Below are 57671 nucleotides of genomic sequence, written 5' to 3'. Positions count from 1 at the left end.
TCAAGATACCGCACAGCACCGAGGCAGGCCTTTAAAAACAATCCTCTTTTAACTATTCGTAGCTTTTGTTTAATTTATTTGGTAAATATTAGAAAATTAGTAAATTCAATGTTTGTTTCCCGGAACCGGAAGTCATTATAAATACAAAAATTCTTTTTAACTGTAAATAAAAATAACGTTATAGACCAATTAGCTGTCATAAAAGGAGTGTCATTAATATAAAGAATCAATAAGGAAAGTTTCCCGCAATCAACAACTATTCGACTGCTTCAAGTTGTGAGCAGAAAGTCATTTTGAAATAAAAAAATAGAATCCTGAAGAAACAGGTAAATTTTATAACAGTCCGGAAAAATTAAAATAGCCATATAAAAATAACATCTTTTTTTACAATCGATTGTAAGCTTTTGACCGTTCCGGATTCAAAAATTACAATCATATTATTAACTTAAAATTAAATGTTATGGGATTAAATGAAGCAGTGAAACGTGATTTCGTTTCGCAAATGATTACACTCATGGAGGAAGAACAAGTAACCATGACTGAAAAAGGATTCGATCCTGCGACCAAAGTCGAATTATTGAAAACAAAAGAAGAAAACGTTACTAAAGCCGAAATTGCACAGCAATCGGCAGCTGCCAAAGCCATGGAGGCTACAACCCATGCCAATGATTTGCTGGATGAGGCCTACAGGGAAGCTTCCAATATAGCCGATCTCCTTTCCGGTCTGTATGGAAAAGAGAGCGAGATTGTTAAGAAAATCCGAAAAATTAGAAAGTAAAAATCATTATGGCTATTTTTTTTTCGGCCCCCGGGGAGCATGGTTCTGCCCGGGGGCCGTATGATTCTGCACAAGTGCCGCGAGGCTCTGCACGAGTGCCGGATGGCTCTGCACAAGTGCCGCATGACTCTGCACAAGTGCCGGATGATTCTGCACAAGTGCCGCATGATTCTGCACAAGTGCCGCATGATTCTGCACGAGTGCCGCATGACTCTGCACAAGTGCCGGATGATTCTGCACAAGTGCCGCATGATTCTGCACGAGTGCCGCATGACTCTGCACGAGTGCCGGATGATTCTGCACAAGTGCCGGATGATTCTGCACAAGTGCCGGATGACTCTGCACAAGGGGAGCGAGGCTCTCCCCCTAAGGGCTTTTTCCCAAGCGGAGAAGGTTTATTTTTGAAGATTTTCTCTCCATGCGCCATGGCTACCATCTAAACATGAAAGCTGTTTTTGTTTAACTTATTGGATAAATAGCAGCGAATTAGTAAATTCAGGGTCTGTTTTTCCGGAAATTACCGGCAAAAACAATATAAATGCGATAACTCTTATAGGTTATAAATGATAATGGCGGGAGGGGGGGTGTACCTAATTTAAAAAGACAGACTAACTATTGATTGTGAATGATATATACATTTATAAATAGACCGAAAAATGTTTCGACCGATTTAATTTTTGGAATAATAGAAATTTATTTTCGTGGGAAATATAAAGCTGTTAGCTTGTCAGAAAAAGAGTTGGTAATCAGAAAAACATATAAATACAAATATAATGGTTGGGACCCATTTTTGAAACAATTGAACTCTACCGACTTGGTTTGTTTTAAAGTACTTAATAATTCCATTCGGTTTGAAGTAATTGTTTGGAAACAGATTTTGGTGCTTTTCGCATTTCTAATACTAGGATTTGCTATTTCGTGGATTATTTGGAAACAGACATTTGGAGTTTCGTTATTAGTTCCCTCAATTCCAGTTTTTATTACTATTGCCATAAAGTATTATGAAGTTAAAAAGTTTATAAATCGCGAAAAAACTGAAATATCAGAAAGAATAAGCACTTAGAATAGAAGGACATTCTCAAAAGCAGATAGAAGATTGCAAGTTTGAATAATTAATGAATTTGAAACCGGTAGTATAAAGAAATCTATATATGGTGAGGATTAGATTTATAAATCAAACAACAAATACAATAGCATCTATATTTCTTATAATTTTCATAAGTGTATTCCTATATTTAGGTTTTAATCAATTCCAGATTCCGACAAATTTTGTGTTTACAAAAACTGAACAAACAAGAGCAAAAATTATTGAAGCTAAAATGATTCCGAGCGTCAAAGGTTATTGGATTCAACTGGTAGAATATGAATATATAATTGGTGACAGCATTTACAGGGACAGTTTTAAAGCAGGTCAAAAACAGGGATTGCAGGTCGTCGGAGACGAATTAATGCTTAAATATTCTATTTCGAATCCGAGGAGAAATAAAGTTATTGGATTTTACCGACATTCAAAGAAAAATATAAAACCAATAGGAGTATCGAGCAAGGACATTGAAAATTAAAACTAGGTACAACATGCTGTGATACGGCAGCCGGGGCTCCACGGCATATTGCGGGTTTCGTTTTTCCCTGTCACCCGCGTTTGTCCTGAAACTTTCGTAACTGGCAGAAATGCCCCGGCCGACCGCATACAGTAGGGCGTTGTGGGCATGCAAAGAAAGCCATCCGCACATTCAAGCACATTTGGTTTTGCCGACACACAAATCCAACGCTAAAAACCAAAAGAGCTTGAACTTAGCCAGCCCACGAACAAGAATTTAACCTTAATAGCAGTATTTAAAAGTTTGGTTGAACGAAAACATTTTGTATTTTTGACATAATTGTCAAGGTGAAATTTTCAAGGTGATGAAAGAAAAATTCGGAGAATACATTCATAATTTACGAGTTCAGCACGGTTTGACACTGACAAAACTTGCTGCTGCACTTGATATTGACCAATCAACGCTTTCCAAAATTGAGAACCATAAACGCAATGTTCCAGAGGAAATACTCCCAAAACTTGCTAAGTTTTTCAAATTGGACATCAAAAAACTTGAAAAAGAATTTTACAGCGAAAAAATTGCTGAAATGATTTATCGAGTTTCCGACTCAACAGAATTATTGACCATGGCAGAAGAAAAAGCGAAATACTACAGAGTGTCAAAGGTTAAACAAGGAGATTTAAAATTTTAAGAAATGGCTAAATCAATTGAAAAATATTTAAACAAGGTAATCCAAGGTGACTGCTTAGAAGTTATGAAAAACATTCCAAGCAAGTCAATTGATATGATACTTTGTGATTTGCCTTATGGGACAACTCAGAATAAATGGGATTCAGTTATTGACTTAGACCAACTTTGGAGTCATTATGAAAGAATCATCAAAGACAATGGAGCTATTGCCTTAACGGCACAAGGGCTTTTTACAGCGAAATTGATTATGAGTAACGAGAAGTTATTCAAATACAAAATCGTATGGATAAAATCTAAATCAACAAACTTCCTAAATGCAAAAAAGCAACCACTTCGCAAACACGAAGACATTTGTCTTTTCTACAAAAAGCAACCATCATACAATCCTCAAATGTCCAATGGTGAAGCATATGACAAAGGATATAGAAAAAATCAACTTACAGGGAGTTATGGAGACTTTAAATCCAACCATGTAAAGAGCAATGGAAAAAGATACCCAACTGACGTCATTGCATACGAAGAACAACCGATAGATGATTTTGTGTATGTGAAGACTGCAGAATCCGAAGGTCCAGTTTTACACCCAACTCAAAAGCCAATTGAATTAGGTAGATATCTAATTAAGACTTTTACCAATCCTGGTGATATAGTTCTTGATAATGCTTGTGGAAGCGGTAGTTTCTTGCTTTCTGCAATTTTGGAAAACAGACAATTTATAGGCATTGAAAAAAATGAAGATGTTTTACTTCATAAGGTTAAACCAGTTGATTACATAAAAATTTGCACCGATAGAATTCAGGAAACACTTAAAAGAAAAGAAATTGAAGAATCAACTTTAAGATTGTTTAATGAGCCAATCGCAAAATATCATACACTTAATTACAAAAGCGGAAAAGCAAGTCCAGCAATTTGTTAATTGAATAACCAAAAATGGCAAAAGTTACATACAACGAAAGAAGCTGGGCGATTGATATAATAAGCGAAATCAACTTGCATCTTGCGAATAAAAGTTGGCACTTTAAAAGTGCCGGAGGTGAAAGCACCATTAGCAATGAAAAATCAAGTCTATTTCCTGATGTATTGATTTTCAAAGACCAATCAAGAAATATCATTTTACAAGGTTGGGAATTGAAAATGCCTGACACACCAATTAATGATGCTGAATTAATTAGCAATGCAATCAAGAAAGCCAATATTTTACAAAGAGACAGCTTTATTCTATGGAATGTAAAGAGTGCTGTTCTTTACTCTAAACAAGGTGATTCATTTTCAATTTTAAAGAGTTGGAATGACATTGGCATCAACAATCGAACTGAAGTAAAACCAAAAGAAGCACTTTGGAAATCTTTACTACATTCAATACTTACAGACCTAAACGATTATTTTGAAACAGGAGAAATTTCAGGTGAGGTTTCAGCCGAAATATTGGCAGTTGATGCAATCATAGATCTTGTCCTCGAAAACATACACTCGACAGCGGAAAACCTAAGAGCAAATTTTAGAAGAAATTCAAGACTTGAAGCTCAAATAAACAATTGGTGGTTATCCTCGGCATCTGAATATGGTTATAATCCAACTTCGGTAAAAGATTCTTCAAACAAACTACCTACTCTTTCAAAGGTAATTTTAACCGATTGGGTGTTTAAAATCATCTTTGCTAATGTTCTAAAAAGACATTTTAACGAAGCGAGAGGAATAGAATCGATAAACAATGAAACCTCAATTGAGCAAGCAAAGGAAATAATTGCATCAATATCTGAGCATTGCAATTTCTGGAATATTTTCAGTGATAACCTTGCAATTGAGTTCATTTCAAATTCTGCTTGGAAACAGATTATCCAGTTAAATCAATTTCTTTCATCAATCAACATTGAGGGGATTGAAATCGAAATACTTCATAATTTACTCCAATCTTCAATTGTATCTGCAAAACGAAAGGTTGCAGGACAATTTGCTACACCTAAAAAATTAGCAGATTTATTAGTGAGGCTCACTGTTGAAGACAAGGAAGGAGTTGTAATTGATCCTTGTTGCGGAACAGGAACAATTATCAACCAAGCATATTTGCTCAAAGAAGAATATGAATTTAACCAAGACGAAATAATCAACAGCATTTGGGCATCCGACAAGCACTCTTTTCCTATTCAATTATCAACCCTTACTCTGGCTAAGCCAAACAATATTGGCAAAGTTTTAAACATTTTCAGAGCGGACGTGATTGACTTGGAGGTTGGAGAAAACATTACTTTTAAAGACCCTAATAACGGAAATGATATTATTAAACAGCTACCATCTATTAACTACGTAGTATCAAATCTGCCGTTTATCAAAAGTAAAGAAATTCAAGTTTTAAACCCGAATATCACAGAAATAAACAGTTTCATACACGAACAAACAGAAACCGCAACAACTCTCAGCGGAAAAAGTGACATTTTCGCATATATCCCATTCTATTTACATCAATTGCTTTCTGAAAATGGAAAAATTGGACTGATACTTTCTAATGCCTGGTTGGGAACTGATTACGGAGAAATTTTCTTAGAGCTAATTCAGAATTTCTATGACATTGAAACTGTTGTAATTTCTGGGAAAGGAAAATGGTTTGACAATGCAGACGTAGTAGCTACTTTTCTAATTGCGAAAAAGCGAAATCCAAAAACGCCAATAGACCAAGACAGAATAATTTCATTTTGCACCCTAAAGGAAAATATCAATGAAATACCTGACACTAAACAATTGAGCGAAAATATTTTGTTAGAAACAGATAATGAATTTGTAGTCATTCAGAATCATTCAGTCAATGACATAGCTTATTTTGAAACAATTGGTGTCCCTTGGTGCGGTTACTTTGCAAATCTTAATTGGCTTGCGGAAGTTTCAGAAAAATTAATTGACTGTAATCAGTTTTTCAATTTTACTCGTGGTGAAAGAAGAGGTTGGAATGCTTTGTTTTATCCTGCATCTGGTCATAGCATTGAAGCTGAATACATAAAACCAGTTCTGAAAAACCTAAGAGGCACAACTGGACTTTATTGCTCAGCAGATGCAGAGGCATTTTGTTGTTCAAGAAGTATTGAGGAATTGGAGCAACTTAATCATTCAGGTGCCTTGCAATGGATTAGAAGTTTTGAAAATCAAAATAACAAAGAGGGTATTCCTCTAACAACTTCACTTAGAAGGGCAAATCATTTTTGGTATGAGATGAAAAGCGATAATATGGCTGACTTTGTAGCCAATGTAAACTATGACAGGTCTTTATTTATTGCTGAATGTACACCTCGTGTATTTATTGACCAGAGAATGATAGGGCTTTCCTTAAAAGAAGCATATCAAGATGAAAATAGAACTTTATTGCTAGCCTTATTGAATAGCGTTTTAAGTATGTTTTTTATTGAAAGTTTTGGTTTTGGCAGAGGGTTAGGTGCACTTGATTTGAGAGCAACAAAATTTGAACGAGATTTTAAACTTTTGAATTTCCAGCTTTTATCTGACGAGCAAAAACAAAGTATTATCAATGCTTTTCAACCAATTGCCAATAGAAATAGACTGCCTTTAAGACAAGAAATTGAGCAAGCAGACAGAGTGAATTTTGAAAGAGTTCTTTTGAAAGCATTCGAAATTGATGAACATTTTGAAGCGATAAAATCATCCTTATTGCATCTTTATAGAATCAGATTTGCAGTTAAGGAAATATAATTATTTGAATATGGAGACAAAAACAAATGACCTGACTGAAATAACATTAAAAATGCTATTAGACGAAGGAATTATTGAAAAAGGAACAGTTTTATATTCTGACACTAATCCTACAAAAACGGCAAAGATAAATTCGGACGGTTTTATTGACTTGAATATTGACGGTAGTCAGAAACATTATCCATTCCCGAGTGGTGCAGCAAGGGCATTAGTTAATTTGAGTGTTAACGGGTGGAAATTTTGGAAAGTGAAAATCAATGATGAGTTAAAGGAAATTTCAGAATTGAGGCAAATTTATAAGGAAAGAAAAAAGTAATGCCACAGCTAAACCGCCACACACATTGCCAAGTCGCACTAGCCCAAGCTCAACCCAAAATTTGGCAACGAGTGTGTCTGCCCTACCGCACGGACGAAAAAGAAAGCACGGGCACACAATATACAGGAGTAAGAGCAATCCCCACGACCCAGCCGATTACTCCAGGTTGAACTACACCCCGGTAGAGCTACAACTAAATACTATGGAACTACTGTCGTTTTCTTATGTTTTTGAGAAGAATGCCCATGCTTTCATTGTGCTGCATTAAACTCTTTGTGTTTAAAAAAAGAGAGCATTTTGTAACTCAAACCTTAACAATCAGTCTCTTTTTGGCTTAAAACCGACTCTTTTGATAATGCAACCCCTAACCCCTAATCCCTAACCCCTAACCCCATGTTCATGAAGTTTTTAAGGGAGGTGTTTTGTTGGTTACAGCAACTTTGCAAAAAGCATAGAAGGCAGATGTCCTGCGGGTGACCGAATCCTGGGCATAGTTCTTATGACAATCAGACGTCCCTTTTTGCAATGAGGACATTTGGTCACGTCAATCCCGGTTAATCTTAAAATGCGTTCTGAAGCTGATTCGTCCTTTTGGGGTACCATCAACTGGTCAATGTAGGGTTTTTCATCCGGCACAAATTGCAAATTCAGATGGCGCTTTGTGGAATGGTGATAAATGTCGAACCGACGGATGCGTGCGTAACCATCCGGCATGATATGCAGGCAGAATCGACGCGGAAATGATCCCTCTTTGAGTGGCGGTAGTCTTTTTGGATAAAACGGAGCATTTCCGTTTCAAAACGCTGGAATTGGGCAAAAATGTGTAACGGCGACCCTTGGGGCCCTCGGGGCGCACGATCCTCCCCGAGGGCAGTATGATTTTCCCCAGGTGGAGAAGTTTCATTTTTGAAGATTTGTTCTCAATATACCATGGCTCTCATCTTAACATGGGGGCTGTTTTTGTTCAACTTATTGGATAAATATCAGCGAATTAGTAAATTCAGGGTCTGTTTTTCCGGAAATTACCGGCAAAAACAATATAAAGACAATACCCCTTTAGGGCATAAACGATAATGGCGTTATGGGGGGGGTGTGTGGCATATAAGATTAGCAATCTGCAAACAGGATTCATAATATTTTAGCATAATAAACGTTTTGAATTTGAATTAATAAAAGACAAGCAATATGAAAAAAATACTACTGATTTTTCTCGCAACTGGATTGATTTTTAGTAGTTGTGAAAAAAAAGAAGATAATGACCCTAAAATCGAATGGACTCATAGTGAGAAGCTAAGTGAAAAGGATATTCTAAATGAAGGAGAAGCCTTTAAAGCATGTGCAATTGATGGAAATGAGATGCTGCTGATTTCGCTTGATAAATTCATGAGAGTAGATGAAAATGAAAATATTTTAGAAGAAAGAACAATACCAACTGAAAGTTTTAATGGGACTTATAAATGTGGATTCTTAACTAAGGATTTTTATATGTTAGCCAATTATCTAAAACTTCCAACAGAATATAAGGTTGACTCTTTGCAATTCGATTTTTATTCGACAACTATTGGTAATAAAACCGTAAATTCGATTCATACAAAGGATTTTCCAAATAGTGAGACCATTGGCTATCAAGTTGGAAGTTATGACGTTGGATATAGATATGAAAGTATAGCGATTAATTCAAATAATCAACTTGGAATAGTGCTGACTTCATACCTACGAAATGACCCAAATGATAGGTCTGGAGTTCATCATCTTGTGATAATTGATTTAGAAATAACTGAAAGTTCAATATCACCCTCCTTTAATAAACTGATTACACTTGATGATTTCCCTTGGAATAGACATTATTATAGTTTAAAAGCTATCGGGGAGAACTTTTTTCTAACTACAAATGATTATGGAACATATGTAATTAAGCCTTCAGGTGATACTTTTATCTATGATAATAATAAAGCAATTTTTGAATACAGCGATACGATATTTCAATTTGCAAGTAATGCTGTAAATTATTCGACAAATGGACAAACTTGGACAAACTACAAGTCGGTAACAGAAGATTTTGTATATGAGATAAAAGTTCTAAATGATAATGCAATAGATTATTCTTATGGTTCAATTTCCGCATATTCCTTAACAGATTTTACATATAAAAACTTAATAAATGACGGTCTACCGTCAGGTGATTATTATTTTATAGAAGAATTCAACGGCAAGATTTATTTAGGAGCCTGGGACGGTGGAATATACACAATCAACAAAGGTGATTTACTTGATTGATAAATAATGAATTACGCCACATAACACGCGGTATAGTTAATAAGGGTTTCAGAGGTTTTCGGGGCGTTGTCTTCCGCTCCAAATTTGCTGTAACTTGATAGGTATAAAGCCCGCAATCCCTTACTAACCATACCGCCACCGTTGCCAACAAGTTAAAAAGAGATAATCCCTTGTTTCCTTAGAAAGAAACTTTTATCTTTGAATAAAAAGCAAAGTGACTGAAAGATTTAAAGTTGAGCTACTTGACCAAGCCATAGAGTTTCTCGACAAACTTGATGAAAAATCGCGTGATAAAGTGATTTATAATATTCACAAAGCTCGCGTTGTTCAAGACAAAGAATTATTTAAGAAACTATCTGGTGAAATATGGAAATTTCGGACTATTTATAACAAAAACTATTTCAGGCTATTTGCATTTTGGGACAAGTCAGAAAAAATTGATACTGTAGTAATTTCGACTCATGGAATTATTAAGAAAACTGACAAAGTTCCAAAATCAGAAATCGAGAAAGCAGAGAGAATAAGGAAAGAGTATTTTGAACGAAAAAGCATCTAAGCCATGAAAAAGAAACCAATGAAAACAACCAGCCTTGATGTCCTGACCGACAAATATATTGGCAAAAAGGGAACCCCTAAACGAGAGAGCTTTGAAAATGAATTGAGACTTGATTTATTGGGAGAAGCAATCAAACAAGCAAGAAAAGAAAGGAACTTAACTCAAGAACAACTTGGAAAATTAATTGGTGTTCAGAAAGCACAGATTTCTAAAATTGAAAATAGTCTTACCGACGCCAGATTTGAGACCATTTTGAAAGTGTTTAAGGCGCTTAATGCAAAGATAAATTTTAACATCGAACTGCTTGACCAGAAAGTCAATATAGCCTAGACGAAGAAACATAACCTGTTGGTAATATACAGGAGTATGAGCAATCCCCACGCCCCAACCCAGCGATTACTCCAGGTTGAAGGACATCCCGGTAGAGCTACAACTAAATACTATGGAACTATTGTCGTTTTTTTATGTTTTTGAGAAGAATGCCCATGCTTTAATAGTGTTGCTTTAAACTCTTTGTGTTTAAAAAAAGAGAGCATTTTGTAACTCAAACCTTAAAAACCAGTCTCTTTTTGGCTTAAAACCGATTCTTTTGATAATGCGACCCCTAACCCCTAATCCCTAACCCCCTAACCCCCTAATCCCATGTTCATGAAGTTTTTAAGGGAGGTGTTTTGTTGGTTATAGCAACTTTGCAAAAAGCATAGAAGATTCTGCTGGTGACCGAATCCTGGGCATAGTTCTTATGACAATCAGACGTCCCTTTTTGCAATGAGGACATTTGGCCACGTCAATCCCGGTTAATCTTAAAATGCGTTCTGAAGCTGTTTCTTCCTTTTTGGGTACCATCAACTGGGCAATGTCAGGCTTCTCATCCGGCACAAATTGCAAATTCAGATGGCGCTTTGTGGAATGGAGATAAATACCGAACCGACGGATGCGTACGTAACCATCCGGCATGACATGCAGGCAGAATCGACGCGGAAACGCTCCCTCTTTGAGTGGAGGTAGTCTTTTTGGATAAAACGGAGCATCTCCGTTTCAAAACGCTGAAATCGGGCAAAAATATGCAACGGCGACCTTTGGGCGCACGATTCTACCCGAGGGCAGTATGATTTTCCCCAAGCGGAGAAGTTTCATTTTTGAAGATTTGTTTTCAATATACCATGACTCCCATCTTAACATGGGGGCTGTTTTTGTTTAACTTATTGGATAGATATCAGCGAATTAGTAAATTCAGGGTCTGTTTTGCCGGAAATCACCGGCAAAAACAATATAAATGCGATAACTCTTATAGGCTATAAACGATAATTATTGCAACAAAAAAAACGATAGTGCATAAAATTAAATGACTGTGTGACTTTCCTGGGATTTTTCTCGACTAATATTTCAAAATAATAATATTTCAAATGATTGACGAAGCGTTAACCAATGATTTTTTGGAATTAGTCGAGGAAAACAAAAAGCTGATTTTTAAGGTCAGCCATATTTATTGTGATTCAACGATTTTGTTTGTTATAACCTATATTGCGAATATTTTTGGACCTAAGTCATATAGAAATAGGATCGCAAAATTGGAAAAAGAAGTATTAAATTTGAAAGAATATTTAGAAGAATAATCTGTTGCTAATAGTTCAAAAAGTGGCGACGTGCTTTTCTCTATCCGGCATTTCATCCGTTATGGGCCTGCAAAACAAAGTATCTAAAGCAATAATAAAATGAATGAAATACCCAAAAAAATGCGCGGCGTCTATTTAAAAGGACATGGTGATTTTGACATGTTGGAACTGCGTGATGATATTCCTGTACCAAACCCCGGACCTAATGAAGTACTTATAAAAGTTGGAGCAGCTGCTATAAATAATACAGATATCAACACTCGCAAGGCGTGGTATTCAAAAGGTGAGAGTGACAGTGATGATGCAAGTTGGTCTGGTGATTCCATAAAATTCCCCAGGATACAAGGGGCCGATGTTTGTGGACAGATCGTTTCAGTAGGTAAACAGGTCAGTAACCAACGCTTGAATGAACGAGTATTAGTTGAGCCGTGTCTTACTGAAGTTGATGGCGTGAGTCTGAAACAAGCCTGGTATTTTGGTTCAGAATGCGACGGCGGTTTTGCCGAGTATACCGTTGTTGCTTCAAAGCATGCATATGCAATTAAAAGTGAATTTAGCGATGTGGAACTGGCATCGTTTCCTTGTTCTTATTCCACAGCAGAAAATATGCTGACAAGGGCTAAGGTCTCTGCTGGCGAACGCGTATTAATAACCGGAGCTTCAGGAGGAGTCGGTTCTGCGGCTATTCAGTTAGCAAAAGCGCGTGGTGCAAAGGTGATTGGTATCACTGGCCCCGAAAAGGCTGATAAGGTTCTAAATATTGGAGCCGACGAAGTATTAATGAGAAGCGATAGTGTTGTGGGGAAACTGGGGGAGAACAGCATTGATGTTGTTATCGATTTGGTGGGAGGCAAACAATGGCCAGAATTGTTGGATGTGCTTAAACACTTTGGACGATATGCTGTTGCTGGTGCTATTGGAGATCCTCATGTAAAACTTGACATCCGAACGCTCTATTTAAAGGATTTAAGCCTTTTTGGATGCACAGTGCTCGAAGAGTGTGTTTTTTCAAATTTGATAAAACATATCGAAAACAGAAATATTGCGCCATTGGTTTCGGCAACTTATCCAATCGAAGAAATCGTAAAGGCACAACAAGCCTTTCTTGAAAAGAAACATATTGGTAAAATTGTAATTACAATAAACAGTAATTGTTAGTTGGCATCAAAGCTTTCAGCCTCGGTTAATATCTTTTTATGTGATGTCTGATCTGGCCTTACAGGCCGCGCTTTTGTTTATCCATTTTGAAGACTACGGTAACGCAGAAGCTGAACTTTATAGACAAACACGAACGAGTGTCTGTCTATAAAGTATGGCTTTTTGGGGCAAGCAATAATCATAATATTTTATTCTTCAGCCCCTTGTCCGGCCACTGTAGGCCAGCCAGGATTCTGATAAATAGGTGAAGTTGAAATCGTTTTTCCATCCTCTGAAGTAATCAAGAAATGCTGAACAGCAATTGGTTCCAGATAATGAGCCTCACTAAAGTTAAGCCCCTCATAAAAATTATTGTTGGACTTCACAATTTGATAAGGTCGCAAATAGGGGCTTAAAGAAGAAGACGATACGGTATTTTTCTTTTCATCAGTCTGATCAGCTAACAAGACACCTGCTTCATAATCATTTTGCATGGGCCCCCAGATTTTGCAACCTTCAATCTGAAATCCGTTTAACTGATCCATTGCCCGCCAGCGTAAGAGATCACAATAACGTTGTCCCTCACCCATCAATTCGCTGCGACGCTCACGACGAATGTTATACAATGTTTCATCCACTAACTGTCCATGAGAATATGCACCCCAGTCATTTTTAGCTTCTTCACTCATTATTGTATGACTGATAGTTACATTATAATCTTCATTAACACCAGCCCTCAGACGAATGGCTCTCCAGTATTGGTCAGCCTTTTCATCAATAGATCCGTTTTTTTCATAGCTGGCTTCCAAATAAATCAAATATGCTTCAGCAGCCCTAAATATCACTGGTGCAGTAATATCCTGTCCCAAAATTTGCATACTATAATCAAGTGCATATCCTTTCCCAAGCATATAGCCGGTAGAGGTTGAATATTTCCCGTCTGAACTGTAAACAACCGGTGCAATTTCAAAAGTTTCAGGAATCTCTACATTTTTAAAGGCTTTTACTTCACCTGGTGCCTTCATAAAAAGTTGCCATCTACTGTCTCTGTCAATTTTAGTTTCCTGAATGCGATCATCACCGGCATAACCGCTCATTGCATCATAAATAGGAAGACCATTAGCCATAAGGAAGGATTGTTCCATTTGGTGCGTATATCCTTTCTGTGCACCATAATAGATATAGTGATTATAACTGTGCGCTCTTCCCAAAGCTACATTATATTCTCTATACATAATGACTTCCGGATAAGCAGAAGGATCGGGGGTGGCAAACATATTGTAATAATCGTTAACCGATTGTGATGCATTTTCCTGAATAACCTGGTTATTGTCAATCAACGAAATTGCATCGGCAATTTCGGAAGAAGCATCCATTGCCTCATCCAGGAAAAAATCAATTTCTCCCTGCAAACTACCACCGGGAAAAGTATAACCACTATTGTAAGCTTTGTTGGCCCCTGGCCATCCTGGCCCGTTTGGAACAAGAGCAGTACCTGCATGATATTTAAGCCATGTCGCTTCAAACAAAGCCACACGCGCCTTTAAAAGTACGGCTGCATTACGGGTAATGCGAACCTTTCCACCATCCGGATCATTCAAAAGCATACCGATGGCTTTATCCAGATCTTGCAGGATAAAACGGGCCACTTCATTTCGTGGACGACGTTCAGAAGCCTTAGTAAGTGCTTCCTGATTGTCGGGCAATGTTGTTGAAATAATTGGAAAATCACCCAACTTTCTTAGTCTGTAGAAATATTCATGGGCTCTTAAAAAATAGCCTTCCCCAATATAATAACTTATATTCTCGGAATTACCTGTTATCTCGCCATTTTCATGCCGGGGAACAACTGTTTCAAGATAATAATTCAAAGCATATATATTGGAAAAATTCCATTCTCCCCCTGTTGCCGCCACAGTCCATAATCCCGGAACATATCGATTATTTGATCCTCTTGTTGTGGCATTATCAGTGGCCAAATCATTAAAATAAAATGACTCACCTCCACTGCCGTAATGACTGGGAAGCATTCCTCCTTTATCATCGCTACCTTCACTATAAGAACTGTAGTCTGCGTAATAATTTACAGTATAGGCAGCCAGCTGGGCTTCCTCCCATAAGTATCGTTCAGGCGTAACATTTGATGGAGGTGTTACGTCCAGTTTATCGTCACAACTTGCCAACAAAAGGGCAGTCGCGCCTAATGCAAGTACAATTTCAGTTGAAATATATTTTAATATTCTCATTGCGTTTTCAGTTTAAAAATTCACACTTAAGCCAAAACTATACACGGTTGAAAGCGGATAAACAGTACCCCCCTGTTTTCCGATGCCTGCAGTTTCCGGATCCATCGTTTTTGATAAATTAGTCATCGTCAGCAAATTTTCTCCGGAAACATAAATTCGTAGATTTTGCAAAGAAATTTGACGGACCAAAAACTTCGAAAAAGTATATCCTATTTGCAAATTCTTTAAACGCATGTAAGATGCATCCTGCAGATATCGGGTTTGAGTTTTGTGATTCTTGTTGTTAAACAACGGACGGGGATAATACGAGTTAGTGTTCATACCAAGCGGATGATCCGAATCGTCGCGAAAATAATCAAGGTGTTCAGAAAAAGCTGTTGACCACCATTGACCACTACCGGTCGCACCCCAAAATACCATACTATTCTCTCCCGGGTCAAAATCACGTTTTAATACCCCTTGCCAAAGCATCTGAATATCAAATCCATTCCATGATGCATCAAGCGTTATACCTGTAAGAAATCTGGGGGTGCTGTTTCCGATCTTTTTTAAATCACCCATATCATGAATGGTATATTCGCCATTATTCACTTTACCGTCCCCATTGATGTCGGCATACATAATATCACCAGCAGCCCAGTTACTTCCCAGGGCATCCTGACCACCGTTGGGCAACGTTTCCAGATGCTCCTGCATTTCAGCATCGGTCTTCGCAATACCTATGCTTGTATATCCATAGATATTTCCTGTATAGTATTCTTCTACGTATTTACTTAAACTTCCCGTGGGATTGCCATACCGTAATATTTTTGTTCTGGAATCAGACACATTCAACCTTGCACCATATTGAAATTTACCTTTTTGATCTCTCCATGAAACTTCCAGTTCCCATCCGCTTGTTTTCAGGTCGGTATTATTGGTCTTTGGCACATCTAAACCGAGTGTTGCAGGTAGTTCAACGCCGGGGCCGACCATATTGGTCGTTTTTCTGGCAAAATAGTCAAAAGAACCTGTTAAGCGATTCCTGAAGGCACCAAAATCAATTCCCAAATTGGTTGTTTGTATTTTTTCCCAGGTTAAAGATGAAGAGATTAATCCCGGAACTGATGCAGTATTAGGCTTGGCACCGTTAATGACCCATTCCCCATCGGCGGCACCTGTTGGCAACGTTTGATAAGTTGGATACCAACTGTCTGTATTCTGATTCGATAATTCACCATACGAAGCTCTTAGCTTAAAAGTGCCGATAACATTCTCCAGATTACTCCAGAAACTTTCACGTGCCATATTCCAACCCAAAGAAGCCGAAGGAGCCCAGGCCCATCTCTTTTCAGCGCGGAAACGTGAGGTGCCATCATATCTTAAATTTAATTCGGCCAGATATTTACCATCCAAATCATAGTTTAAACGCCCAAAAAAGCCCGCTGTTTTCCACTCCTGATATTGTCCATTGATAGACATGTTATCATTGTTGGTGGTTAAATTTAATACAGGTAAATCAGTCGTGATCATATCAGCACGCTGGGCATTCATATCACGGTATTTCATCTGCTCATACTGAAATCCCATCATTCCGGTAAAACTATGTCGACCAACCTGCTTTGAATAATTGGTATAAACATTTGGATTCAGAAATGTGGATTTATACGAGTATTCATAAACCTGATCGTTATTGGGACTGGTTAGTGCTTTATAGGTGTTTTCAGGATTATCGGCATAATGAGAATAAACTCGTTTTTGATCCCAATGCGTCCAGTCGTTACCTGTTCTAACATTCATTTCTCCTATAATATTCCATCCTTTTAACGGCGTTAAGGTTGCTTTCACCTGCTGATACATATCATCATTCTGTTCTTTCTGACGACCGCCCTCCGACATGGTTTGTATGTAGTTTATATCAGACATATAATATCCATTGGGGTCCTTTTTTGCCCTGATTGGGCGTGCCCTGCGAAGAATATGATCGTAAAATCCTTCATTCATATTAGTAGGACGGGCATAGTCAGTTCTGATAAAACGATTTGAATAATCAACTTTTAGGATGTCAGTCAATTGTGCCGAAATTTTTCCACTAAGTGAATATCTGTCAAAACCTTCTGTGCCATAACGCATGAAACCTTCCTCTGTCATGTAATTTGTCGAAATATAATAGGTGAAATCAGTATTGCCTCCACTGATGCTAAAATTGTGTTCCTGCGATGGAGACCAGTCTTTATAGTATTCATCCAACCAATCAACATTGGCATAGGTGTAGTCATAGTTCCATTTTCCACCACTACCCAAATAAGCAACATCCGAAGGTTCTAATTCGCCATCATAATAGCTCTTAACCAACTGTTTATAATCGTCACTATATAAATGTGAATTGGACGCATTGAAATTAGCATCATCAAAAAAGTTGACAAACTCCCAGGAGTTCTGCATGTCAGGCATCATTACCGGTGTCTTATAACGAAAACTGTTATTGTAGTTGATGACCGTTTTGCCTTTTTTCCCACTTTTTGTTGTAACAAGTACAACACCAAAAGGAGCTCTTGATCCGTAAATTGAAGAGGATGCCGCATCCTTCAAAACAGAAATACTTTCAATATCCTGTGGATTGATGGTATTAATGTCTCCTTCCATACCATCAATCAGTATCAGAGGATCTCCTTTTGAGCCATCACCAATAGTCCCGGTTCCCCTGATATTAATTGTTTTGGTAGCATCAAGTTCGCCTCCAACACCACTATTGTAGATGTTAAGACCGGGAATAACTCCCTGCAAAGCCTGCACTGCATTGGACACAGGTCGTTTTTCCAGGTCTTTAGATGAAGCTGTCGCCACAGAACCCGTTATATTTACCTTTTTTTGTGTCCCAAAACCAACAACAACGACTTCGTCCAACGATGCCAGTGATGATTTCATGGTCACATCAAATACTGATTGTTCGCCTACTTCTATCTCCTTGAGTTCATAACCAATAAATGATAAAACCAAAACCGGTTGTTCTGTTGCGGAAACATTCAAAGTAAAACGGCCGTCAATATCAGATACGGTTCCGATGGTGGTTTCTTTTACAAAAATATTAACACCCGGAATTGGATTACCTAATTCATCACTAACAACTCCGGTAACCTGTCCTGCTTTTTGAGGAACCGCGGCATACACAATGGTTGAGTTTGTTATAATATTTACCAAAATCAACAATACTAGTGGAACCATTTTTAAAAGGCCGCTTAATTTTCTTCGCAGGTTATCAGTCTGTAATTTTAATTTTCTCATGTCCGAAATTTTATATTTCTATTTAACAAGATTAATTTTTGGCAGTTTTTTATGTATAAACTGCATACATCCTTCCATACTATTATAACTTCGTCAGCGCTTGCCCAAAAACGCTATTGTCTGACCGACATTGGTATTCTATGGCCGATGCGGCCACTCACTGCCGGCATTGTCAACGGCCGCAATGATGTCGCCGCCCGTAACAGCTTAAATGGTGTTGTTGTTAACCCCCAAAACAGTGGCCGCTCGTTCGTCCGACGAAAAGAGAACCTGTATCTTCGATATATCCGACCCAAAGTTGAACCCCTTCACAATAAATTTGGTGCGAATGCCACCACTGTCGGGCATAAAGGCATCAAGCTGCACCGGAAGCGACGGGTCGCGAACCTCCCCGGGTGACGTATCGTCGTCTTGGCACGAAACCAGTATCAGCAACAGCAGCAGCGTTGCCAACAGTAGCCGAAGACCCATAATGACAGGCTCAACGGCACGTACTTGCGCAACCCCTTCGGTGGGTTTGGTCTGAAATGTTTTCATATTAATATCTGTTTTTATCTGATTGTTAATGTGTTGATTTGATTTTGCCCCCTTCGGATCAAGGCATAGCATTCCCATAACCCCTTTGGTGGAATTTATTTTGCAAATGATGGGAAATGCCCGTTTCAGACGTGGTGACCCTGATATTGAGTGACCCGACTGTGTTTAATCCCGTAAATAATTATTGTGAGAAATATGTTACGGCGCGCGCAAAGCAATGCATACCGGAGCCGATATGGCCGTGTGTGAGAAATTTTTCATAATTTTGATGTGTTAATTTAACTGACTTTGGTTAATTAATAAGCCTGCTGCACGTCGCCAAACTGTTGTAGCGGGCTTTTTTTGTGATAAGGCCTGACTAATGTTTCATAAGTAGCGGATAACTGTTAAGATTAAACCGTTTTAAAAAAATGTAAAGATGAAATGCACCCTTGCGGGAAGAAGATCCGGCGTTGAGTCGTTTGATTATAACGGTGCGCCGGTAAATAAAGAGGGCGCGGAACTCAATTTGCCACCTTTGAGGTACTGGCATACCTTGGAACGATAAGTGAGCCCACGCCTGAGTCGTGAGCTATTCCACTTATTTTCTCGTACCATTAAAAAGTGCCAGTTTCCAAAGGTGAGAATCTAAGCGAATGCTTCAATTATAATCATCTATCGAAGTATCGCTAAAATATTTGATAGCAATGCAATTTTATACAAATATATACAAATTTTTCATAATTCGGATTTCAGTCCGAATTGTTTTTTCAGATATAACCTTTATTTGTCACTATGAATAGTGTAAATAGACAAATCGTTGAATTTATAAGGGATAATTGGGTTATACCTACTAATAATAATAGTCTTTTTGCCAAAGAACACTTTATTGATGAAAAAACGGTTCGTCGAATAAGAGAAGACAAAGAATATCAAATTGCACTTACTACAATAATGAGGATTTGTGAAGCACGGAATTTAAAGCTTTATGAATTCTTTAAGATGGTTGGAATCTGAATTTACTTTATTTGTCTGATTTGTCCTCTTTTATAATTTTACTTCATAATATTTTTCTTGTAATAAGCATTAGTTTGCAGTATTTTAGTAGGTCTTTTTGTGAAAACGACATGAAGACTGTTTATAAAGATGTTTTTTTTTGATAAAGATATATTAGGTAATTGCTATTTAATACATGAAATGTTAATGACGATATGGGGGCGTTGGCTGTAATGCAGGAGTAGAAAACCGAAAAACCTTAACAGAAATGAAAACATTATTAAAAGAGAAATGGGACGATAAATATTACGATTACATTGACAAACTAAGATTTGAGGATACTGCATTAAAGTCGGAGTTTTTAAAATTATTGAAGTGTAAGGATTCTGAGAGACGAGAATTATTGTGGGGTGATTTATGTGTGAAAGTTAATGATTTACAGGAAGTATGGAAATTGTCAAATCCATATTATATTGGCTTTGGAAATCCAGATTCAGATATCTTATTTATTGAAAAGAAAAAGGCTTTGACATTGAGATGCATCCTGAATTATTTATTAAAGAGAGTATTAATAATATAATACAATGGGAATCTATTTTAAACAACCCCACCAATATTTTGACTGATTTGAAGTTTAATCCATTCTTCCCAAGAGAATATCATACTCAAAAAATGAGACCTCGTCATACTTGGGGAATATACGCACAAATTATTGCGGGATTGAAAAGTAAAAATACCAAAGATATTTTTGAGGAAACAGAAAATATTACAGACTCATTTTTTACAGACTGTTTTATTACCGAGATTAATCATATCCCTTCAAAATATAGCAGAGGGCACAAATTGATTTCAGAGAGAAAAGAACTCTTAAAGAATGATTTTTATAAGAACTTTTCAAAAATTGTTATCGGGGCAAAGGGGTATCTGCAAATAGAACAATTAAAAGATTTGTTTAATATTACGTCTGACTTTAAAGAGGTAAAATTTGGGGCAAATAACCAGCGGGAAATAAAGGGATTTGTATATAAGAATAATTCCCAAACGATAATATACTGTGACCATTTGAGTGTCGGTGCAGGTTGGACAAATGACGCATTAGATAAATTAATAGATACGCTAAAATGAAGCACATACAGCCAACAATGTGTATAATTCATAAGGGTTTCAGAGGTATGCGAAGCAGAGTCTCCCGCTTCAATTTTTGTAACGGTGGATACAGACGCAGCCCGCAATCCCTTACGAAATCATACACTCAACGTTCGAAATAATCCACTCTATTCCTGAGAAGAACTCAAACATCTGCTTTGGGGCATCGAACAGCGTTACTATACTAATAAAGTTGATGGCGAAAAACGTGTGGCTAATTCTATTTTAAAGGTAGATTAACTACATCATTAATAACTGGAGAATGAAAATGTTGGCATAAAATAATAACATATTTAAATAGAATTCCGTAAATAGATCAGACAACTTTGGAAAAAGGCTTGAGAAACAAGTAAAAACACAAAAGTAACGTAGAAAAACGCAAGAGCAACAAGGAAAAATGCTCGGGCAACGTGGAAAAATGGAAAAGCATTGAGGAAAAATGCTCGGGAAGCCATAAAAAACCAAAGGGAAAGCAAGAAAAAAGCAAAAGCAATGAACTGAAGTTTGAACTAATTTCTACAAAAACATATTTTCAAAAAAGATGAAACGAACCATGAGAATTGATTCACACACAGAAGTATGATTATCCTGGCGAGTTCCATATGGCAACTGAAAAACAAATTATAAACATATGAAATATTTATCCCTTGTTGGCGCAAATTTTCTGGTAACCTGCGCAGCATTGTTAACATGGAGAATTAAGGAGAAAATCGGAAATTTAACGAACCATAACTTTTTAAGATTAACTGAAAAATGGGCTGGCATTTAAAATTGAGAACCATAACTGTTAACAGAAATTTTTTATTTTTGAATAGTCAAAGCGCCATAACCATAACTTCAAATACAAATTATGAATAAATTCGTATTACTCCCCTTGTTTTTATTCCTGTTTATCACCGCGAAAGCTCAGGATAAAATTATCAGTATTAAACTTGATACAATACATTGCGAAATAGTCTCGATATGCAATGATCGTATTTTTTACGAACTTAAAAAGGATGACGGATCAATCGCCGGCAAATCTATTTCATTATCTCAAGTGTCAGAATATTTGACATCTGATCAATCGAGGGAAAAATCAAAAATGGGTAAACAGGAATCATCAAAGCCTGACAAACCTTTATGTTTGGGATTGAATGCCGGTTGGTCGACCATGCCCTGGTACCTCGACAATTATGAAGCTTTATCTGCCTTACCGGATTATTATAACAAGTTAGAAACAGGCATTCATATAAATGCCAGTGCACATTACCTGTTCAATAGCTTTTTAGGTTTGGGCGTAGAATATTCGTTTTTTGAAACGAGTTCGAGTGGCAGTATCCCAAGTGAATACTATCCGTCTGCATTTTTAATTAGCTCTGAAGAATACCATCTGTATGCCAATTATTTGGGGGCATCAATCCTTTTTCAACAACATCCTGACGCACAACAAAAATTTGTGATTAGTGAATCTCTTTCGGCTGGGGTTATGTTTTTTCGTATGGAATATCAACATGTGTATCCAAGTCCTGGTGTTATTCAAAGCACCAGTTACACTGATATTACAAATAATATGTTACTCACCGGAAATTCTTTTAGCGCAAAAGTTGGACTTACGGCTGAATACAGATTATCGGAGGCCGTATCGGTTGGCTTAGGAGGTAGTTTTATATGGAGTTTGTTAAAAAAAGCAAGTCTTGAATCAAAAGGAACCGATAGTAGTAATTATTCAGTTAATGATCAGGAACTTTCCGACGCGATGAAATTATCCCGTATTGATTACTCTTTTGTTTTACGTTATTATTTTTAATGTACCCATTAACCAACTCTAATATGCGACCTTTCATTAAAATCATTAGTTTATTTACCTTACTTTACCTGATAACAGGTTGTACCAAAGATTTTCTGAATGAAAATCTTGAATCGGGATCTTTTACCCTGGGCTTATCAAATATTTATGTTTCGCCCGATTGGCAAAGTTCCAACTATCTTTTTAAGCTTCCATCGGTTAATGAAGTTGATTATGAAATTGTTTCGAAACCATCCTGGCTCGAAATTGGTTCCAATAATGGGCATTTGTCTGATAGTATTGCAATTGTTCAATGTTCGGCCACCAGGCATCCAGATTTCGAAGCGGTGGGTATTTACACGGAATTTATGACCGTAAAAGCAGATGGGCAGAATTATAAAGTTCCTGTAGCGTACATAACCGAGGGAAATCCCACTGCGCAGGTACAAACGACCCTGACGCTATCGTATAGCAATTATAGCACTTTAGCTTTGTCAATTCGCAATAGCGGGGAAGGTATTTTACTTTGGGGAATCACAAGTATGCCCGACTGGTTGGTTATTGATACTGCTCAGGTTGAATCAAATGCCTTTTATATTTCTCCAAATGCTTCGTATAGTCTACCTCTTCGCTATAATCTTGACGAAGTGTATACCGCGAGTTTGACAGGTGCAATTGTGCTATCTACAAATGATAAGGAGCATCCGAGTATAACGATAAATGTTACAGCTGACCTGGGTACACCGCAATTAACAATTTATACCAGTACCATTAATTTTTCTTTTACGGAAACGTCAGAAATAATAAATTTCTATAATTATGGAAATGGAATTCTTGTTTGGGAATTTAAAGACATCCCTGAATGGCTTACTATTACACCATCAAGTGGAATGTTTTTTCCTTATACATACGGTAGTAATGTAATTTTTAGCTGTGATCGAACAAAACTCTTGCCGGGGCAAAATTCAGCAATCGTAAATTTGAAAACCAACGACAGTTTTTATCCTTCGTACAGTATAAAGGTAATAGCTAATGCACCGGGAATTTCTGAGAATATACATGCTGTTGATGGAAATATTATAGACGCCGTATTTAATAAAAATACGAACACTTTGTATTATGTAACCAGTTCGCCCAACAAGTTTATTGCTTATGATGTAATGAAACGAAATGTGCAGGATGAAATATTATTAAGCAAGTCGCCGACCAGTTTAGCTATTTCTGAAGACTGGACTAGAGCGGCCGTAGGGCACAACGGGTTTATAAGTGCCATCAATTTGTCTGGCAATACAGTAACTACAGTTTATACGTTGAATTATTCAGTAAATGATATTGCATGGGCTGAAAATGATTGGTTTTGTTACACACAAAATGGAGAAAGCGTCTTTGGCCTTCACTGGATTAATACAGCTGACGGCACTTTATACGATGACCCTAATCAGTATGACCTGGATGGCAAATCAATCGTCAAGAAAGTACCCAACCAGCCATATCTCATAGCTACACGAAACGCTACATCGCCAAGTGGCTTTTTAGCTTATGATATTGCGACCAAAAGCAAAAAGAGCTACGCACATATGGATTTATATAATTTTTGGTTTTCGCAAAATGGGGACTATATTTTTAGCAGAAATCTAAATGTCTACCGAACCACAAGTTCTACCGGATCAACAAATACATTCGATGCCGACATCAGCGCCATTGGTAAAATTGGAATCGAGGGTTACTATGGACTTAGGGACCTTTATCACAGCAATGATTATTTGTGGCTTATAAAAGAGGTCGCTTTCCCCACAGATGAATCAACAAGTCTCTATCAGGTAGAAGATAATGACTATACACTTGTGAAAAGTTATGATTACGATTTAATCTACCAACCTGATGCGCAAACGACCCCTATTGACGTAACTGCAAATTTTGTTTTTGTCAATAAAGAAGAAACAGAAATTTTAGTGTTGTGTAAAGGTCTTAGTAGCAACTTTTGGATAATGCAGTTTCTTTCTGTAGAATAATTGGTTAAACGTTTAATAAACAATTATTGGTGCCCGGTAAAAATTTAGAGAAATGATTAGAACCCGGCTCCAATGTGCGAGCCAGAGATTATAGGAGATATTGGGGTTGCTTTCCGCCTCAAGGAATTTCCGTTAAGAAAATCAATTTTATTGGCGTAAAGAAATCCGGGCTGTCTGAGCGAAGCGAGTTTCCGGATTTTAGACAATGAAATTGATTTTTAGGAAATTACTTGCAGCGGCGGCATTTTAATATTATTGAATTTTGCTACGTTCGGCATTGTCGCAAACAAGTTTGCACACTGCACTCACTAAACGCAAAATTTAATGTTATTGAATTTTGCTGTAGTGGAGCGAAGCGGATCACGAATACCTTTGAAATAAAAACTTTAATGAGTAAAAAAAGTAAAAGCCCGTGCGGCTTGAGCACTTAAATGGAGAATATATTTTTTACCGGACAATAGTGATAAACAATTATTAAATATAACTATTTGCAAGGATTAAGACGTTGGATTTTATTGACAAGTACGGCGCAATGGCTGTATGAAAAATACGGATTTACAAATCTATCCAGGCCGGAAATCTACATGGAAAAATTTAATCCTGATGTTTACCTAAATGAAGAAATAGACCGAGGTTCTCAGACTGGATAATGAGTCGACGCAACGACCGAATGATTATCTCAGGTTGAACGGCATCCTGGTAGAACTGAAAATTGATATCATAGCCTAAATATTGGTTTTCTGTATTTTTAGCAAAAATGATCAGGCTTGTCTTGCGTTGCTTTCACACCAAAGTTTATGGTCTTAACTTATTTTTTAATAGCTATTGGTTTTGGACTTTTTATTGACTGTATTTGTGTTGATAGACGTCTTCGTTTGATTAAGAGATATTATGTAATTACTTCTTCATGCAAAAAACGATAATGATATTTTAAGTTCTTTGGCAACTATTTTGAGACAGCTAACGTAGTTAAACGCAATATTTCAAGTCTTAAAAATTAATAAGTTATATCCTAAACCGAATAAAAATACTACAATTATGAAACAATTAATTCTGATACTAATATTTATAAGACCGATCTTTTTGCTTATGTCTCAGGATATTGGAGGCGATTATTATGTTTCACCAACCGGTAGCGATTCAAATCCGGGCACTTACGATCAACCATGGGGTACCTGGCAAAAAGCGTTTGAGGCGGCACAGCCAGGTGATACAGTTTATTTTAGAGACGGCGTGTGGAAACCAATCAACTATACAGAAGGGAATGCTGTTACTGTTATCGCTCCAAATAAATCTTTTATCTGGCAAGGTAGTATCTATGGATACGATGGCACTAAAACCAATCCAATCTGTTTTTTCAACTATCCGGGAGAAAACCCGATACTTGATTGTTCCGAAGTTGATATTACCGGTCATCAGTATAATGTAGGCCTATCAATATACAATGCCGATTTTATTCACTTTAAAGGGTTGACCATTCGAAATGTGTTTCAACCGTCAACTCCAAATAGCGTTGGCGATTATTCGCCGGCTTCCGGAATTGGCATAGTCGGAACCACAAATTTGATATTTGAAAATGTCACTGTTTCTGATATCGGAGGCCGGGGGGTTGGCGGCTCCAGCCTGTTAGGTTACCATACCGACCCCGGTTATGATACAACGCGATTTATTAATGTTGACGTTTTTAATTGCAATGATGCATTAAGTGAAGTGCCTGGCAACTCAGCTGATGCATATAAAATTACCCTTCAGAGTTACGAGGTAACTGAAGAAAATAATCCGAATGGGGTATTCCCGGTTTATTTGTTAGATGGTTGCAGATCATGGAATTGTACCGACGATGGAAGTGATATAGGCGGTAATGGTATTGTTATTTATCGTAACTGCTGGTTTTTTTCTAATGGCAATGAAAATTCAATTGATGGTAATGGCTTAAAGATCGGAGGTGTATTTGATTCTATCAATGCAACGATTCCTTTGCGAATAGTCACTAATTGTATAATGGCCCATAATAAGGGTATTGGGATTTATGATTTGCAGTATGAACCTTATTTCCAAAATAACTCAAGAATATATAATAATTTGTTGTATGGAAATGGGGCCGGAATGCAAAATGGTTTGGCGAATCGCTACAATAAGATTAATAGTATTTACAGAAACAATATTATCTATGGCTCAACAGACAGGGATGCGGCAGGTAGACCCCAAAATTTTATCGTTGATAATGACTATACAGAATCAAATAATACTTTTGATTTTTGGGAAGAATCGGGAAGCTTGTTTAAATGGACAATGGCTACAGATGTCTCTGTAACAGACGATGATTTTGTTTCTCTTGATGTCTCTCAATTGCGATTACCACGTAAAGCGAATGGTTCATTACCCGACATTACTTTTGGACACCTTACTTCAAACAGCGACCTTATTGATAAAGGAACAATTATACCTGAAACTGATAATGCCGGCATTACTCTTAGTTATTCCGGATTAGCTCCCGATATGGGCTGTTTTGAATTTACCTCTCCTCAATCAATTGAAAATTTACGAAATGAAGAAAAGTTTAAATTATACTATTCAAACGATGAAATTTATCTGAAATTCATAGATGGCAACGTTTTTTATCGTTATGATCTGTATTCGTTAAACGGCTTTAATGTAAAAAGTAGTTTATTGTATTCGGATGTTTGCGAAATTAATACTTCGAATATGGCAGCTGGTATTTATTTATTAGTCTTAACCGGCGAAAATATTAAACAAAACAAAAAAGTATTTATTCATTGACAATTAATGGAGATGCGTTAATTTTTAAAAATATTTCGCAATAACTTGCATTTCAATTAAATAAATACACTCTTTGATGTTTTCGTTTGATAAAGGGGTATTGTGTAATTATAAGAACTAACCCACATAAAGGTGCAGTTGCGCGTATGTATTGCGGTTCGAAATGTGCCACTGAGTAGGGATAAAATCGATTTTATTCAATTCTTTGGGTTTGAAATGTGCCAGATTGAGTAAAATTCTTATACCGCTTTTTTCCCCCCCCTCTCAAAAAAAACGATATGGCAAATGTCCCTGATCTTAAGGATTAAAATAACTCGCAGTGTATCGTCTAAGCTGCCTGTATGGATACGGGGTTATGCGCCGTATCCTTTTCCCATTTCCGGTTGTTGGTAGTCTCAGAGTTGATGTCGGTCAACTCTGATGGATACGGGGACGGTACGGCTGTCATAATTTCGTCCACCGAGCCATTGGAATTGCTGGTAATTTTGATTTTCTGTGAATCAGCTGTTAGGTTAGTAGGTAATTTTTGTCTGTGCGATGGCAAACATGAATATGTTAAATTTTATTTTTTATTTTTTAAAATTTTCATTGTGTGTTTGCGGTGTATCGCGCCTTGTACTGCGTAATGTGTTGAAAATTAATCGTGATACTTTTAGTTGAGATTGAAATTTTAACATTAAAATATTTTGCATTGTTAATAATTGTTTTTTATATTTGGTCAACCAATTATTAGTGATTGGTCAACCAAATAAACAAGTCTATTAAGAAAGGTATTAATTAGTGCTTACAATCAAATTCCCGTGACAGAGAATAACGATTTATTTTTGAGGTTTTAGAAGCTTGAAAAATGTCAGTTTCCCAGAGCAAATGGTCAGCTTGGAGGCGATAGTCATGAATAATGGGGGGCTAGTTGAGAATCATTTTGTGAAATTATCATTTAAGGCCGTGTTATTTATGGCGTGTTGCCAGCAAGCTGTGCCATAAACATTAACCGAAGAATGAAATAATAAACATTTAAAAAGACGAAGCATGGATGTTTTGGCGAATTTCAAAACCATAGAGGTAGAAAGTCCGGTAGATAAGATAATTAAACAAATTCGTAATTCTATTGCATCGGGTCAGTTAAAACCAGGCGATAAATTGCCTTCAGAAAGAAAATTGTCTGACTCGTTTGGAGTCGGCAGAACTTATGTTCGCGATGCCATTAAAAAACTCGAGTTTTATGGCATTTTAAAAACGTTGCCACAAAGCGGCACTATTGTTTCCGGAACTGATATTTCAGCCATGGAGGGTTTGATTGCAAATGTGATAAAATTAAACGAAGATGATTTTTTCCATTTGGTTGAAACGCGTGTTATTTTGGAAACATACGCTTGCGGGCAGGCTGCTTTACACCGTACATCACGTGATATTGCAGACCTGGAAGAGAGTCTCGAAGCCTACAAGCATACGATAGACGCCAGATTGTCAGGTGTCAGGGAAGATTTTAATTTTCACCTTCGGATTGCTGAAGCAAGCCGTAATATGGTTATTAAGTCGTTGATGCAAATTTTGATTCCCGATATTCTTGAAATCTACAAGAAATTGAATGTTTGTGGTGAAGGTCGGTTTTACAAATCATTTGAAAATCATAAAGAAATCCTCGAATGTATCGTTAAACAAGATTCAAAAGGTGCCGAAGAGGCCATGCGTAGCCATCTGAAAGATGTACTGGACTTTAGTTCGTCATACAAAGGCGAAGAAAAATAATTAAAATTTAACTATATGTATGATAATTATGATACCAGTTAAAAAGGATTGACCAGAAGCCAATCCTTTAGAGAACTTACGGTAAAATCTTCTAAATCTGATATTAGGAACTTGCAGGTAACAAATATCAAAATATTAGATAAAACCGCCCTATACAAATATCACTATTGAATTTAGGCATTTTGTCCGCTCCAAAAATAGCTATTTAACTGGAAAGTCGGATAAAAAGTGGAGAACAAATTTACAACGCTTACCATTTCCAAATTTATGGAACGTTCTCCCGACAATAACTCATGCCGTGAATATTTGCTTGATCTCCAAAGAACGAATGGTCGTGTATGTCTGCATTGTGGGCACACTCGTTGTTGAGTATCAAGGTGAAAAAATACGGCAGACCGTGAATCCGTTTTTTCCGGACTTCTTCACCTTCCAACAATCATTCTTTCATAAACTGTTGTTCCTGCCTCTTAAGGCCTTTTAAATGGTGCATCATACTATCATTCCCTGCAATATGGGTGAAGCTGTGCTGAATTGAGCAGGAAATCGGGTTTATGGAAGGAAGTGAAAAATAGTTCCACATCTGTACAGAACCATCCTGAATTATATAGGATAGCACAGGGGAATGCATGCCCTATAGACAACCCTGCATCGACGAATTTTATTGCTGCCGGTTTAACCGCATTTTATATGAAGAAGGCATTTTGAGAACCTTTTTCACCGAATGTAAATCCGGTTACAGAAACAGAGCTTATTTGTCAGATGCTTAACCCAATTATTTAAACTCTAAAAATTAGATAGATGAAAAAATTCTTAAGTCTTGCTTTAACACTACTGGCTTTTGCAATTGGAGTTTCTGCTCAGGTTCAGGTTACAGGAAGTGTTGTTGATGCAGATAATAATGAATCCTTGCCAGGAGCTACAATTGTTGAAAAAGGGACAACAAACGGTACCGTTACTGATATGGATGGTCGTTTTACCCTCACAACGCAATCTCAATCAGGGATAATTGTTGTTTCTTTTGTTGGAAATGTATCCCAGGAAATTGAATTTTCGGGTGCTTCAAATATTAACGTCGGATTGAGACCTGACTTTACAAATATTGAAGAAGTTATGGTTGTGGGGTATGGCGCTCGAAAAAAGAGCGATGTGACAGGTTCTATATCTTCGGTCAAGTCCCGTGAATTAACAGCATTCCCTGTGTTAGACGCAGCACAAGCGTTACAAGGTCGTGCATCGGGTGTGGTGGTGCAGTCTAATAATGGTGGTGAGCCGGGAGCACCCATCAACATAAAAATTAGAGGAAATACCTCTATCAATGCCAGTAGTTCTCCGCTTATTGTGGTCGATGGTTTTGTGGGCGCAGTTATGCCGCAACCCAATGATATTGAATCAATGGAGATTTTAAAAGATGCATCAGCTACAGCTATATATGGTTCCAGAGGTTCAAATGGCGTTATTTTAGTAACGACAAAAAAAGGTAGAAGTGGTAAATTAAGGGTGGAAGTCAATACAACCTATTCTGTTCAAAATACGGCAAAACAGCTGGATTTATTAAATGCAGATGAATTTGCGGTTTATCAGAAAGCCATCAACTCAAGTTATGTGCAGGGGCCTGCCGATACAGATTGGCAAGACCTATTGTACAGAGCTGGAAACACCCAGAATCATCAGTTTTCTTTTTCGGGAGGTAGCGATAACGCCAACTACTATGCTTCGGCTACTTATTTTAAACAAGAGGGAGTTATTATAAATTCTGATTTTGAAAGAATTTCTTTCTTGTCAAATATTGATGCCCAGGTAACTGATAAATTAAAATTAGGTTTTAATCTTTTTGGTAGCAGAGGAACCAAACGTGGCGTTCCTACACAATCGACGGGCGAAACGGCTAATGGCGGTGGTGATGATGTGGTTTCCCTGATGTTTCGATTTATGCCGGACTTGCCCGTGCAGGATGAAAACGGTGTAAACACCATCAGCTCAATCGGTGATAATATTGATAATCCATATGCCGTTGCAACTGAATCTGTTGATGAAACTAAAACTGACAATTTTAGAGCAAATTTGTATGCTAATTATGATATTTTAGAAAACCTTACTTTTAAATCTACTTTCGGACTTAGCTCAACGAATGAAACTGTAGGGGTTTTCAGACCATCAACGTTAATTATTACAGCCGGAGGTGGTACGGGAGGTAAAGCATCATTGTCAAATCTTAAGCGGACAAACCTGCTGAGTGAGAATTACCTGACGTATAACAAAGAAATTTGGAAAGGCAATTTAACCTTATTGGCAGGTTATTCTTATCAGAAAACGACTTCAGAAAGATTTTCTGCCGGCGCTCAAAATTTTATCTCTAATAGTTTTTCTTACTATAACTTAGCTGGTGGTTCTGTCACTGTAATACCTACTTCATCTTTTACAGATCAGGAAATTTTATCTCAATTCGGAAGATTTAATTACGATTATGATGATAAATATTTATTAACCGCTACTGTGAGACGTGACGGGGCATCTAACTTTGCGAAAAATGAAAAATATGCCATCTTCCCCTCTGGTGCATTTGGTTGGAAGGTGAGCAATGAAGACTTTTTAAAAGATAACGAGACCATTTCTAACCTCAAATTTAGAGTGAGTTACGGTATAACGGGTAACCAGGCCATTGATGCTTACCAATCGCTGGCAGGTTTCAGCGCTCTTTTTACCTCAATTAACGGACAACAAGTAAATGCTGTTGTTCCCGATCAGGCTGCTAACGCCGATTTAAAATGGGAATCTTCTTACCAAACAAATGTCGGTGTTGATTTAGGTTTGTTAAACAATAAAATCTCTCTTTCATTAGACTATTATAACATCGATACCAAAGACCTCCTTTTGGCCGATCAGGGTCAGTCGGAATATCTTGGCTTTTTGACGTTAGCAAGTATCAGAAACGTCGGCGAGATAAATAACAGAGGTTTTGAAATTTCTTTAAATACCAGAAACATAAATAAAGAGAGTTTTAGATGGACGACCGATTTTAACTGGGCCACAAATAAAAATAAGGTCGAATCGCTGATTGGTGGTATAGATGTATTCATGGATGCTGCACCAGGATATTTTAACGTTGATCGTACCCATATTTTAAGAGAGGGTGAAGCGGTAGGCCTTTTTTGGGGCTATGAATATAAAGGTGTTTATCAGGGAGGTGATTTGCCCGACGGTACCGCGACATTTTCTGGTGCTATAGCAGGTGATCCGTTATTTTCAGATTTAGATAAAAGTGGTGTTATAACAACTGACGATCAAAAAAATATAGGAGACCCTAATCCCAATTGGACGATGGGGATTACAAATACGTTTACATATAAGAACTTCGATTTAAATATCTTTTTTCAGGGTTCTCATGGTGGCGATATTTTTAACCTTACAAATGTACAGCTGTTTAACGGCGACTCAAATGCGCTTAAAGATGTTTTGAATGCCTGGACACCAACTAACACAGACTCAAATATACCTCGCGTGGTAGCCAATAGGAATAGAGAGATTTCTTCCAGGTTTGTGGAAAAGGGTAGTTATATCCGATTAAAAAATATCGCTTTAGGTTATAACTTACCTACAGATATTGCTGAACAGTTCGGTTTGGGGGGCGTTCGGTTGTCTGTTAGCGCGCAAAACCTGTTGACTTTTACAAATTACTCTGGCTTGGATCCTGAAGTGAGTTATTTTGGTTCTGGTGGCGAAGATAGCGGAGATAGTAATACGACCAATGGGTTCGATTTTGGAAATTACCCAACTATTAGATCGGTTAGTTTCAGCCTTAGTTTAAATTTTTAGTCAACAGTTAAAACGCCTACATTATGAAAAAATATAAATATTTATCCTTATTCTTTTTTATAGGGTTATCAATTACAGGATGTTCAGATTTGGAAGAAGAACCTGTAGGGTTGTTAGCGCCGGAGGGTTTCTTTCAATCAACGACCGACATACAAACTGCCGTAAATGGTTCTTATGGTCATATGCTCCATCGGTATTTTATGTCCAGAGAGATGTCAATGGCACTGATGCTGCGAGGAGACATGGTCGATTTGAATCCCAATGTTACTAATCCTGAACGGGTTCAGTTTAATAACGTAGCTCTTTTGGCTGATAATTCAACGATTGGTCTGTTTTGGCCCAAATGCTATCAGATTATTGCGGCCGCTAATCAGGCAATTTCTGGCGCTGAATTGGTCAATGTTGCGGATGAAGTGAAAAATCCGATTGTTGCGCAAGGCTATTTTGCAAGAGCATTCACCTATTTTCATTTGGTCCGCCAATTTGGTGAGATTCCTTATTTAACCGAGCCTGTAACCGATATACAAGCCGCTGGTTCTATTGGCAAAACTTCAGTCGACGATGTCTATAAAAACATTATTGAAGATCTGAAGTTTGCCAAAACATGGCTGCCAAATACACAAGCTGCCAGATCAATCCCGGCTAAGTCTGCTGCAAGTTCTTATTTGGCTTTAGTGTATTTAACGATGGGTGAATATCAAAAAGCCTATGACGAAGCAAAGGAAGTTATTGACAACGAAGATATTTATGAATTAGGTTTAGAGCCCGATTTTCAGGATCTATTTGACGCATCTAAAGTCGATGCTTCTCTGGAACCAATATTTGTGTTGGATTTTATCGGGCAATCCGATGGCGATCAGGGGCGGAATTATCAGGCCGCATTTACTGGTATTAGAAACGATGATCAGTATGGTTATGGTGGCGGGTGGTCTGTTGAGGTGCCTTCTATGGCCGTATATACCACCTGGGATGGCCGGGATTACCGTAAAGCAGTTAGTTTAGATACCACGGCCGTTTTTAATGATGTTGTAATATCTTATGACTCATTTACAAATGTTGGTATTGGTGGATACGCCTCAGGTGTCGATCGTCCACATATTGCAAAATATACCCGTAAAGCGGGGCCCGCTGCCGAAGGAAATGGACGAACGACTAATAGTAATTATTTGATGATGCGGTACGCTGAGGTATTGCTCATTGCCGCTGAAGCGTTAAACGAAGTCGATCCCGGAACGACTGAGGCCGATGGATATGTAAACAGAGTAAGAGCCAGAGCCAGAAGTGGTAACGGGTCTTCATTCCCTGCTGATGTCTCCGGCTTATCTCAGGAAGATTTTAGAGATATGGTGTTGGAAGAACGTAAATGGGAACTTGCTTTTGAGTTTAAAAGATGGTACGACATTGCCCGAAGAAAATTGGGCACGCAAGTATATGGTGCTTCCGGATTGGAAGGCGTTAAAGCTGAATTTAATCCGAATCGCGACTATTTATTTCCATTACCTGTTGATGAATTGGTGAGAAATCCCAATTTGTTGCCTCAAAATTCGGAATATTAATCATTGAATGGTTCATGAGCAGTTTGAACATGTATTGATGTTTCAGAAATGATGGCTCTTATGAAAGTTGACCTGTTGCAATAGTTAGTGCCCGAAATTATCGGCAGGTCACTTTTTACTCTATTGAGAAGTTGTTCAAAAAAGGGACATGAATTCTTTGGATTAATACTCGTCATGCAACGGTTGAAGGTGGCATAGCATGGCCTTTTGGATTGAAATATCCGGCCAATAAAATAAACAGTTTCTATGAAAAAGGATTTAGAAGCAGTACGTAATTTCTTTTAATGAGGATTTGAGGGAATTAAGGTTTAATAATTGAAGCTTAAACAACTATAATGAAACATATTCCGACATATTTATTTCTCTTGTTTGTGGCATCGTTTTTTTCTTGCCGCCAGGAAATTGCCACAAATTCAGAGAATGAAGGGTTTCCTAAATTAATTCTTCAAAAATCATCGGTGCCTGAAATGATTGAGGGACTGAAGCAATACCCTTTGCTGCAATCTTCATTCGAAAATGCAAAAGACATTGCCGATAAGGGGATTGAAGCCGGAATTGTTGTGCCTTTTCCAAAAGATCCGGGCGGTGGTTACACCCACGAAAAGCACAAACTCAATTATCTGGAGATGTATAATGCAGGATTGGTTTATCAGCTGACCGGTGACGATAAATATGCTGCTTTTGTCCGTGATATGTTAGTTGAATATGCCAGGCTTTATCCTACTCTGGGCATTCATCCTATGCAAAAGAACCAGGCGCCGGGCAAACTATTCTGGCAGGGGTTAAACGAGTCGGTTTGGTTGGTGTATACCATTCAGGCCTACGACTGTATTTACGGGTTTCTGTCGGTGGAAGAGAGAGCCAATATTGAAGACAATCTTTTTAGGAATATGGTTAAGTTCTTTACTGAAGAGGATAAGTATTCCTTCGACCGGGTACATAACCACGGCACCTGGGCGGTTGCCGGGGTCGGGATGACAGGCATGGTTCTGGCGGATTCGTTGATGGTGCAAAAAGCCTTGTATTCCACAAAACTGGATGGCTCAGGCGGGTTCCTGAAACAGATTGATGAGTTGTTTTCGCCCGATGGTTATTATGCCGAAGGTCCCTATTATCAGCGCTATGCGTTATTGCCTTTCATGGTATTTGCACAAGCACTCGAGAACAACCGTCCCGACTTAAAGATCTTCGATTACAGAGAGGGGGTTTTATTAAAAGCGGTAACAACGGTGCTTCAGCTAACCAATTCGGATGGTAGATTTTATCCTATTAACGATGCAATTAAAGAAAAATCGTGGTTAACCTCCGAGTTAATTTTCGGAACCAATATTGCTTATGCCCGCACCAATGAGGCCACTATACTCGACGTAGCAAACCTGCAAAATCAGGTGATGTTAAGCGCTGAAGGTTTAACCGTGGCAAAAGCCGTTGCCGAAGGTAAAGCCCGAAAATTTGAGCGTAAGTCAATGATTATTCGCGATGGCGCTAATGGCGATAAAGGTGGGGTTGCTTTACTCCGGCTGGGCAAAAGCGAAAAGCAAACGTCGCTGCTTTTTAAATTTGCTTCGCAGGGGATGGGGCACGGGCATTTCGACCGCCTCGGAATTAGTCTTTACGACAAAGGACAGGAGATATTACCGGATTATGGCGCGGCCCGTTTTTTAAATGTGGTAGCCAAAGAAGGGGGCACTTATTTACCTGAAAATAAAACCTGGGCAAATCAGACCGTTGCACATAACACATTGGTTATTAACGGGCAGTCGGGGTTTGGAGGTCGCTATGATGAAGCCGAAAAATACAATCCGGAATTGGTTTTTGCGGATCTGGAAAATCCGGAGGTTCAAATTGTTTCAGCTATCGACGAACATTGTTACGAGGGAGCTGTTTTGAAGCGTACTTTGGCCTTGATGGAAGTAGACGAAAGGGTTTATTTGATTGATTTGTTTGATATTAAAAGCCGATTGGCCGGCCTGTACGATTTGCCTGTGTATTTTAACGGGCAGATCATTGATGCCAATTTTAAATATGTCAGATTAAATCAATACAAAACGCCTGGAAAGGCCCATGGCTATCAGCATTTGATTGTGGATGCCGAAGCAAAAAATATCCCGGCCACTGCCAGCCTTAGCTGGATGAATGGTACCGGATTTTACTCCGTTACAGTTTTGGGAGGCAAAGGAGTTGACTGTTACATTACCCGTTTAGGGGCCAACGACCCTAACTATAATTTACGGCCACAAATGGGAATGTTGTTTCGGTTCCCCGATTCGAAAAACAAAAAACTGCTTACAGTATACGAGATACATGGAAGTTACAATCCGGTCAGCGAGGCGGTTTTAGGTTCCGAAGGCTCGGTAAAAGAGTTGCAGTTAATAGAAGGTGACGGCGAAAAAGTGGCTGTTCTGTTAAAACTAAAAAACGATAAAACGATTCAGCTTTTGCTCGATTTAAGCTTTTCAAATGCGGGTGAAAATTCAATAAGTGTAGAAGGGCAAACAATAAATTGGACTGGAAATTATAAAGTATTCACAAACTAAAATCTTCGATTATGGCAAGCGAAAAATTTATCAAAAACAGCGGGAACTGGGAAAACCTTGGTGGAGGCGTATCACGTCAGTTTCAGGGTTGGGATAACCAGATTATGATGGTGAAAGTAAAGTTTGAAAAAGGGGCTGAGGGCTCTCCTCATAAGCATTTTCACACTCAGGCAACGCATTGTGCTGCCGGAAAGTTTGAGTTTACCATCGATGGCGAAAAAAGTATTATCGAAGCAGGAGAAGGCGTTTACATTGCTCCAAATCTGGTACACGGTGCCGTGTGTCTGGAGGCAGGCATTTTAATCGATGTTTTCAGCCCCGTGCGCGAAGATTTTCTTGATGGAACAGCAGTTTCTTATTTCGGCGACAAAAAATAGAAATCATGACGAAAAATGAAAAAAAATGGTGGAAAGTAGGTAAGATTAAAGGTTTCAGATGGTGGATTATCGGGCTCATTTTTTTAGCTACTGTAATTAATTACATCGACAGAAGTGCTCTGGCCCTGATGTGGGGTAAAGCCGGAGAAGCCGGCACTATTTCAGATTCATTGGGATTAGGAGAAGGTCATTATGCCTTAATCTCAAATGTATTCCTGATTGCTTACGCCTTTGGACAATTGTTCTCAGGTAAAGTATTTGATAAAGTGGGTACGAGAATTGGTTATGTGTTAAGTATCGGAATTTGGGGCTTGTCTTCTTTTTTTCATTCACTTACCAGAGGTGCCATTTCAATTGGTATTTTACGTACTACTTTAGGTATTTCTGAAGCCGGAAACTGGCCGGGTGCGGTAAAAAGTAATGCAGAATGGTTCCCCATAAAAGAACGTGCGATTGCTCAGGGGTTGTTTAATGCCGGGGCATCTATGGGATCGGTCATTGCGCCACTGTTTATTGGTGCTTTATGGGTCGCCTTTGGCTGGCGGGTAACTTTTATGATTATAGGATCATTCGGATTGCTGTGGATTATTCCCTGGTTAATAATAAACAAAGCCGGTCCTAAAAAGCATCCCTGGGTGACCGATGAAGAAAGAAAATACATCCTTGACGGACAAAGTAAGGTCGATCAGGAATCCACCAAAGACTCAAAAGGTCTCAGTTTACGCGAAATATTATCATATAAGGAATCATGGTCTGTCATATTAGGCCGTTTCTTTATGGAACCAATTTGGTGGTTTTTTGTGATCTGGATGCCTTTATATTTATCCAAAGAGTTTAACCTGGATGTTAAAGGGGTTGCGATGTTTGCCTGGGTGCCTTATGTTGGTGCTGCAATAGGGAGTATTCTTGGAGGTTATGTATCGGGAAGGATAATAGCAAAAAGTAATTCTATTAACAAAGGCAGGAAGGTTACAATTTTAACCGGTGGTCTGATCATGTTTTCTGGTCTTATAGCAACTCTGCTAATGCCTAAGAGTGAGCCGATTAATTTTGTATTGGTTATTTGTGTGGTGTTGTTTGGCTTTCAATTCGCTATCAGTAATATACAAACATTGCCAAGCGATTTCTTTAGCGGAAAATCAGTCGGTTCTCTGGCTGGTCTTGGAGGAATGATTGGTATCGGTTCGGTGATTATACTAAACTTCATTATTCCAATGATTGCTAAAGTTTCTTACACGCCTATTTTTATCATCATTGCAACATTTGTACCGCTGGGAATTGGAGCTATTTATTTCTTTGCGAGGAATATAAGGCCGGTAGAAGAGAAGTAGGAAATGTTAATATAATGCGTTTCATCCTTTAAATAATGGAAAGATGAAACGAGCCGTGGAAATTGATTCACACACAGGAGGATGATTATTCCGGCGAGTTCAATATGGCAACTGAGAGACAAATTATCAACAGATGAAATTTGAAAAGTAATCTTAAAAAATAAAAATTATGAATTTAAAAGGAAAAGTAGCCGTTGTCACTGGTGCAACAGGCGGAATAGGTTTTGAAGTGGCCAAAAGGCTGGGCAAAGATGGATATACCGTGGTTTTAAATGGTATTCACGATGAAATAGGCGCAAAAAGAGTCGCAGAGCTTGTTGCCGCAGGAATTACGGCTGAATACTTCGGGTTCGACGTGACCAAAGAGGATGAAGTAACTTCTAACATCAATGCCATTGGAAAAAAGTTTGGCCGAATTGATGTGCTTGTAAATAATGCCGGGGGACTGGGCGGCAGACAGAGGTTTGAAGAGATGACAACCGAATTTTACCGTTCCGTGATGGCTTTAAACCTCGATTCTGTATTCTTTGCGTCCAGAGCTGCCATTCCTTTTCTTAAGAAAGGAGAAAATGCCTCAATCATCAATTATACTTCAAATGCAGCATGGAATGCAGGTGGCCCGGGTGCCGGGGTTTACGCCACATCCAAAGGCGGGGTGCATGCCATCACCAGAGCAATGGCCAAAGATTTAGCCGAATATGGAATCAGAGTTAACGCCGTATCTCCGGGTACCATTGACACGCCTTTCCACGCTCAGATTAAATCGACGAAGCCTGAAGTGTTTGCCTCATGGAAAAACAGTGTTTTGTTGGGAAGATTGGGACAACCTGAAGAAGTGGCTTCTGTTGTGGCTTTTCTGGCAAGTGATAACGCCTCTTTTATTACCGCTGAAACTATCCAGATTGGTGGTGGACAGGCTTTGGGTATATAAAAAGCAGGACGTTGGGCAGGGATGCTCAGGTTCTATATGGCAAAAACAAACAAATAATAAACAGCTGAAATGAAGATCAAATTAAAATCAGAATGTACCTACGATTGTATTTCACTTGGAGAAGTTATGTTACGACTGGATCCGGGCGAAGGTCGAATCAGAACGACACGTCAATTCAGGGCCTGGGAAGGGGGTGGAGAATACAATGTTTCACGGGGCCTGAGAAAATGCTTTGGTAAAAAAACAGCCATCATTACGGCGCTGGCCGACAACGAAGTGGGTGCTTTAATTGAAGATTTTATGCTTCAGGGTGGACTGGATACCCAATTCGTTAAATGGGTCGATTACGATGGTTGCGGCCGTACGGTTCGTAACGGACTTAACTTCACAGAACGGGGCTTCGGCATTCGCGGAGCAAAAGGGGTTTCCGACCGCGGTAATACAGCTGCCTCTCAATTAAAACCAGGTGATATCGACTGGGAGTATATCTTCGGAACTCTGGGCGTTCGATGGATGCATACAGGTGGTATTTTCGCAGCGTTATCTGAATCGGCAGCGGAAACCGTTATTGAGGCAGTGAGAATAGCTAAAAAATACGGAACGATCGTTTCATATGACTTAAACTATCGTCCATCTCTTTGGAAAGCCATTGGTGGCGTGGCCAAAGCCAGGGAAGTAAACCGTGAAATTGCCAGATATGTGGATGTTATGATCGGTAATGAAGAGGATTTTACGGCTTGCTTAGGTTTGGAAGTTGAAGGTAACGATGAGAATCTGAAGGAATTGGATTTGTCGGGTTACAAAAATATGATCAAAATGGCAGTCGCCGGGTTTCCAAACTTTCAGGCTATAGCCACAACATTACGTACCGTAAAAACAGCAACCGTCAATTCATGGGGGGCTATTTGTTATTCCGACGGTAAAATTCATGAAGCCCAACATCGCGAAGACCTGGAAATAATGGATCGTGTAGGTGGTGGCGACAGTTTTGCTTCAGGGTTAATTTATGGTTTCCTTGAATTTAATGATGGCGCAAAAGCCGTAGAGTATGGGGCTGCACACGGTGCATTAGCCATGACTACGCCAGGCGATACCACCATGGCCACGCTATCGGAGGTGGAAAAAATTGTTGGCGGTGGCTCTGCCCGGGTGGATAGGTAAAAAGTTTGAAGTAGGAAGTGAATAGTGAAGAGGAGGAAGAAAGTTTAAAGTAAATAAGTAGGCAAAGTGTTTGTTGCCTTTACCCTTTTACCTTTTTTCTCCCCCCTTTACGCACTATCTGCATATTACCGATCAGTTTAAATAGTGCCTGTCCATAAACTAAGTGTTTAAAATATAAAGTTCAAATACGAGGCTCGCGACGTCATAAAAATCAAGGGACTGACGAACGAAGTAAAGGCAGAAGCAAAGTTGTTATTGTGGCTGTTGTTGTGGATTTATCTCATAAATGCTTTGATTATGCTTTACAAGGAGGAAGGAGACAAAGTCAGTTTACTTTTCGTAAATGACTGTTTTTATGACAAGCATAACGAAGTAGTTGACTTTATAGACAAACAAGAAATAGATCCTGTCCATAAATTAAGTGTTTGAAATATAAAGTTCAAATTCAAGGCTTGCGACGTCATAAAAATCAAGGGACTGACGAACGAAGTAAAGGCAGAAGCAAAGTTGTTATTGTGGCTGTTGTTGTGGATTTATCTCATAAATGCTTTGATTATGCTTTACAAGGAGGAAGAAGACGAAGTCAGTTTACTTTTCGTAAATGACTGTTTTTATGACAAGCATAACGAAGTAGTTGACTTTATAGACAAACAAGAAATAGATCCTGTCCATAAATTAAGTGTTTGAAATATAAAGTTCAAATACGAGGCTCGCGACGTCATAAAAATCAAGGAGTTTACTTTTCGTAAATGACTGTTTTTATGACAAGCATAACGAAGTAGTTGACTTTATAGACAAACACTAAATAAGCTTATAAAAACTAAATTCCAATGCATAGAAATTTTTTTTTCTTCATAGTATTGCCTTTCATACTTTTTGCATGTACAACACCGGGGCGTACCAATCAGATTATGGTGCAGAACAATGCAGAGCTTCAAACAGCTATAGCCGACGCTGCTGCGGGTGACGAAATTGTCCTGAAAAATGGAACATGGAACGATGTGAAAATTGAATTTACCAGCAGTGGAACCAAAGAAAAGCCCATTGTGGTGAGGGCCGAAACTGCCGGGAAAGTCTTTATTGAAGGTCAGTCATACGTTAAGTTTGGGGGTGACCATATCGTGATGAGTGGATTGTATTTTAGAAATGGGTATACACCAAATAACGCTGTAGTTGAATTTCGATTGGGAAAGGAAGTTGCCAATCATTGCACCTTTACCAATTGCGTTATCGAAAACTTTAACCAGCCACAACGCGACCGGCAAGATCACTGGGTGGAATTTTGGGGCAGGCATAACGAACTGAGCAATTGTAATATCATAGGAAAGTCAAACTCAGGGCCAACAGTCCGTGTTCAAATAAAAGGTAATGAGAGTATAAAAAATTACCACCGCATTGTAAATAATCATTTTGGACCACGCCCCAGAAAAGGGGGTCCTCACGCCGAAACCGTGCAAATTGGCGATAGTGACACATCTATGTCGCCAAGTCATACCTTCGTTGCCAATAATTTGTTCGACCGCTGCAATGGCGAGGTGGAAATAATTTCCAGCAAAACAAATTATAACGAATTTCGAAATAATATTTTTTATAAGTGCGAAGGCTCTTTGGTGATGCGCCATGGCAACTATTGTTTAATTGATGGCAACATTTTTATCGGAGACGATCATTCGGATAACATGGGGGGGATTCGCATCGTTAACACCGGGCACTGGGTGATAAACAATTATTTCTATAACCTGAAAGGGAATAATTTCAGAGCGCCTTTGGCCATCATGAATGGTATTCCCAGGTCGCCTCTTAATCGTTACAACCGGGTGACGGATGTGGTTGTTGCCTATAATACATGGGTCGATTGTAAATCGCCCTGGCATTTTGGTGTGGGGGCCAATTTAGAACAGGCCGAGGTGCTACCTGCTTCTGAAATCAGATCAGCCCGGGCAGTGCGAACGGTGATTGCCAACAACATTGTTTACAATGCAGAAGAGACTTTCCCGCCCATTGTGGCTTACGACAAAATAGATGGCGTAACGTTTGAAAGCAATCTTATTAATTATAACGGATGGGTTGGTGAAAAGAAAAATGTTTTTGAATATTGCGATTTCTCCATGACCAAAATTAACAACTTCCTTTTTGTGCCTTCATCTAATGTGTGTGAAGTGCCTGCATACAACGGGTTTGAATTTGAATCCATTACCACCGGCCTTTTTGGTAACAGCAGGCAGGAGAATGATATTATAGGAGCAATTTGTGGCACGCCGGGTGAAAATGCTGATATTACGGATGCGGGCAAATATGGGGCAGGTTGGTTTTCAACAGAGACTATAGAACATGACGCTAAGCTCTTTAAAGTGACGGAAGATGATGATTTATTGAAAATAATAAACGATGCGGCTTCCGGTGACATCATTGAGCTGGCGGCTGGAAAATACGTTGTTGCCGCATCCATAAAAATAGATAAACAGATAAGTTTAAAATCCGCTAACGGCCAGGGTGAAGTAACACTGGTGTTTTCGGGTAATGAAAAATCCCCTCTGTTTGAGATGAACCCCAATGGAAATCTGAATCTGAAAAATATTTCACTGGAAGGAAATCGGGCCAACTTCGCCTTTGCTACACTAAAAGAAAACATGTCGGCTTTGTACAATCTAAAAGTTGAAGATTGTCGGATCAACAGTTTTAAATACGTGCTGAAAGCATACAAAGAGTCATTTTCGGACAGCATCTCTTTTGAAGGTTGCACAATCGGAAATTGTGATAACGGAATTGAATTATCACAGGAAACGGACGATAATGGTAATTATAATGTCGAATTTCTGACCATTGACAGTTGTCTGTTTACAAGCGTTGGTGCCAATGTGGTGGATTACTACCGGGGCGGTTATGACGAGTCGACCATTGGTGGAAATCTGAAGGTAACAAATTGTGTTTTTACCAATTGTGGCGCCAAAGAAGAAAACAAGATTTTACTCAATACCCTTGGAATTATGAATGTCGGTATTTCGGATAATATTTTTAAAAATAATCCGGTTAAACTGGTGGCACTGCTGTGGGGGGCCAAGAATAACAGGCATTCAGGTAATGAGATTATGAATTCGGGAAAAATTGTTGTCCAGGAAAATATCGAATTGAAGTTGATGTATTAACATTTAAATGTGAGGATCTGAAACGAGCCATGAGTAAGGTTTAGCTTCACTGATTTTTAATTCTCACAGCGGAAGATGATTATGTTGGCGAGTACCATATGACCAAAACAAACAAATTATAAACATATGAAACGAGCCGTGGGAATTGATTCACACACAGAAGTATGATTAATTCCGGCGAGTTCCATATGACAACTGAAAAACAAAATATAACCATATGAAAAGATCTGAATTTTCGTTTAAGCATATAAATAGTGCCATTTTATGCCTGATAATCGTGGCGGGGCTAACGACTTCCTGTTCAAAAGCGCCGGAAATAATTGTGCAGGAGATGCAGATGGTGTTGCCTGATGGGCAGTCGGTTTTTAAAGAGGAGTTATTGCCCGGCGAAATTGCAGACACCAAAATTGAACACTACGCCTTTGTGGGGCCCATCGTTAAAAATTTTCAGTTTTCAAATGAAAATGTTGACATGTTGGTTTTCATAAAAGGGGACGCGCAACTGAAAGCCGATACTTTAGTGTTTAATATTGTGCCCGAATCAATTGCCATTCCTTTGGCCTGTAAAAATGTACAACTTGAAGTTCCCGATGGCGAGGTGTTGCATTTTGTCCGGTTCAGAAAAAAGCTGTCTGAGCAGGATCTTCTGGATATGGCGGCTTTCCCGGCTGGAAATAAATACGATGTCTTCTTTACCAAATTTGAGGATTGTGAACCTTATACCGAGAAAATAAAGAGTCCCAATACCGTCAGTCGGACCGTTCTGCCCGCCGATATTATTCCCCGTGTATCGCTGGGTACCGTTGAAGCACCGGGACCTGATGAGGTGGGTGCGCACGAGCATGGCATGCTTGATCAATTGTTCCTGGGATTATCCGACAACGATATTGTGGTTCATGCCGATGGCGCTTCTGCCGAACTAAAAGCTTATTCGTTGTTGCATATTCCCCTTGGCTCTGCTCACGGGGTTACGGTGGGCGAAGGCAAGAAAATGTATTACCTGTGGATGGATTTTTTTCTTACAAAGGAAGGACAGAAATGGCTGAAAACGCATAAACCGGTTGCGAAGGACAAAAAGGATTACTAAGCCTGAATAATAACTTTCGCATTGTGAGGGTGACTCTTTGAGGCGAATGTTTAGATCCCTGACAAGATAAAAGGAGTGAGAGAAGTGATAAAAATATTGTCCCGGCCGATTAAAAGTGCATCAGGGATTTTGTCAGATACATCACTTTGCTTTCTCCTTCTTTTTTGTCAACAGACTTCACTGCAATGACATTAATTCACAGACAGTGCGGATTAATGGATTATTAGCATGATACTTGCTATCAGCGTCAAAACGATGTTAATGGTTTTGAATCTTTTAATGGGCATAACCGTATTCAGCTTTTTCCCGAAAACGGTACCTGCCAGCAATATTGGCACAAAGATTAACGATGTTTTTAGCGTTTGCAACGTGATCATGTCGGTTTGGGAATATCCGAATATTGCTATTACAGAGGTAACAACGCTAAAGGCAGCAAATATTTCACGGAACTTACGGTTGCTGATGTTTGCCCTGTTCAGGAAAAGAGCCAATGGCGGTCCGCTGACCGATACAGCTCCGGTTAGAAATCCTATAAATGCGCCTGCATACACATAAGCCCGATTCCGCATACTTCTGTTTTCGGGCATTTTTCTGACCAACGAATAGATTGTTAGAACAATAAAAAGGATTCCCGAAAGTCGTACCAGCCATTTCCCATCGGTGGAACTTAAAGCAATAACCCCGGCAATAGTAAACAAACCGCCTGCGCCGATTAAATAATACGATTGCCTGTCGAGTAATTTATGCTCTTTTTTTTGCACGACAATCAATATTGAAGCAATCAGATTACAGATCATCAAAACCGGGATGATCTCTTTGGGGGCGTACCAGATAAGTAACAAGGGAAATGAAACGAGTGCAAAGCCGAAACCGGTAATCCCTTTTATCAGGCTCGAAAATATTATTATCAAAAAAATCCAAATATTTGGCATAGTTTATTGCATCAGTAAAAGGCGTGAACTAATGGTCACGGCCGTCCATAAGTAATTGTCCCGGGGGCTAAGCTTCTAAAGCCTGATTGCTTTATCTGATTGGGGGGATGTTTAAACCTGTCAAAAATCACACAAGAACCATGCCCATCCTCCACACCGCGGCCATTACCACGGGTTGAACTTCATTACGGTATAATTACAACAGTCTGTTATGGACTTAATGTCAGTTGTTTTTCTGTTTATACACAGAATGGACATTCTGGCATTCGGCTGTTTTTACTCATAGGTTTACTAACACTGCTTATTTTAAATAGTATTTGCAGGAAAATCCGGGGGCCTGAAAGAGTGGTTCAGATTCAAAATTTACACCGCCCGCAAAATATGAGCTCACTCCCGTAAATAACCATTTTAAGAACCCGCACAATGCAGAAGAGGGCTTTTAAAAACGCCCCTCCATTCAACCATTCGCAATTTCTGTTCATCCTATTTGAAAAAATATCAGAGAATTAGTAATTTCATCGTTTGCTTTTCCGGAAACCACCAGGAGGCAATATAAATTCAATAATCGGCTGCAAAAAACGTTATGGACCAGTTCCCGGCTATTGAAAGAAGCATCACTAACCTCTGAATTTTAAACAAATGATTTTAAAACTGATTTCAATATTTTTGATTGCTGTTTCAATACCTGGTTGCAGTGGACGAAGAGCCCAGACGGTATATACCAGTTCAGCAGCTGAATCCATCCCCATAATAGATTATGTTTACATTAATTCTTATCCGCATGATACAAACTCATTTACCGAAGGGTTTCTTATACATAACAGTAAATTATACGAAAGTACCGGAGCAACCGGAAGTTTACCTCAGACACGATCATTATTTGGGGTTGTTGACCTCGAAACAGGGAAAATAGATACGAAAGTAGAAATTGACCGGTTTAAATATTTTGGTGAAGGAATTACTTTTTTAAATGGTAAGGTATTTCAACTTACCTATAAGGCTAAAATCGGTTTTGTTTATGATGCCACAACTTTTAAAAAACTTAACGAATTTACATTTTCAAATAAGGAAGGCTGGGGGCTCACTACTGACGGGACAAACCTTATAATGAGTGATGGAACTAATGTGTTAACATATTTAAATCCGGTTACGCTTCAACCGGTTAAGACGATTTCTGTGACCGAAAACGGGTATGCTAAAGATTATTTGAATGAATTGGAATATATTAAAGGTTACATTTTTGCTAACATCTGGACTACGAATACAATTGTCAAAATAGACCCGACAGATGGTAAAGTTGTTGGAAAACTTGATTTGAGCTCATTGGCATCCGAAGCAAAGAATATATATTTAGGTTCGTTGGAAATGAATGGCATTGCTTATGATTCGATTGCTAACCATATTTTTGTGACAGGTAAGCTATGGCCTGAAATATATGAATTGCAGATTGATGAATGATGATAATAAATATCCCCTTGCTGGCGGCGATTTGTAATCTGTGCCGCCTCTGAAACACAGTCTGCATTCCACGCCAGCGCAGAAGGTTTAAGCCATAAAGCCTCAGATTCAAAATTTACACCGCGCGTAAAATATGAGCTGACTCCCGCAAATATCCATTTTAAGAATCCGCACAACGTAGAAGAGGGTTTTTTTTTGCACGCATATATCAAGGCTGAAAGTCTTGTGTCATTAGCACAGGGCATCGCACTACCCAAGGCGCACGATTCTGCACAAGTGCCGCATGATTCTGCACAAGTGCCGCACGACTCAGCACAAGTGCCGGATCACTCTGCACAAGTGCCGCACGACTCTCCCCAAGGGGCGCAAGGCTCTCCTCAAGGGGCGCACGATCATCCCCAAGGGGCGCATGGCTCTCCCCAAGGGGCGCACGACCATCCCCAAGGGGCGCAAGGCTCTCCCCAAGGGGCGCATGATCATCCCCAAGGGGCGCAAGGTTCTCCCCATGGGGCGCATGATCATCCCCATGGGGCGCATGGCTCGCCCCTTGGGGCGAACGCTTCGCCCCACGCAGAGAAGGTCTCATTACACCATGGCCCCCATCTAAACATGGGGGCTGATTCTGTTCAACTTGTTTGATAGATATCAGCGATTTAGTAAATTCACTGTCTGTTTTTCCGGATATTACCGGTAAAAGACAATATAAATACAATAACGCTTTGAGGGGTGTAAATGATAATGGCGTTATGGAGGGCGTTGTATGCAAGCCTTGGCATAGTAGTAGCTTTAAGCGTTTTGTCATGACTTCTAAAGGATAAGTCCAACTCGTTAAAAAAATACTTAATTGACAATACCCTCAAACAATATATTGTTAATTCATTTTTTGGATATAATTTTAAAGAAACATATTAATCCTATACATTTGGTTAATCACTATCCAATTTATGGAGTTGATAATAGAACTATTTTATAAATCGACGATAAAAATTAAGCTATTGGTTAATATTTCATAACAATTGTTGATATTTTTCGTTATATTAGTATACATTTGTGGCCAGAAAATGCGAACATATGATTTCTTCTAAAGACGGTAAAAGGTCAATTTATATTGATTCCGAGAATAAAGATGAAATCTTAGAATATATACGTCAGGATAATAGACATCGGAAGAAATTCAAGTTTATTTCGGAAATTATTCTTGACGGCCATAGAAATACGGAAGTGTACGATAAAGAAGATATTAATAAGAAGTGTAAAGATGTAACTGCAATGAAATTCTTCAAAGGTCAAGAAAATGATAGAATTTACTGCAAAGAAATAAAGTCTAATACTGGGACACATGTAGTGGTTACTTCAATTCTACATGAAAGGAAAAAGTCCGATGATTTATCTTCAAAAGAAATTGCAATTATAAAGAAAATTGGAGGTTACGATTATGAAATTTAAAGATAAATATAAAGTATCTACCGAGTTTGAAGATATTTTTGCTTTCAATTCAGAAGAAGAGGAATTAGAACATGATGCACAAATATTAATGTTTAAGTTCCTAGAAGAACTTGAGAAATGTAACTCAAATGGTTCTAAGCTTAAGAAAAAGGATTTAGCTAGCGCAATAGAAAAATCACCAAGTTTTATATCTCAACTGTATTCTGGTGATAAACTTATGAGTTTTAATTTATTAGCTAAAATTCAAAAAGCATTCAATATAAATTTTGAGATAAAAGCTAAATTAAATTTTGCTGATTACGGCGAGGAAGTTCCAGCTTCGAATAATTTTAATTTTCAGAGTGAACCTGATGGTTTTTGGGTTTGGATGAACAAGAATGCTGATTACTCAAAAAGTGATGAATGCTGTGATAAATATGACAAACCTGAAACTGAAATAACTGCCGCTTAAGATGAAAGCTTCTAAATCACCATTGATTCTTAACAACTTTTTCTTATTAAATCTGGATTATCAGTTTAATCAACCAAGTGGAAAATCGAAAATCAATCTACTTGAATTGGCAGATAAGTATAATCTAGATATAGACTTCTCTTTTCAAAAACTAGATGACGAGACGTTTCAATTATTTACTAAAATTGGAGTTAACGACATTGAGAAGCCATCATTTGGGTATATTTTATTTATAGAGGGTGTATGTGTCTTTTCTTTTGACAAGAAAGTAAAATTATCGGAACAAGATAAATCAAACTTATTACATTTTTCAGGTTTAAATATATGCATTAATAGCCTTAGAAATATATTAGCAACAACAACTTCTAATGGACCATTTGGCAGATATATCCTACCTTCTATTGATGTTAACCTTCTTTTAGATGATAAACACAAACAAACTTTAGAAAATAAACCTAAATAAACTTCATTCCATTATTAAAGGCTTATAAGTAAAATTTAAAGACTTATCTAAAAAATAGTATTCTTAATCCTCCTTGATTTAAGAATAAGAAAAGAGAGCGCTATGTTTTGGAAATCAGTGCAGATTAATGGCCAGCATACAACAACGGGTATAGTTTATTGGCGGATAGGTGGTTTGCGAGTCTTTGTATTTCAATTTATCTGACCTTGCATCTTGATAAGGAAGAGCTATGAAATCGCCAACGAAACCATAGTGTGCCGAGAAGCAGAACATCGGTAATATAATGTTCTGCATGCTGTAGTTAAGATGGTGGAAACAGTTGTAAGTTGAACCACCGGTGTTGTCTTACAGGAGAGGGCATCAATTGAAGCGAAGCGTAAATCATGAGTTCCATAAAAAGCAAATATTGTACGAACTAAACCACCTAAAGGTGCTGTGGTAAAGAGCCATGGTGCTGAGCGTTTAGGAAAAGGCTATCCATGAGATAGAGCAGGTATGGATATAGGAGCTGAACGAAAGTGAACCCTTGATGAGGAGTCGGGAAGTTGCTACATTCAGTCAAAAGCTACAGGGCTGAGCGTAAAGAAACAGTCCGGTGGCCTGTTTTAGTGAAGAGCCAGATTGTGGGGCTGCAAACGGAGTGATAAGTATAGCGGAAACCTGAATTACTGGCTATACGGCTGGCGTCTTTCAGAGGGCAGGAACTATATCCGGGCTTAAATACGGAACTCGAAAATCTGCGTGGTAATGCCAAGGGATGAGCGCAATGGGAACACCCCAGAGGCTCGAAACCGAAGTGTCATGTAGGGGCGCACTAACTCGTAGTAGTGATGAAGCTTCTGTAATGGGAGTGGAGCAAAGGGGTTAGCTATTGTAGTTAAATTAATTACCAACCTGAAAGGGGGTGAGTTTCCAAATTTTGCTACATTAGAAGAGCCGTATGACGGGAGACTGTCACGTACGATTCTGTGAGAGGGGGGAGGTGAAATTCCTCCTTACCTACTCGACCAATTTATCGTTGGCAACAAGTAAAAGAATGAAACAGCAGTTTTGCATATGAAGAAATTTATTTCATTTGAAATTCAAGGAGCTACACCGTTAGATTATAGATATCTGCATGATGAGGATTTTGAACATGTTTTAAATGAGAATGAATCTTTTAAATATTCAAACATATACTTCTTCTGTAAGTTGAAAAAAAGACGATTTGATTTAGTAAATACAAAGATTATAAACGATTTTGAATTAATAGTAAGTATAAATATTGGAGAGCAAAACCAAAAAATTACAACAAGTATTTTTAATTGTATTTCATTAATAAAGGGTGTTCCTGTAAATTTACAGCAGACCTTTGATATAAGAATTGATTACAACAAATCGTCACCTTTTATCTTAATATTGTTAATTAAATCAGATGAACTTGAACTTGAGGAATTCGAATTTGGAATTTCAATTACAAATGTTGACCACTCTTTAGATTTTATTGAAGGTAATCCGCCTGAGATTGTTTATATAGGGCAATCTTTTAGAATGTTAGACCGAGTTAGAGAGCACAAAACATTAAGTAAAGTTATCTCTCAACTTGAAGACGATGAAGAAATTGTTATATACTTCGTAAATTTTAAATATGGGATTGGTGAAAAAGTTAGAGTAAATATGAAAATGTGGGATTTTATGCTTGAAACAGAAAATCGCACAGATAAAAACTACAGAGATAAAATTTCATTAGCGGAAAGATTTTTAATTTATCTGTTTAAACCAAAATATAATGACCAACACATTAATACTGAATTGAGCAAAGATACTCTTGTAAAAAAGATTCTTTTAAAATCTGGAATTACAATGATAGGTTTGTGTTATGCTATGTATGGTAGTCTATATCAGTTTTGGTCACCAAATCAAAGATTAAAAGCTGATTTGATATCGTATGATTTCGACAAACCAGAGTTGGGATTTCAGAATGAAATGGATTTGTTTAAATGAATGCCAGCTGGAAATATATAGGCATATGAGCGGTCGGCACGACCCAACGATTACTTCAGGTTGAACCACATTCCGTTAGAGCTACAACAAAATACTATGGACCTACTGTCGTTTTTTTATGTTTTTGAGAAGAATATTCATGCTTGCATTGAGCTGCTTTTGTTCAACTTGTTTGATAAATATCAGTGAATTAGTATATTCAGTGTCTGTTTTTCCGGAAATCACGGGCAAAAGACAATATAAATACAATAACGCTTTTGGGTTATAAATGATAATGGTGTTATGAGGGCGTTGTGGCCAATAGTACGAGACAGCACAAAATGAACATATTATGAGATATTTAAACATTATATTATTCTTGATTTTGATTAGTTGTAATTCGACTAAAACAGATAGAGGATTAAACGTAAATAATGATTTGATTAAACCCTTTTTCCGAAATGATTATTTATATCCAGAAAATCCAGAGTATAAATTTGGTCAGGTTGCGAAATACACAATAGACTTAGATGATAATGATAAACTTGATACAATAATTCTTCGAGCAATTAAAGACTGGACTGACCCTGGAGATTTCCATCAAATGGAGGTTATACTTGATAATAACCAAAAGATTACAGAGACTTGTTTTGATGGTTGGGTAAAATTTGGAGAAAATTATTCTGTTAATGACAATCTGAGAAAATTAAATAAAGTAAATAGTGACTTATTATTAGTTACGGATTTTGATACAGATAGGATATTGATTTTTACTTTTGGTTGGGTTTACGCTAGTACTACGGGACTAATGACTATTATTGATGCAAATGGTCAGACTCCGAAAGTGATATTTAATGATAATTTTGAACTTGAGAAAATTGAAAATAATTCATTCACTGGACAATTTGAGTATAGTGAGAAAAGTAAAACAATACGATTGATTGAAAACAGATTAGAAATACAATAACTACTGGCCACAACACACAATATAAAACAGTTGGGGCTCAGCGGTTTACGGGTGTTTGGTTCTTGCTTCAGCATTCTTGTCGGTGGACAAGAACGCAGCCCGAAAACCCAACCGTTTCATATTGTAAAACGTTAGCGTGAATTAAAGCAGATACCATACACAAAATGAACTAATTAATATGATACTTTAATGGGATTTAATATATCAGGAATCGCAGTCGCAAAGAATCTGCAAAATGACATCGAGAAAATAGAGAAAGAAATCGGATTTCAACTTGAATTCGTTGAAGAGATAAATTTTGAAACAGCTTCATCAAATTGGAAAGAAGAAGGTATTTGCGATATCTATTTTGGAGAAAGGGGGACTATAATATTTCTTAATCACGAGTTGAGTATTGAAGAATATAGTATTATGGATTTACCCACTTTAACATTTGCTATGTCCGATGTTGCTTCAACTTACATGTTTCATTATTATGAAAACGGAATTTTTAAACGCTCAAAAGCGGAATCCGAGGGAAAAGAAATGCGAGTGGAGGGAGAAAGCCTTGATATTGAGTTTACCCCAATTGATATGGATGGAATTATTTGGCACTTAATTGACGAGACTTTAGGTCAAAAATTTATGGAAATAGATTTAGCCGATAAAGCTTTTAGATACAGACTTATAAAGAGCGCAGATAAGTTGAGGAAAACAGAGAATAAAGAAAATTCAATTGATTTAAAACCAATAGGCAATAGATTAAAAATACCCTTATTGATTTTTAAGTATTCCAAATGGATTATTATTATAGGAATGATATTTACAATACTAAGCCTGACTAAGATATTCGACAATAGATTTGGATTTTTAGTGATTATATTTGGCGTGATAATGCGTAGAGGCTCAACTTGGTATATGAATAAAATAATGATTAGGCACAAGGAATAACTCACGCTAACCCTTAAGCATCGTTTTTGGCTTTTGGCCAAATATGTGCTTAATGTTGAACTAAACCCGATTGCAATGGTACTCCTTATATAATGTGGAATCGATTTTAGGGATTTGTTCTCCATACCAACAATCGAGATTCATCCGGTGGTATTGATCCGTTTTTTTTGTTTTCGGGGCACACTTTGCTTCTGGTAAAAGAGGCGTTCGATGATGTAAAACTAATCTTTTTCCATCAATTATTTCCGATCAAACAGACCTTTCCCAATTTGAAGACGCTGCCATCCTCAATGATTTAATAAACACTACCTATACACTAATTCGTCGAAGCGGGCGGAGCCCTGTTTCGTTGTTTAAATAGATTGGGCATCGAATCGATAAGCACCATGTTGCCTCCACAGTCTTTACATATTCCTGGTTTTATGCCCATTCTTCTTATGACTATTTCCAGCCAGGTTTTATCCATCTGTCGGCATAGATGGCGGAGTCACCTTCAGATGCAAACGGATTATGGCAAGAGACTTTACCTTTGCAGCACTCGACGTGAGCTGTGAGTGGGGAAATGTCCCTACGCAACTGTAGATGAGATGGTGGAATCGACCCACCAGAATCTGCTTTATAGGAGCCGGTTCTAAACTGCTTTTCTGATGCGAGCGAAGTGATTTGATGGTGTGAAGCGAGAAAAGAAAAGGCAGGCAAAGATCTGTCAAGTATGGATAAAAGAGATGAGCGAAAGCGAACCTGGCGATGACGCATCGAGAAGGCAATACTTGTTGTCAAAACCGAGGAATGTCGAGGTCTCAGGGATAAGCATAACGGACGACCTGTTTTACTGGTTATGCGGCAACCGTTGTAGAGCAGGCATGACTTTTATATGGGCTCATTTACGCAACGCAGTAGCTATTGTAGTTAAATTAATTACCAACCAGAAAGGGGATGAGTTTCCAAATTTTGCTACATTAGAAGAGCCGTATGACGGGAGACTGTCACGTACGATTCTGTGAGAGGGGGGAGGTGGAATTCCTCCTTACCTACTCGACGCACCAACGTTGCGCCTCATTTTAGAACCTAACAGAAAATTAGAAATCACAAAGAATGAGAATTAGTCAGTTCCAGAAATATTCGCAGAAAGAAAATACAGTGACAAATAATGTCCTGTTAATGCTTTCAAGATTAAATGATTTAAAAGTTGACTACTATAAAGATATAATTGAGAAAATATCAGATGGAAGCCAAGAGTATTATCCTCAAGCAAATTTCATTCAACAAGTTAACTCTAAGCGTGGAATTATAGATGGATACATTGAAGTAAAGGCATCTAAAATCGTTATTGAAACAAAGCTAAGACAAAAAGAGTTAGTTTCTAAGCTAACGAAATATGCTGAGGTATTTAAACGTGATGCTCAAAATCAATTATGGCATTTAAGTTCTAAATGTTATTCTGGAAAAGAAGTTGAAGAAATTAATGAAAAGTTGAAGAAAGATTACCCTGATACTGCAATACAATTTAATAACCTGACTTTCTTGGATTTAATTGAAAATTTAGAAGATGTATACAGTGAAAACGTCCACGATTACGAACTTAAATTATTATACGAGGATTTTAGGGATTATTGCTATGAGGAAAATTTAGTAAATGACAGTTCTTATAAATTACTATTTGTACCAACTGGATTTTCCTATTCATGGAATAAGAAGTATAAAATGTACTTCTGTCCAAGGAATTGGCACAAACAAGATTTTACATATTTTGGACTTTATAAAAATAAGTCAGTTAGATTTATCTCAAAAATTGAAAATGTAATTATTGCAGATTTTGATATAGAAACAAAAAAACTACTGGTTTACAAATCACGAAAAGAAACAACAGAAAGGCAATTAGAAAGGTTAAAAGAAGCTCTCATTGGATATGGTGAATCTCAAAATGGATTAAAATACTATTTGCTCCCCGAAGATGAATTTTATTCGACAGATTTTAGAAAAGAATCCAAAGGTGGCATTCAAGGATTTAGGTATAAAGATTTAAAGCATTTCATTGATAAGGAAACTCTTGATTCTTTAAGAGTTGACGAAATTGCTGAACATTTAAAAACTAAGATATGGAAATAAAATCAATAAAAACGAGGCACAATATATAGGCATATGAGCGGTCGGCACGACCCAACGATTACTTCAGGTTGAACCACATTCCGTTAGAACTACAACTAAATACTATGGACCTACTGTTTTCTGCTTTTATTATATTTGTGATTAAAGCCTTAATCACATGAAAATAGAGACATTCATTTTAGCCTTTTTAAGCTTTTTGTTCGTTATTACTTCTTGTGAGCAACAATCTGGAAATGTTGAGCTAATACTCCAAGGTGCAGAAACACTCGTAGGGCAAGATCCCGACAGTGTTTTTATCATGTTAGAAAAGATTCAAAGTCCTAAATCCCTAAAGAAATCTTTGTTTTATCGCTATTCACTACTGCAGATACAAGCTAAAGATAAAAGTTATAAAGATATTACTACTGACACATTAATTTTCGATATTCAAAAATACTACAATAATGAAGGCGATATAGAACAAGCAGCACTCGCTTCATTTTATTGTGGAAGGATAAGGCAGGAACAAGGAAAACATGAAGAAGCCCTGAAAATCTATTTAGATGCTGAAAAATATTTGAATCAGATTCATAACGATAATTTGAAAGGATTGTCTCAAAGTGCAATTGGAAATATATATTACAAACAATTTTTAAAAGATAAAGCAAAAAATCATTTTAAACTTGCCAAAGACTATTTTCATCAGGCCGGTAATTATAATAACGAAATAAGTGCAAACAATTTTATTGGCAACTGTTTACTAATACAGAAAAAACCAGATAGCGCTTTTTTTTATTACAATGAAGCACTTGCATTGGCTGACAGTATTAAGGTTAATAAACTGCAAGCGGTGGCAAGGCAAAACTTAGGCGTGGCATTCAGGGAGCTTGGAAGTTATGAGCAGGCGATTTATTTTTTAAGACAAGCTATGACATTTTCTCCCGATTCCTTAAACAATGCAAAACTGGCTGCCAACCTTGCCCGTGTTTATGAGTTGCAGGATAAAAACGATTCGGCTGTTTATTATTTACAAAAGGCCTTAACCTATCTTCCCGGAGGGCAACGCAGTTATCTTACTGCCAATATATATGCTACCTGGTCAGCGATAGCAGAAAAAGACAACAATTACGCAGAAGCGCTCAACAAGTATAAGCTTTACAATAAATACTTGGCGCAAATTATAAATGACAACAAAAACGATGCAATTTTAGAGATTGAAGCAAAATACAACTTGCAACTCGTTGAAAATAAATACAAACAACTTCTTGTTAATCGACAATGGATGGTGATTTGTTTTCTTGGGGTGTTACTGCTTTGTGTTTTGTTTATTCTTTGGGTTTTACGGAGGACAGAAATGCGCAGGATGGAATTAACAGAGGCCGAACACAAAATTGCCCAAATGCAGAAAATGGTTAGCAGGTACAACAAAAAAGAAAACTCTTTAAGAAATGTATTAATACACCATTTTGAGATACTAAAAAAGACTGCCTTATTGAAAAGCTATATTAATGAGCATGAAAGTAAAAGTGGGAAACAATGGCTCCGTAAGTTTAACGAAGTGGTTTATGGAGAAAAGGATCTAAACTGGGATTTATTATATGAAGTGCTTAACAACGCCAGCAGTGGTATTTTTGAACAACTTAGAAAGCGCTTAACTCAACTTGATGATTCTGAATTCCGTATTTGTTGTTTGTATTATGTTGGTTTTAACAATACAGAAATAGCGCTTATTTTAAATTACCGGTTAAATACCGTTGAAGTTAAAAAGAGCACTATTCGAAAAAAACTTGGAATAGAAAGCCGTGGAAATATTCGTGATTTTTTAAATAAAATCATTGGTGTCCGGTAAAAATTTAGAGAAATGATTAGAACACAGCTTCAATGTGCGAGCCAGAGATTTTAGGAGATATTGGGGTTGCTTTCCGCCTCAAGGAATTTCCGTTAAGAAAA

Annotated in this window: 44 protein-coding genes and 2 pseudogenes (1 of these 46 running past the window's edge); 39 read left to right on the top strand and 7 right to left on the bottom strand. The window is 37.9% G+C overall.

Annotated features, from left to right (window positions below; genetic code table 11):
• From ACT3CD_RS03145 to ACT3CD_RS03105, 9 genes are all read left to right on the top strand, one after another.
• Window positions 1-35, top strand: partial view of a hypothetical protein gene (locus ACT3CD_RS03145; protein WP_444642856.1) — the final stretch only. It extends 196 nt beyond the left edge of the window; only the last 35 of its 231 coding nucleotides appear in the window; its start codon lies off the left edge, out of view; its stop codon occupies window positions 33-35.
• Between the two features lie 425 nt (window positions 36-460).
• A complete protein-coding gene (locus ACT3CD_RS03140; protein ID WP_444642854.1) occupies window positions 461-778 on the top strand; it encodes a hypothetical protein in 318 nt (105 codons plus the stop codon).
• 8 nt (window positions 779-786) lie between these two features.
• A complete protein-coding gene (locus tag ACT3CD_RS03135; protein WP_444642853.1) occupies window positions 787-1218 on the top strand; it encodes a hypothetical protein in 432 nt (143 codons plus the stop codon).
• 185 nt (window positions 1219-1403) lie between these two features.
• The gene (locus ACT3CD_RS03130) at window positions 1404-1841 is read left to right on the top strand and encodes a hypothetical protein (protein ID WP_444642851.1); all 438 of its coding nucleotides are present in this window, start codon (window positions 1404-1406) and stop codon (window positions 1839-1841) included.
• 88 nt (window positions 1842-1929) lie between these two features.
• Window positions 1930-2340 carry a hypothetical protein gene (locus ACT3CD_RS03125; RefSeq protein ID WP_444642849.1) on the top strand — a complete coding sequence of 137 codons (411 nt, stop codon included), beginning with the start codon at window positions 1930-1932 and terminating at the stop codon, window positions 2338-2340.
• 343 nt (window positions 2341-2683) lie between these two features.
• Window positions 2684-3010 (top strand): helix-turn-helix domain-containing protein, encoded by a 327-nt coding sequence (locus tag ACT3CD_RS03120; protein ID WP_444642848.1) that lies wholly within the window; start codon window positions 2684-2686, stop codon window positions 3008-3010.
• A 3-nt stretch (window positions 3011-3013) separates the two neighbouring features.
• Complete coding sequence (locus tag ACT3CD_RS03115) at window positions 3014-3925, top strand: DNA-methyltransferase (protein ID WP_444642846.1); 912 nt, start codon at window positions 3014-3016, stop codon at window positions 3923-3925.
• A 14-nt stretch (window positions 3926-3939) separates the two neighbouring features.
• The gene (locus ACT3CD_RS03110) at window positions 3940-6705 is read left to right on the top strand and encodes an N-6 DNA methylase (RefSeq protein ID WP_444642845.1); all 2766 of its coding nucleotides are present in this window, start codon (window positions 3940-3942) and stop codon (window positions 6703-6705) included.
• Window positions 6706-6715: 10 nt separating this feature from the next.
• On the top strand, window positions 6716-7021 hold the full coding sequence (locus ACT3CD_RS03105) for a restriction system modified-DNA reader domain-containing protein (RefSeq protein ID WP_444642843.1): 306 nt from the start codon (window positions 6716-6718) through the stop codon (window positions 7019-7021).
• Between the two features lie 429 nt (window positions 7022-7450).
• On the opposite strand, the pseudogene ACT3CD_RS03100 reads toward ACT3CD_RS03105, so the two are convergent.
• A pseudogene (locus ACT3CD_RS03100) lies at window positions 7451-7762 on the bottom strand (IS91 family transposase); the annotation flags it as partial.
• A 444-nt stretch (window positions 7763-8206) separates the two neighbouring features.
• Between ACT3CD_RS03100 and ACT3CD_RS03095 the strand changes: the two are divergent.
• From ACT3CD_RS03095 to ACT3CD_RS03085, 3 genes are all read left to right on the top strand, one after another.
• Window positions 8207-9298 carry a hypothetical protein gene (locus tag ACT3CD_RS03095; protein ID WP_444642841.1) on the top strand — a complete coding sequence of 364 codons (1092 nt, stop codon included), beginning with the start codon at window positions 8207-8209 and terminating at the stop codon, window positions 9296-9298.
• Between the two features lie 214 nt (window positions 9299-9512).
• Window positions 9513-9854: a type II toxin-antitoxin system RelE/ParE family toxin gene (locus tag ACT3CD_RS03090; RefSeq protein ID WP_444642840.1), complete on the top strand. Its 342-nt coding sequence runs from the start codon at window positions 9513-9515 to the stop codon at window positions 9852-9854.
• 3 nt (window positions 9855-9857) lie between these two features.
• Window positions 9858-10184 carry a helix-turn-helix transcriptional regulator gene (locus ACT3CD_RS03085; protein ID WP_250725406.1) on the top strand — a complete coding sequence of 109 codons (327 nt, stop codon included), beginning with the start codon at window positions 9858-9860 and terminating at the stop codon, window positions 10182-10184.
• A gap of 348 nt (window positions 10185-10532) precedes the next feature.
• Here the strand turns inward: ACT3CD_RS03085 and ACT3CD_RS03080 are convergent.
• Window positions 10533-10838, bottom strand: a pseudogene (locus tag ACT3CD_RS03080) (IS91 family transposase); the annotation flags it as partial.
• A 422-nt stretch (window positions 10839-11260) separates the two neighbouring features.
• Between ACT3CD_RS03080 and ACT3CD_RS03075 the strand changes: the two are divergent.
• Window positions 11261-11470: a hypothetical protein gene (locus tag ACT3CD_RS03075; RefSeq protein ID WP_444642838.1), complete on the top strand. Its 210-nt coding sequence runs from the start codon at window positions 11261-11263 to the stop codon at window positions 11468-11470.
• Window positions 11471-11569: 99 nt separating this feature from the next.
• Entirely contained in the window at window positions 11570-12628 is a 1059-nt protein-coding gene (locus tag ACT3CD_RS03070; RefSeq protein ID WP_444642836.1) for an alcohol dehydrogenase family protein, read from the top strand.
• A 188-nt stretch (window positions 12629-12816) separates the two neighbouring features.
• On the opposite strand, the gene ACT3CD_RS03065 is transcribed toward ACT3CD_RS03070, so the two are convergent.
• From ACT3CD_RS03065 to ACT3CD_RS03055, 3 genes are all read right to left on the bottom strand, one after another.
• The gene (locus tag ACT3CD_RS03065) at window positions 12817-14853 is read right to left on the bottom strand and encodes a RagB/SusD family nutrient uptake outer membrane protein (protein ID WP_444642835.1); all 2037 of its coding nucleotides are present in this window, start codon (window positions 14851-14853) and stop codon (window positions 12817-12819) included.
• Window positions 14854-14865: 12 nt separating this feature from the next.
• Window positions 14866-18117: a SusC/RagA family TonB-linked outer membrane protein gene (locus tag ACT3CD_RS03060; protein WP_444642833.1), complete on the bottom strand. Its 3252-nt coding sequence runs from the start codon at window positions 18115-18117 to the stop codon at window positions 14866-14868.
• 207 nt (window positions 18118-18324) lie between these two features.
• Complete coding sequence (locus ACT3CD_RS03055) at window positions 18325-18654, bottom strand: hypothetical protein (protein WP_444642831.1); 330 nt, start codon at window positions 18652-18654, stop codon at window positions 18325-18327.
• A 774-nt stretch (window positions 18655-19428) separates the two neighbouring features.
• On the opposite strand from ACT3CD_RS03055, the gene ACT3CD_RS03050 reads away from it, so the two are divergent.
• From ACT3CD_RS03050 to ACT3CD_RS03025, 6 genes are all read left to right on the top strand, one after another.
• A complete protein-coding gene (locus ACT3CD_RS03050) occupies window positions 19429-19650 on the top strand; it encodes a hypothetical protein (RefSeq protein WP_444642829.1) in 222 nt (73 codons plus the stop codon).
• Between the two features lie 247 nt (window positions 19651-19897).
• Window positions 19898-20209: a hypothetical protein gene (locus ACT3CD_RS03045; protein WP_444642827.1), complete on the top strand. Its 312-nt coding sequence runs from the start codon at window positions 19898-19900 to the stop codon at window positions 20207-20209.
• Complete coding sequence (locus ACT3CD_RS03040; RefSeq protein ID WP_444642825.1) at window positions 20167-20754, top strand: hypothetical protein; 588 nt, start codon at window positions 20167-20169, stop codon at window positions 20752-20754. Before ACT3CD_RS03045 ends, ACT3CD_RS03040 begins: the two co-directional genes overlap by 43 nt.
• A gap of 871 nt (window positions 20755-21625) precedes the next feature.
• Entirely contained in the window at window positions 21626-22564 is a 939-nt protein-coding gene (locus ACT3CD_RS03035; RefSeq protein ID WP_444642823.1) for a hypothetical protein, read from the top strand.
• A 23-nt stretch (window positions 22565-22587) separates the two neighbouring features.
• Entirely contained in the window at window positions 22588-24555 is a 1968-nt protein-coding gene (locus ACT3CD_RS03030; protein ID WP_444642821.1) for a BACON domain-containing protein, read from the top strand.
• Window positions 24556-25593: 1038 nt separating this feature from the next.
• Window positions 25594-27336: a right-handed parallel beta-helix repeat-containing protein gene (locus tag ACT3CD_RS03025; protein WP_444642819.1), complete on the top strand. Its 1743-nt coding sequence runs from the start codon at window positions 25594-25596 to the stop codon at window positions 27334-27336.
• A gap of 328 nt (window positions 27337-27664) precedes the next feature.
• Here ACT3CD_RS03025 and ACT3CD_RS03020 read toward each other — a convergent pair whose 3' ends face one another.
• Window positions 27665-27880 (bottom strand): hypothetical protein, encoded by a 216-nt coding sequence (locus ACT3CD_RS03020; RefSeq protein WP_444642817.1) that lies wholly within the window; start codon window positions 27878-27880, stop codon window positions 27665-27667.
• A 485-nt stretch (window positions 27881-28365) separates the two neighbouring features.
• On the opposite strand from ACT3CD_RS03020, the gene ACT3CD_RS03015 reads away from it, so the two are divergent.
• The 10 genes from ACT3CD_RS03015 (at window position 28366) to ACT3CD_RS02970 (ending at window position 45024) form a co-directional block, all read left to right on the top strand.
• Entirely contained in the window at window positions 28366-29085 is a 720-nt protein-coding gene (locus ACT3CD_RS03015) for a FadR/GntR family transcriptional regulator (RefSeq protein WP_444642815.1), read from the top strand.
• Window positions 29086-29883: 798 nt separating this feature from the next.
• Window positions 29884-32898 (top strand): SusC/RagA family TonB-linked outer membrane protein, encoded by a 3015-nt coding sequence (locus ACT3CD_RS03010; RefSeq protein WP_444642813.1) that lies wholly within the window; start codon window positions 29884-29886, stop codon window positions 32896-32898.
• Between the two features lie 23 nt (window positions 32899-32921).
• Entirely contained in the window at window positions 32922-34454 is a 1533-nt protein-coding gene (locus ACT3CD_RS03005) for a RagB/SusD family nutrient uptake outer membrane protein (protein ID WP_444642812.1), read from the top strand.
• Window positions 34455-34789: 335 nt separating this feature from the next.
• Entirely contained in the window at window positions 34790-36991 is a 2202-nt protein-coding gene (locus ACT3CD_RS03000) for a heparinase II/III domain-containing protein (protein WP_444642810.1), read from the top strand.
• A gap of 11 nt (window positions 36992-37002) precedes the next feature.
• Window positions 37003-37368: a cupin domain-containing protein gene (locus ACT3CD_RS02995; protein ID WP_444642808.1), complete on the top strand. Its 366-nt coding sequence runs from the start codon at window positions 37003-37005 to the stop codon at window positions 37366-37368.
• A 5-nt stretch (window positions 37369-37373) separates the two neighbouring features.
• Window positions 37374-38699: an MFS transporter gene (locus tag ACT3CD_RS02990; protein ID WP_444642806.1), complete on the top strand. Its 1326-nt coding sequence runs from the start codon at window positions 37374-37376 to the stop codon at window positions 38697-38699.
• 169 nt (window positions 38700-38868) lie between these two features.
• Window positions 38869-39630, top strand: a complete 762-nt coding sequence (locus ACT3CD_RS02985) for an SDR family NAD(P)-dependent oxidoreductase (protein ID WP_444642804.1) — start codon at window positions 38869-38871, stop codon at window positions 39628-39630.
• Between the two features lie 69 nt (window positions 39631-39699).
• Window positions 39700-40791, top strand: coding sequence for a sugar kinase (locus ACT3CD_RS02980; RefSeq protein ID WP_444642802.1), 1092 nt, complete (start codon window positions 39700-39702; stop codon window positions 40789-40791).
• A gap of 830 nt (window positions 40792-41621) precedes the next feature.
• A complete protein-coding gene (locus ACT3CD_RS02975; protein WP_444642800.1) occupies window positions 41622-43937 on the top strand; it encodes a chondroitinase-B domain-containing protein in 2316 nt (771 codons plus the stop codon).
• A gap of 217 nt (window positions 43938-44154) precedes the next feature.
• Window positions 44155-45024 (top strand): cupin domain-containing protein, encoded by an 870-nt coding sequence (locus ACT3CD_RS02970; RefSeq protein WP_444642798.1) that lies wholly within the window; start codon window positions 44155-44157, stop codon window positions 45022-45024.
• Window positions 45025-45236: 212 nt separating this feature from the next.
• Here the strand turns inward: ACT3CD_RS02970 and ACT3CD_RS02965 are convergent, their stop codons facing one another.
• Window positions 45237-45935 (bottom strand): sulfite exporter TauE/SafE family protein, encoded by a 699-nt coding sequence (locus tag ACT3CD_RS02965; RefSeq protein ID WP_444642796.1) that lies wholly within the window; start codon window positions 45933-45935, stop codon window positions 45237-45239.
• A 660-nt stretch (window positions 45936-46595) separates the two neighbouring features.
• Here ACT3CD_RS02965 and ACT3CD_RS02960 point away from each other — a divergent pair.
• From ACT3CD_RS02960 to ACT3CD_RS02920, 9 genes are all read left to right on the top strand, one after another.
• Window positions 46596-47414, top strand: a complete 819-nt coding sequence (locus ACT3CD_RS02960; protein WP_444642794.1) for a glutaminyl-peptide cyclotransferase — start codon at window positions 46596-46598, stop codon at window positions 47412-47414.
• A gap of 1071 nt (window positions 47415-48485) precedes the next feature.
• Window positions 48486-48860, top strand: a complete 375-nt coding sequence (locus tag ACT3CD_RS02955) for a hypothetical protein (RefSeq protein ID WP_444642792.1) — start codon at window positions 48486-48488, stop codon at window positions 48858-48860.
• Window positions 48850-49311 carry a hypothetical protein gene (locus tag ACT3CD_RS02950; protein WP_444642790.1) on the top strand — a complete coding sequence of 154 codons (462 nt, stop codon included), beginning with the start codon at window positions 48850-48852 and terminating at the stop codon, window positions 49309-49311. Before ACT3CD_RS02955 ends, ACT3CD_RS02950 begins: the two co-directional genes overlap by 11 nt.
• Window position 49312: 1 nt before the next feature.
• The gene (locus tag ACT3CD_RS02945) at window positions 49313-49774 is read left to right on the top strand and encodes a hypothetical protein (protein ID WP_444642788.1); all 462 of its coding nucleotides are present in this window, start codon (window positions 49313-49315) and stop codon (window positions 49772-49774) included.
• A 1056-nt stretch (window positions 49775-50830) separates the two neighbouring features.
• Window positions 50831-51757 (top strand): hypothetical protein, encoded by a 927-nt coding sequence (locus ACT3CD_RS02940; protein ID WP_444642786.1) that lies wholly within the window; start codon window positions 50831-50833, stop codon window positions 51755-51757.
• A 331-nt stretch (window positions 51758-52088) separates the two neighbouring features.
• On the top strand, window positions 52089-52703 hold the full coding sequence (locus tag ACT3CD_RS02935; RefSeq protein WP_444642784.1) for a hypothetical protein: 615 nt from the start codon (window positions 52089-52091) through the stop codon (window positions 52701-52703).
• A gap of 189 nt (window positions 52704-52892) precedes the next feature.
• Window positions 52893-53633, top strand: coding sequence for a hypothetical protein (locus ACT3CD_RS02930; RefSeq protein ID WP_444642782.1), 741 nt, complete (start codon window positions 52893-52895; stop codon window positions 53631-53633).
• Between the two features lie 1095 nt (window positions 53634-54728).
• On the top strand, window positions 54729-55742 hold the full coding sequence (locus ACT3CD_RS02925) for a hypothetical protein (RefSeq protein WP_444642780.1): 1014 nt from the start codon (window positions 54729-54731) through the stop codon (window positions 55740-55742).
• A gap of 157 nt (window positions 55743-55899) precedes the next feature.
• A complete protein-coding gene (locus ACT3CD_RS02920) occupies window positions 55900-57570 on the top strand; it encodes a tetratricopeptide repeat protein (RefSeq protein WP_444642778.1) in 1671 nt (556 codons plus the stop codon).
• Window positions 57571-57671: the final 101 nt, after the last annotated feature.

Origin of the sequence: Geofilum sp. OHC36d9 (assembly GCF_052400685.1) — a bacterium.
GTDB lineage: Bacteria > Bacteroidota > Bacteroidia > Bacteroidales > Marinilabiliaceae > CAZHHH01.
Note: the sequence above shows the minus strand (reverse complement) of the source record. Positions and strands in the feature narration are given on the sequence as shown.

Coding starts and splice junctions, on each gene's coding strand:
- ACT3CD_RS02940 (WP_444642786.1), top strand. CDS start 50,831: ATGAAGAAATTTATTTCATTTGAAATTCAAGGAGCTACACCGTTAGAT.
- ACT3CD_RS02985 (WP_444642804.1), top strand. CDS start 38,869: ATGAATTTAAAAGGAAAAGTAGCCGTTGTCACTGGTGCAACAGGCGGA.
- ACT3CD_RS03110 (WP_444642845.1), top strand. CDS start 3,940: ATGGCAAAAGTTACATACAACGAAAGAAGCTGGGCGATTGATATAATA.
- ACT3CD_RS03130 (WP_444642851.1), top strand. CDS start 1,404: ATGATATATACATTTATAAATAGACCGAAAAATGTTTCGACCGATTTA.
- ACT3CD_RS03010 (WP_444642813.1), top strand. CDS start 29,884: ATGAAAAAATTCTTAAGTCTTGCTTTAACACTACTGGCTTTTGCAATT.
- ACT3CD_RS03075 (WP_444642838.1), top strand. CDS start 11,261: ATGATTGACGAAGCGTTAACCAATGATTTTTTGGAATTAGTCGAGGAA.
- ACT3CD_RS02980 (WP_444642802.1), top strand. CDS start 39,700: ATGAAGATCAAATTAAAATCAGAATGTACCTACGATTGTATTTCACTT.
- ACT3CD_RS03015 (WP_444642815.1), top strand. CDS start 28,366: ATGGATGTTTTGGCGAATTTCAAAACCATAGAGGTAGAAAGTCCGGTA.
- ACT3CD_RS03120 (WP_444642848.1), top strand. CDS start 2,684: ATGAAAGAAAAATTCGGAGAATACATTCATAATTTACGAGTTCAGCAC.
- ACT3CD_RS03025 (WP_444642819.1), top strand. CDS start 25,594: ATGAAACAATTAATTCTGATACTAATATTTATAAGACCGATCTTTTTG.
- ACT3CD_RS02930 (WP_444642782.1), top strand. CDS start 52,893: ATGGGATTTAATATATCAGGAATCGCAGTCGCAAAGAATCTGCAAAAT.
- ACT3CD_RS03060 (WP_444642833.1), bottom strand. CDS start 18,117: ATGAGAAAATTAAAATTACAGACTGATAACCTGCGAAGAAAATTAAGC.
- ACT3CD_RS02970 (WP_444642798.1), top strand. CDS start 44,155: ATGAAAAGATCTGAATTTTCGTTTAAGCATATAAATAGTGCCATTTTA.
- ACT3CD_RS03045 (WP_444642827.1), top strand. CDS start 19,898: ATGAAAACATTATTAAAAGAGAAATGGGACGATAAATATTACGATTAC.
- ACT3CD_RS02920 (WP_444642778.1), top strand. CDS start 55,900: ATGAAAATAGAGACATTCATTTTAGCCTTTTTAAGCTTTTTGTTCGTT.
- ACT3CD_RS03135 (WP_444642853.1), top strand. CDS start 787: ATGGCTATTTTTTTTTCGGCCCCCGGGGAGCATGGTTCTGCCCGGGGG.
- ACT3CD_RS03065 (WP_444642835.1), bottom strand. CDS start 14,853: ATGAGAATATTAAAATATATTTCAACTGAAATTGTACTTGCATTAGGC.
- ACT3CD_RS03005 (WP_444642812.1), top strand. CDS start 32,922: ATGAAAAAATATAAATATTTATCCTTATTCTTTTTTATAGGGTTATCA.
- ACT3CD_RS02955 (WP_444642792.1), top strand. CDS start 48,486: ATGATTTCTTCTAAAGACGGTAAAAGGTCAATTTATATTGATTCCGAG.
- ACT3CD_RS02990 (WP_444642806.1), top strand. CDS start 37,374: ATGACGAAAAATGAAAAAAAATGGTGGAAAGTAGGTAAGATTAAAGGT.
- ACT3CD_RS03030 (WP_444642821.1), top strand. CDS start 22,588: ATGCGACCTTTCATTAAAATCATTAGTTTATTTACCTTACTTTACCTG.
- ACT3CD_RS02925 (WP_444642780.1), top strand. CDS start 54,729: ATGAGAATTAGTCAGTTCCAGAAATATTCGCAGAAAGAAAATACAGTG.
- ACT3CD_RS02960 (WP_444642794.1), top strand. CDS start 46,596: ATGATTTTAAAACTGATTTCAATATTTTTGATTGCTGTTTCAATACCT.
- ACT3CD_RS03035 (WP_444642823.1), top strand. CDS start 21,626: ATGAATAAATTCGTATTACTCCCCTTGTTTTTATTCCTGTTTATCACC.
- ACT3CD_RS03125 (WP_444642849.1), top strand. CDS start 1,930: ATGGTGAGGATTAGATTTATAAATCAAACAACAAATACAATAGCATCT.
- ACT3CD_RS03095 (WP_444642841.1), top strand. CDS start 8,207: ATGAAAAAAATACTACTGATTTTTCTCGCAACTGGATTGATTTTTAGT.
- ACT3CD_RS03085 (WP_250725406.1), top strand. CDS start 9,858: ATGAAAAAGAAACCAATGAAAACAACCAGCCTTGATGTCCTGACCGAC.
- ACT3CD_RS02935 (WP_444642784.1), top strand. CDS start 52,089: ATGAGATATTTAAACATTATATTATTCTTGATTTTGATTAGTTGTAAT.
- ACT3CD_RS03050 (WP_444642829.1), top strand. CDS start 19,429: ATGAATAGTGTAAATAGACAAATCGTTGAATTTATAAGGGATAATTGG.
- ACT3CD_RS02950 (WP_444642790.1), top strand. CDS start 48,850: ATGAAATTTAAAGATAAATATAAAGTATCTACCGAGTTTGAAGATATT.
- ACT3CD_RS03000 (WP_444642810.1), top strand. CDS start 34,790: ATGAAACATATTCCGACATATTTATTTCTCTTGTTTGTGGCATCGTTT.
- ACT3CD_RS02995 (WP_444642808.1), top strand. CDS start 37,003: ATGGCAAGCGAAAAATTTATCAAAAACAGCGGGAACTGGGAAAACCTT.
- ACT3CD_RS03140 (WP_444642854.1), top strand. CDS start 461: ATGGGATTAAATGAAGCAGTGAAACGTGATTTCGTTTCGCAAATGATT.
- ACT3CD_RS03115 (WP_444642846.1), top strand. CDS start 3,014: ATGGCTAAATCAATTGAAAAATATTTAAACAAGGTAATCCAAGGTGAC.
- ACT3CD_RS02975 (WP_444642800.1), top strand. CDS start 41,622: ATGCATAGAAATTTTTTTTTCTTCATAGTATTGCCTTTCATACTTTTT.
- ACT3CD_RS03040 (WP_444642825.1), top strand. CDS start 20,167: ATGCATCCTGAATTATTTATTAAAGAGAGTATTAATAATATAATACAA.
- ACT3CD_RS03055 (WP_444642831.1), bottom strand. CDS start 18,654: ATGAAAACATTTCAGACCAAACCCACCGAAGGGGTTGCGCAAGTACGT.
- ACT3CD_RS03070 (WP_444642836.1), top strand. CDS start 11,570: ATGAATGAAATACCCAAAAAAATGCGCGGCGTCTATTTAAAAGGACAT.
- ACT3CD_RS02945 (WP_444642788.1), top strand. CDS start 49,313: ATGAAAGCTTCTAAATCACCATTGATTCTTAACAACTTTTTCTTATTA.
- ACT3CD_RS03105 (WP_444642843.1), top strand. CDS start 6,716: ATGGAGACAAAAACAAATGACCTGACTGAAATAACATTAAAAATGCTA.